Source organism: Streptomyces sp. NPDC101393 (assembly GCF_044767385.1).
Lineage (GTDB): Bacteria > Actinomycetota > Actinomycetes > Streptomycetales > Streptomycetaceae > Streptomyces.
Window position 1 is genome coordinate 280,117 of record NZ_JBIWNU010000011.1, and the last position, 49,689, is coordinate 329,805.

Genomic DNA, 49,689 nt, shown 5'->3' on the forward strand with positions numbered 1-49,689 from the left:
TTGTTCCTGGTGGTGACCGTCGTGGACCGTTCCCTGGGCCGGACCGGCGCCGCGCGGCCGGCCGAGGCTTCGCCTGCGGCCGAGGACGCCGAGCGGTGACCGGAGGTCCCCCTTTGGCCGACATGGCCCGCCGCCCCGACGTGGCCCCGCCGCCCCGACGCGGCCGCGCCAGGCGGGCAAGGGCGTCCGCCACCGCCGCCCGCCCGGCGCACACCCCTCGGCCGATCACTCGACCCACTCCCCCGCCGTACACAGCAGTCACCCGACACCGAGAGGTTCCGCACCATGACGCAATCCGCATCCGCCCTGCTCGTGATGGATGTCCAGCAGGCCATCGTCAGCCGCGTCCCCGACACCGAGTACGTGCCGCGGCTGGCGCGCGCGGTGACCGCCGCACGCGCCGCCGGCGTCCCGGTGATGCACGTCGTGATCGGCTTCCGGCCCGGCCACCCCGAGGCCAACCAGGCCAACAAGACCTTCGGCGGCCTGCCGCCCGGCGCCTTCACCCCCGGGGACCCCGGGGCGCTCATCCACCCCGACGTCGCCCCCCGGCCCGACGAGACCGTGATCACCAAGAAGCGGGTCAGCGCCTTCGCCGGCAGCGATCTGGAACTCCTCCTGCGCTCCGGCGGTATCGACCACCTGATCCTCACCGGCATCGCGACCAGTGGCGTCGTCCTCTCCACCGTGCGTCAGGCCGCCGACCTGGACTACCGGCTCACCGTCCTGGCCGACGGCTGCTTCGACACCGACCCCGAAACCCACCGGGTGCTGACCGAGAAGGTCTTCCCCCGGCAGGCCGAGGTCACCACCATCGACACCTGGGCCAAGGCCCTGGGCTGACCAACGGCGGAGGGGCGGAGCGTCGGTCCCGTCAGCCGAGGTCCGCCGCGAGGACGGCGGCGGCCTCGGCGATCAGCGCATCGTCCGCCGCGGCATCGACGTGGGGCTTGGTGGAGAGCACCGCCATGACGATCGGCCCGCGGCCCGACGGCCAGGCGATACCCACGTCGTTCGTGGTGCCGTAGCTGCCGGTGCCGGTCTTGTCGCCGACGGTCCAGCCCTTCGGGACGCCGGCGCGCAGGCGCTTGCCACCGGTCGTGTTGGCCAGCAGCCATCCGGTCAACCGCTTCCGGTCCTCCGTCTCCAGGGCGTTCCCGAGGACGAGCCGTGCGTAGGTCCCGCCGATGGCGCGGGGAGTGGTGGTGTCGGTCACCCGCCCCGGTTCCGCCGAGTTCAGCTCCGGCTCCCAGCGGTCGAGCCGGGTCACGGAGTCCCCGATGGAACGGCAGAAGCGGGTGACGGAGGTCGGTCCGCCGAGCTCCGCCAGCAGGAGATTGATCGCGGTGTTGTCGCTGTACGAGATGGCGGCGCCGCACAGGTCCGCCACGGTCATCCCCCGGGCGAGGTTCTCGGGCCGGCCCGTGATGGGCGCGCCCCCGGCCCGGTCGATGTCGTGCTGTGTGTAGTGAATGACCTTCGAGAGGTACGTTCCGTCCTGGTCGAGGTCCCTCAGGACGGCCCCGACCGCTGGGGTCTTGGACGTCGAGCACAAGGGGAAGCGCTCGTTCGCACGGTGCGATACGCACCTGCCGGTCACCGTGTTCCACCCGAAGACGCCCAGGCGCGCGGCATGCTCCCGTTCGATTTCCCGCAGCTTGTGCGCGGCCTCCCGCCCCGGTCCGGACGCGTACGCGGTGGACGTCATGGGAACAGCGGCCAGCGCGGTCCCCAGTCCACCGGCCAGCACCGCACGGCGAGTTGTGCCCCTGCTCGGCTTCACGATGTTCTGCCTTCCTCCGACGGCGAGCCGCACGTCCGTACGCCTCGCCTCTTTCGTACTCCTCGACATGTTCTTGCTCCCTCGGTCGACGCCCTGCGTCCACTCTTGGTTGCACCGGAGCGCGAGATCCCGTGACGGGCGCGACAGTTCATACCGGCGGCGGCGCCGTGCCGAGGGCGTGGCGGGGGCGTCGCAGCGGGGTGTGCGGACGGGCGGGGAAACCGGGGGTTACCGCCCCCGCGAAGGGACCGGCCGAGGAACGTGGCGGGGCAATCAAGGTGACGAGGCATTGAGGATGCAGGGAAGGCTGCGGGCCCCCGGGCGGCCTCGGAGTTCTTTGGGACATCACCGCGACGACATGAGTAATCCCCGGCCCGTAATTGCGGACCGGGGATTATCCCGCGTATATTGGGTTTTTCTGTGCCCACGCACGAAAGGCCCCTCCGAAGGGGCCTCACAGTAAGAACAATATCCGGCAGGGAGCCATTTTGTCAAACCGGGAAAGCGTCGAATTGCGGGAAGAGCAGGAATTCATCGATCGGCTCCACGCCCGTGTCGATACCCTGCGCGGCGACGCCGCGCAGGATGTCGAGGACGCGCTGACGCCGGTCGGGAAGGGACTGCAGGCCCGTCTCGAACGCGACGTCCGCGTCGCGGAGCGCTCGGGCCTGCAGGCCGCTCTGAACGCGGTGGACGGCTCGTTGTGTTTCGGCCGCATCGATCTCTCCGACGGGGTCGCGCACCATATCGGCCGTATCGGGATCCGCAAGGACGACACCGAGCACACGCCCCTTCTGATCGACTGGCGTGCGCCGGTGGCCCGCCCCTTCTATCTCGCCACCGGGCACACCCCGATGGGTCTGCGCCGGCGTCGGCACATCGCCACCGAGGGCCGTACGGTCACCGAACTGCATGACGAGATCCTCGATCTCGGCGACCGCGAGCGCACCGGCTTCGAGGACCCGAACGGTGACGACGTGCTGCTCGCAGCGCTGAACTCCGCACGCACCGGACGCATGGGCGACATCGTGCGGACCATCCAGGCGGAGCAGGACAACATCATCCGCGCCCCGCACCGCGGTGTCCTCGTCGTCGAGGGTGGCCCCGGCACCGGCAAGACAGCCGTCGCGCTGCACCGGGCCGCGTTCCTGCTCTACGAACACCGCGAGCTGCTCGCCAAGCGCGCCGTGCTCATCGTCGGCCCCAATCCGGCCTTCCTGCGCTATATCTCTGAGGTGCTGCCCGCACTCGGTGAGACCGGCGTGCTGCTCGCCACGCAGGCCGAACTCTTCCCCGGCGTCCACGCCACCGGCACTGACACCCCCCGCGCCGCCGCCGTCAAGGGCGGCGAGCAGATGTCCGAGGCACTCGCCCTGGCCGTACGCGACCGGCAGGAGCTGCCCGAACCCGGCGCCCCGCTGATCATCCCGCACGACGACGGCGGGGACCTCGTCCTCGACTGGGAGATCGCCTACGAGGCCCGGCAGGCGGCCCGTGACACCCGCCTGCCGCACAACCTCGCCCGCCCCTACTTCGTCTTCCGGGTCATCGACGCCCTCACCGCGCAACTCACCGAACGCATCGGCGCCGACCCGTACGGCGGCCCCAACCTCCTCGGCCCGGACGACATCGCCCAGCTCGCCAGGGGCGTCGCCGTGAGCAAGGAGGTGCATGCCGCTGCCGACGAGCTGTGGCCGCCGCTCACCCCGGAGGCGTTCCTCGCCGGCTATCTGGCCGCACCCGGGTACCTACCGGACCGGGACGCCGACGCCATCCGGCGGGCACCCGCCGACGGCGGGTGGACCCCCGCCGACGTGCCGTTGCTCGACGAAGCGGCCGAACTGCTCGGGGTCGACGACAGCGCCGAACGGGCCGCGGCCGAGGCCGCACGGCAGGAGCGGATCGCCTACGCCCAGGGCGTCCTGGAACTGTCGCGGGGCTCGGAGACCTACGAGTTCGAGGACCAGGAGTCCGAGGTCCTCGCCGCCCACGACATCATCGATGCCGAACGGATGGCGGAGCGCCATGAGGAGGCCGACCACCGCAGCGCGGCGGAGCGCGCCGCCGCCGACCGTACCTGGGCGTTCGGGCACATCATCGTCGACGAGGCGCAGGAGCTCTCACCGATGGCGTGGCGGCTGCTGATGCGCCGCTCGCCGACCCGCTCGCTGACCCTGGTCGGCGACCCGGCCCAGACGTCCGAGGTGGCCGGCGTCGGTTCGTGGGAGAAGATCCTGGAGCCGTATGTCGGTGACCGGTTCGAGCACGTCACGCTCAAGGTCAACTACCGTACGCCTGCCGAAATCATGGAGCTGGCCGCCAGGGTCGTACGGGAGACGGACCCCTCTTTCACGTTGCCCGTCTCGGTCCGGTCGACCGGCGAGGCACCGTGGATCCGGGACGCCGGCGAGAACCTGCCGGCCACGGTGGCTCAGGCCGTAGCGGAACTGACGCCTCAGGAGGGGCGCCTCGCAGTGATCGCACCGCGTGCGCTGCACGAGGAGATCGCCGCGGATCTGGAGGGCATCACGGCAGGCGCCGCGCCCGACCTCACCCTCCCCGTGGTGCTCCTCGATCCGCGCCAGGCCAAGGGCCTTGAGTTCGACCATGTACTGGTGGTGGAGCCCGCCCTGTTCGGATCGAGCGATCTGTACGTGGCATTGACCCGTGCCACCCAGCGCCTGGGCATCGTCCACCGGGAGGAGCTGCCCAGGACCTTGCGCTGACCCACTGGTCGCGGCCGGCACCGAGCCGCCACCGAACTCACCGACCCGGAAAGGCCTACCCGCTCACCAGGGCACGGGGGTCGTCCCGTCCCACGAGCGGAACACGCCGGTAGGCCGCCGGCGTCCCACATGCCCGCATCCGCCGTCGAACGAGTGCGTGGCCGAGGGGTTCAGGTAGTGGCCACGAGCAGATCCTCTCCGCTGGACGGGCGAAGGCCGTCGGTCCGATCGGCGAAGTAGCGGTCGGCGAGCACGGTTCCCGCCAGGTGACGGGCGTCGGTGAAGCCGGCGTCGCGGGCCCGTGCCAGCATCTCCTGCGGGGTGTAGAAGCTGATGAACGGCGTTCCGGCCGCTTGCGCCTGCGGCTTGGTCGCCTCCAGTGCGGGGCGATCGGCGTCATCGAGGAGTGCTGCCGGCAGCATGAACGTCATGGCGAGCGTCGAGCCGGGGGCGAGCCCGGCGAGCCGCCGCAGGGTCGCCTCGGTGGCGTCCTTGGTGAGGTACATGGTGACGCCGGTGCAGGCGACGACCGCCGGCCGGCCGGGATCGAAGCCGGCGGCGGCCAGTTGCTCCCACCAGTCCCCGCCCGCCTCGAAGTCGACCGGCACCAGCCGCAGCCAGTCGGGGATCCCATAGCCCAGCTCGATCAGGCGTTGGCGCTTCCATGCCTGGGTGCCGGGCTGGTCGATCTCGAAGACCCGCAGGTGGGAGGCGATCTCCGGTCTGCGCTGGGCAAAGGTGTCGAGTCCGGCGCCCAGGACGACGTACTGGGTGACGCCACGACCGGCCTGCTCGGCAACCAGGTCCTCGACGAAGCGGGCACGGGCCACAATGGCCGCCCGGAATCCGCTGGTGCCGCGCGGGTCCATGTCCGGGCGGCGCCGCCATCCCTCATCGGGGGCCGCCAGCCGCAGACCGATCTCGTCCTCGATGACGTGGGGCGGCGGGTCGGCCTGGACGTGCAGAGCCCGCCAGAGGGCGGTCCGCACCGCGGTGCTGTCCGGCCCTTCGTTCCGCTCGTCCGCCATGATGTCTCCTCTTCCTAGGGTCAGTTCCCGGACGGTCTTCCTGCGGTCAGTTCCCGTCCGGTCTTCCGCGGTCCGTTCGCGGCCTGAGCTCGGCGCCGACCAGCCGCCCGTCGGGGCATGGGCGACATACTGCTCCCATGTCCTTCGCTGCCGGTTCACCCGCCGCCCAACTGCCCGTCCCCGGACCGCTGGTCGGCGCCGACTGGCTGGCGCGGCGCCTGGGCACGCCAGGGCTGGTCGTACTCGACGCCTCGATCGCGGCGCACCGCGGAGCGGAGCGACGGATTCCCGGGGCGCTGCCGTTCGACATCGATGGGGCGCTGTCCGACCACTCCGGCCCGCTCCCCCACATGATGCCCGCAGCGGAACGGTTCGCCGCGGAGATGCGCGCCCTCGGCATCGACGACGCCGACACTCTCGTCGTGTACGACGGGGCGGGCATCTACTCCAGCGCACGTGCCTGGTGGATGCTGCGGGCGATGGGCTTCGACCGGGTCGCGGTGCTCGACGGGGGCCTGCCCGCCTGGTGCGCGGCGGGGCTGCCTCTCGAAGAAGGCGTACCGGAAGCGGTAGGGGTACGGGTGCGTTTGCAGGGCGACTTCACCGCGCGCGTACGTCCCGGGCATTTCGTCGGATGCGGCGAGGTGTCGGCGGCCCTGGCCGATCCCGCCTCGGCTGTCTTCGACGCGCGCTCGCGTGAGCGTTTCAGGGGAACGGCCGCCGAGCCGCGTCCAGGGCTGCGGGGCGGCCATATGCCGGGGGCGCTGAACCTGCCCTTCACCGAAATTCAGAACAACGGCCGGATGCTCCCCACGTCTGCGCTGCGCGCCGCTTTTGCCGCCCTCGCGGGCGAACGGGAAAGGCTCTATTTCAGCTGCGGGTCAGGCGTGACCGCCTGCATCCTCGCACTGGGCGCCGAACTGGCCGGATATCGCGAACTGTCGGTGTACGACGGCTCCTGGAGCGAATGGGGACTGCCCTCGGATCTGCCGGTGGCCACCGGCGGCGAGGTGAGCTGCGCGGTGAGCGGCGAACCAGCCACGCGATAGCCGGACCGACGGCCGACGGCCGACGACCGGAGAGCGGCTGTCGGGTGCGCTCGGCCGGCGCCTGGGCCGCAATGCCAGCTGAGTACGCGTACTCATGGACACATCGACTCCCTGCGACAGACTGAACGTTCGCCAGCAAAGGAGGCAACGGAAAATGCAGAAATATGCCCCTGTTCAGGAGTCCGCCGTCGGCGCGCACCGCAATCGCGCCTCCCGGGCCTCGGGTCCTGCGCTCGCCGTCACGGCGTTGATCGTCGCCTTCCTGGGATCCGGCTGCTCGATGCAGGACAGCATCTGCAGTTCCGGCGAATATCCGGTCAAGGCCGTGGGATCCACCTCGGGTGGTGCGTGCGTATCGGACGGCGAGAAACCCCCTGAGGGCTATGTGCGCTACCCGAAGGGCAAGGTTCCGCAGCACGTCGACGACAAGTGGGACAAGTACTGGAACACCGTTGTGGTCGACAAGAACGGCGACATCACCAAAAAGGGGTGACGGCGCAGAGCCCGGGAGCGCGCGAACGGAGCACGCAGGCGGGAGCGCCCAGCGGGAGTGCGTCAGCGGGAGCGCTGCGTACCCGTGTGTCAGGGGTCCAGCGTGCTGTGCGGGGAGGGCGGACGGTGACCGGCGCTCCGCGACAGCCCCCCGGTTGGCGGCCGGCCTGGGTCCTCCGGAACGTACCGCGAGGCGCCCGGGACACCTGACGCGCGTGGCTGACAAGCAGTCAACTGCCGTGCGGGCGCAAGGAATACGCCAACCATGGAGAAGAAGCCATTCCGTGTGAACAACGTATGGCGTGGACATGGCGCCTATACGATCTGAGGCCCCCCTACGGAAAAGGCCACCCCCCATGAAGACCACCTTCGCCCCGAGCACCACCCGCCGCATGCTCCTCGTCCTCGGCAGCGTGGCGGCGATGACCGTACCGGCCGCGACCGCCGGCGCCGCCACCGGGCAGGCGCCCCACACCCCCGGGCAAGGAGGCCCACGCGGTGGGTGTGTGGTGGCGTACTTCGACCTGGGTGAGACGTTGGTGCACACCGCCGACGACAACAGCGTGCGCTACATGCCGGGAGCCGCGGCGCATCTGCGCGCGCTGCGCGCCCGCCACATACCCGTCGGCCTCATCACGAACGTGCCCTCCTCCTGGGGTGCCACCGACGCCGAGCGGGCGGCGAAGCTGAAGGAGACGGTCAACCACGACTGGAAGGGCTCCACGCCGTTCGCCTGGGCCGACTTCGGCGACCGCATCTTCACTCCGCGGACCGAGGCGGAGCGTAAGCCCGCGCCCGCACTCTGGGAGCGCGCCAAGAAGGCCGCCGATGGCTGCCGGGTGGTGTACGAAGCGGAGACGGATGACGAGGTGGAGGCGGGCGGCTCCCTCGGGTACGTCGCGTACCGGACGGGCCAGGAAGGCCGGCCCGCCTACCTCCCCGCCGCGTTCATCGCCGCGCTCGCCCATCTGCCCGGTGCGGCCTCGGCGGAGGCAGCGGGTTCCGGTCCTCGACGGTAGGAAAGTCGACAGTAGGAGCGTCCGGGCGGGGCGTGGTCTCAGTCGGCTGGTACGGCCAGCTCGAATTGACGGAGGCGGTCCGGCTCCGCGATCACGTCGATTCCGGTGATCCTGTCATCGGTGACCGTGAAGCCGAGCCCCAGGACCGACCGGACGAGTGGCGGTCCGCATGGTCGGGCGGGAGCGGGCAGGCGCGCAACCGGCGTGCCACACCTGAGGTGTTCAGGTGCGGCACGCCGTCACGGGCACCCGGTCGCCCGGCGCCGGCCTGCGGCTGGATGCCGGTCGCGTCACCAGGTGTGCGCGACGTCCACGATCAGCTTGTCTCCGGACTGGAGCACACGGAACGGCAGCTTGGCGCGTACGCCCAGGCCGACCTGCGTCTGGCCCTCGAAGCTCGCTCCGAACTTGGTGTCCTTGAACGTCCGGTAGCCGGAGAGATGCACGCCCGGCAGCGGCTGCCCCGCCTTCCCCGCGTACGTCGGCCGGCCCGATCCCGTGTCGTAGCTCGGCGTGGACGCGAAGATCTGCAGGATGGCGCCGCCCTTGACCGGTATCTGCTCGCCGGATCCGTCCTGGTGGAACGCGTCGACGTAACCGACGTGGTAGCCGGTCTTGCCCGCCCCGCTGCCGACCTCGAAGACCATGCGGTCGTAGCAGGCGGTCCGGCTGGTCGTGATGTTCTTCAGCGGCTTGGTGTGCGCGTCCGTGGCCGACTTGGTGCCGCTGCCCCAGACGGTCGAGCAGGCTGTGGCCGACGCGGCCTTGCCCACCGGGCCGGTGGCGGCGTCGGCCACCCCGGCCGCACCCACCAGCCCCACGCCCGCCAGCGCGAGCGCCGCGGACGCCGTCCTCAACCGTCGCATGACTTACCTCCAGAACGAGTTCGATTACGCGTGCATGCGGTAGGACGGCGGGTCGGGTGAAGACGTTGCACGCGCAGTGACTTCTGGCCAACGGGGAGGCGAAGTTGTCGCGAAAGACGGGCGGGGAAGCGCCGCCCCGTGGTCAGACCGCCAAGGTTTTCCGGCTTCCTGACGGCACGTCGTGATGGGCCAGGGCGAGGTGCGGATCGGGAGCGCCCGGTGCGGCGCCCGGATCGGTGTGCACCAGGGCCGCGGCCAGTTTCGGTACGGCGTGCAGAAGCGCGTGTTCGGCCTCCACCGCCACATGGTGCGCCTCCCGGACGTTCAGCTCTCCGTCGACGACGACCGCGACCTCCGCGCGCAGCCGGTGGCCGAGCCAGCGGAGCCGGAGCTCGCCCACCGCCCGTACGCCCGGGACCTGGCTCAGCGCGTGCTCGGCGGCGTCGACGAGGGCGGGGTCGACGGCGTCCATGAGCCGGCGGAAGACCTCCCGGCAGGCGTCGCGAAGGACGAGCACGATCACCGCGGTGATGGCCAGCCCCACGATCGGGTCGGCGAGCCGCCAGCCGAGCGCGGCCCCGCCGACCCCCAACAGCACGGCGAGCGAGGCGAAGCCGTCCGTACGGGCGTGCAGGCCGTCGGCGACGAGCGCGGCGGAGCCGATGTCGCGGCCGACGCGGATGCGGTAGCGGGCCACCCACTCGTTGCCGATGAAGCCGAGCACCGCGGCTGCCGCGACGGCGGGCAGATGGGTGATGCCCTGGTGGTGGAAGAGCCGGTCGAGCGCCGTCCAGCCGGTGAACACGGCGGAGGCAGCGATGGTGAGCACGATGAGGACGCCGGCCAGGTCTTCGGCTCGCCCGTAGCCGTAGGTGAAGCGCCGGTTGGGCGCCCTGCGGCCCATGAGGAAGGCCACACCCAGGGGCAACGCGGTCAGCGCGTCGGCGGCGTTGTGGGCGGTGTCGCCGAGCAGTGCTACCGAGCCGGAGAGGACGACCACCGCCGCCTGCGCCGCCGCGGTCACCCCCAGCACCGCAAGGGAGACCCACAGTGCCCGCATCCCCCGCACGGAGGCCTCCAGGGCCGCGTCCGTCTTGTCGGCTGACTCATGGGAGTGGGGGCGCAGGAGGTGGCCGACGCGGTGCCGCCAGGCTGCCCGGCCGACATGGCCCGGGTGTTCCGCGGGACCCACGTGGCCGCCGTGATTCCTGGCCTGTCCGTGGTGCCTGGGCTCTTCGTGGCGCCTTGGCTCTTCGTGATGCGCGTGGTGATGCGTGTGGCGGGGTTGCGCGGGGCGGGCGTTCCGGTGTTTCTCGCTCACGTTCCGGCCTTCCGACGCAGGAGGGGTTCCGGGCTGTGGCGCCTGGTGTGGGCACCTGGGGGTGGACTCGCGGGGAAGTCCACCCCCATTATGTGCGTATGAGCGCACGCATGCACCTATCACCTGCGAACAGCTCGCACCCGCAAGAGCCGAGCACCGAACAGCTTGCCGACGCCGCCCAGATCCTGGGCCTGCTCGCCGACCGCACGCGGCTCGCGCTGCTGCACACCCTGGGCAAGGGCGAGGCGGATGTGACCACCCTGACGGCGGCCTGCAAGGTCGCCCGGCCCGCGGTCAGCCAGCACCTCGCGAAGCTCCGGCTGGCGGGACTCGTCCTCGTACGGAAGGAGGGGCGGCGCATGATTTACGGCCTGCCCGAAAGCCACCTGAGGAAGGTGGTCGATGAGGTGCTCCACCTCGCCGACCACAGGCTGAACGGGCCGACGGACACAACGAGTTGAGGGTCTGACCGCGGGCTCGCGCGGCTTCTGGAGGTGCCGACGAGGGGCCGACGGCGGCGCTGCGCCGGTGCCGAACTCGGCTCCGGGTCGGGCCGCGTGACGGCTTCTGCGCATGCGGTGGGGCACAGCCGCGGGGACGTACGGGGGCATATGGCTCTGTGGTCCGAGGCGTGGCTCCGAGGCGCGGCACCGACCCGCCGCGCTCGCCCGGCCTGGGCTACGACGATGGGGTGATGACCGTCCGGGGGCCGGCTGACGACAGTCGTCCGGCACTCGTCGCGGGACGGCCGGCCTCGCACTCCCTCAATGCACCCCGCCGCTGCGGGTGGCGTACCGCAGACGGGCGCCCCCTGAGGGGACGCCCGCACAAGAATTTCAGTGCGCGATGCTGTCGATCAGCTCGCGCGCACCCTGGCGGAGCAGGGCGACGGCGACGGACGTGCCGAGTGTCTCGGGGGTGAGCGGCCCGGCCCATTCGTGGGCGTTGAGCACGGTCTTGCCGTCCGGGGTGAAGACGCAGGCCCGCAGGGAGAGTTCGCCGCGCCGGTCGGTGGTGGCGAAGCCGGCGATCGGGCTGTTGCAGTGGCCCTGGAGGACGTGCAGCAGCATCCGCTCGGCCGTCGTCTCGCGGAAGGTGGTGGGGTCGCCGAGGCCACTGACCGCGTCAATGGTGGCGGTGTCGTCCTCGCGGCACTGGAGGGCGAGGACGCCCGCGCCGATGGGCGGGCACATGGTGTCCACCGACAGGATCTCGGTGATCACGTCCGGACGCTCGATGCGCTCCAGGCCGGAGACGGCCAGCAGCAGCGCGTCCGCGTCACCGGCGGCCATCTTCTCCATCCGGCGGTTGGCGTTCCCGCGCATGGGGACGCACTCCAAGTGCGGGTGGGAGGCGGCGAGTTGCGCGATCCGACGCACCGACGAGGTGCCGATGCGGGTGCCCTCGGGGAGCTCGTCGAGGGTGCGTCCGCCCGGGTGGATCAGTGCGTCGCGTACGTCGTCGCGCTTGAGGAAGGCGGCGAACGTGGTGCCGGCGGGCAGCGGCCGGTCACCGGGGATGTCCTTGACGCAGTGCACCGCGAGGTCCGCCTGGCCGGCGAGCAGGGCCGCGTCGACCTCCTTGGTGAACGCGCCCTTGCCCTCGACCTGGGAGAGGGCGCCCATCCAGCGGTCGCCGGTGGTCTTGACCGGGACGACCTCGGTGGCGATGCCGGGGTGCAGCGCGCCCAGTTCGGCGCGGACCCGCTCCACCTGGGCCAGGGCCATGGGCGAGTCGCGGGAGACGATACGGATCAACTCAGGGGCGGACATGGCGCCCACGATAGTCCGTCAGATCCACCCTCCGGTCCCCGGCCCTCGGGCCCGCCCTCCCGGTGGCGCGGAGCAAAGATCGGCCACGGGCCGGCCGCGCGGGGGCCTAGCGGGGCGCCATCGGGCCGGTCGGGGGCGGCAGTTCCTCCAGAAGATGCCCGAGTGCGCCCTGCACCAGCCGGCAGACCTCGTCCGGGTCCGCGCTCGCCAGCGGTTCCTTCGCGACGACGACCCGCATCAGGCCGATTCCCAGAAGCCACGCCATGGCGAGTTCGGCACGCAGCGCCCCGTCATCGGCCTTGGAGAGGGTGGCCAGCACCTCTGCGTATTCGTCGCCCAGGGCGTTCAACGTGTCCGCCGCTTCGTCGCCGCTGCCGATGGAGCGCAGATAGACCTCCAGCGAGCGGTCGGAGGCCCCCTTGCCCCTGTTGGTCAGCATGCCGCGCAGTGCGACCTCGAACAGCCGCTCCGCCGGAGTGGTCCGCAGCTGCTCCTGCCCGCCCCGCGCCATCACCTCGGTGAGGAGAGCCTTCTTCGATCCGAAGTAGCGGAACAGCAGGGCTTGGTTGACGCCGGCGCGGGCGGCGATGTCGCGGACCGTCGCCGCTTCGTAGCCCCGCTCGGCGAACAGGTCCGCGGCGGCGTCGAGCAGCAGCAGCCGGGTGCCCTGGGCGTCCCTGCGACGCGGGCCGGCCGGGCCGTGAGGTGGCTTGTCCATCACCGGATCCTCTCCGAAGGGCTCGTCAGAATAACGGCCATTTTCCGTCGTTGACCGCCGGGCTGATGGCAGCTTAACTTTTGTAAGCAGGTGCTTACACAAGGGAGGTCTCAGTGACCACAGCCGAAACAGCACCCCTCACCTATCCCTTCAATGACGCCGAGGGCCTGACCCTGGCCGAGGAATACGCCCGGGCCCGTGACACCCCCGGCCTGCTGCGCGTCCGCATGGCGTACGGCGAACCGGCCTGGCTCGTCACCCGCTACGCCGAGGCCCGCCTCGTCCTCGGCGACCTGAGGTTCAGCAGGGCCGAAGGTGCCGAGCACGACGAGCCGCGCCAGTCCGAGGGCCGCCGGACCAGCGGCATCCTCGGAATGGACCCGCCCGAGCACACCCGTCTGCGGTCCCTGGTCGCGAAGGCGTTCACCGTCCGGCAGGTCGAAAAGCTCCGGCCGCAGGTACGCGAGCTGACCAGCGGGCTCCTCGACGAGCTGCAGGCCGCCGGGCCGCCGGCAGACCTGGTGGACCGCTACGCGCTGCCCATCCCGGTCGCGGTGATCTGCCGGATGCTGGGCGTCCCCGTCGAGGACCGGCCACGCTTCCGGATCTGGAGCGACGCCGCGCTGTCGACCAGCTCTTTGACCGCCGAGGAATTCGACACCAACGTCGAAGAACTCCGCTCCTACATGGGCCTGCTGATCGAGGAGCACCGCCGCCGGCCGCAGGACGACCTGATGACGGCCCTCATCGACGCCCGGGACGCCGGCGACCGGCTCTCCGAGCTGGAACTCGTCGATCTGTGCGTGGGCATCCTGGTCGCGGGCCACGAAACCACCGCGACCCAGATCCCCAACTTCGTCCACACGCTGCTCGACCACCCCGACGAACTCGCCCGGCTGCGCGAAAACCCGGAGCTGATCAACGGCGCGGTCGAGGAACTGCTGCGCTTCGTCCCGCTGGGCAGCGGCGCGGGCCAGCCGCGTTACGCCACCGAGGACATCGAGGTCGGCGGCACCCTCGTCCGCGCCGGAAGCCCGGTGCTGGTCGCGGTGGGAGCGGCCAATCGCGATGCGCTGCGCTTCAGCTCCCCCGGCAAGCTGGACATCTCCCGGGCCGGCAATCAGCACCTCGGATTCGGCCACGGCGTCCACCACTGCCTGGGCGCGCCACTGGCCCGTCTGGAACTCCAGGAGGCACTGGGCGCCCTCCTCGCCCGCTTCCCCGGCCTCCATCTCGCGGGCGATGTCACCTGGAAGACCGAGATGCTGGTCCGGGGACCGCGCGTCATGCCGGTGGGGTGGTGAGCCGATGACCTGGAAGGTGGCGGTCGATCCGCATCAGTGCATGGCGTCGGGCATGTGCGCGGGCATCGCGCCCGATCTCTTCACCCTCGACGGCGAGCGTTCCCACCCGGTGAACCCCGACATCGAGGAGGACGAGCGCGCGCTGGACGCCGCCGATGTGTGCCCGGCCGGGGCCATCACCGTGCACGACGGCGGAACGGAGATCGGCCCGCGTCCTTGAGGCGTCGGCCCCGTCATCGGCGGTGGCGCCCGTGGCCATGACGTGCGGCGGGCGCGCGGACTTCAACCGCGCGCCCCTCCCCCGCCCTCAGCCTCCTCGGCGTCGGCTCAACCGCACCCCTCCTCGCCATCGGGCCAGGTGACCTCGTAGTACCGCACGCGTTCGTCGTCCCCGACGTGCCGCATACCGACCGCTGTCATGACCCGCTGGGAGGCGATGTTGTCGTGGTCGGCGTCGCCTTTCACACTGGTCAGACCCAGTTCCCGGGCAAGCTTCAGGAGTGCGCGGAGCGCCTCGGACGCGTATCCCTTGCCGCGCACCGACGGGATCAGGGCATAGCCGATCGTGATGGTTCCGTCCGCGTCCGGAGGCCGGTTGAACCCCAGGCCGCCTATCGCCAGGCCGTCGGCGCGGCGGCGGATCTCATAGTTCCCGAACGGCTGCGGATCGCCGGTGAGCGCGCAGTGACCCAGAAAGTGCCTGGCTCCCTCGACATCACCATCGGCGGGATATCCGGGCGCCCAGCGGTCCCCGTCCCCCGGCTCCCCCGCCGCCACCCGCTCCGCCTCGCCGACGCTCATCGGATGAAGCACGAGCCGCGCTGTCACAAGATCGTCCATGAGGGGTGGAGTATCACGCGGGACGGTCGCACCGCAGCAAGATTTCCGTACGCGGGGGGCCTGGGTACGCGTCGGGTTCTCGGTACGTGTCGGGTTCTCGGTACGCGCCGAGCCCTGGGGGCGCGGAGCGGCTCGACCGGCGACGGCGGACGGCTGGACCCTCACCGTGACCCGCGGCTGACCGTTGACCGCTGGGGGCGGGTCGCCGCCGTGACGGGGCCGCGGGCCGGGGGCCGGCAGGCCACGCCGCCCCCGCACCCGGACCCGCGGTACGTACCGTCAGCCCTGCCTGGTCGCGTCGAGGTGCGCGAACACCACCACGTTGTCGACGTAGTCCTTCGCCTTCTTGTCGTACGCGCCGCCGCAGGTGATCAGGCGCAGCTGCGGTGTCGGGGTGTCGGCGTAAACCCGGTCGTTGGGGAAATCCGCCTTGCTGAAGGTCTCGACGGTGTCGACCTTGAAGGTCGCGATGATGCCGTCCTTGCGGGTGATCTCGACCTTGCCCCCCGCCTTCAGGGACTCCAGCTGCATGAACACCGCGGGTCCGGTCTTGGTGTCGACATGGCCCGCGACGATCGACGCGCCGCGTTCGCCGGGCGTCGCCCCGCCCTTGTACCAGCCGACGAGATTGTTGTCGCCGGGCGGCGGTGCCTGGAGCTGACCCGTTGGGCCGAGCGCCAGCGGTGTGAAGGGCGCGTCGACGGCGATATCCGGAATCGACAGGCGCGTCGGCGCTGCCCGGGGCAGCGCCAGTTCGGCGGCGCGCTCGGTGACGCTGGGTGCGGGTCTGGGAGTGGCCACCACGGCGGGCCGGCTCTCCGGTTTGGGGTCCGCGGAGGTGTCCACCGAGTTGTAGACGAGCAGTGAGCCCAGCAGGAACGCTCCCGCGGCCCACAGGAGGCCGCGGCCGGTGGGGCGGGCCGCCGGCGCGTTGCGGGGCGGGGCCGATCCGTTGGCCCGGTCCGGCCTCTTCGACTCATTGGGCTTGTTCGGCTGGTGCTGGTGACGCGGCTGATGCGACTGCTGGGCGGCCATGACGCGTGCCTTTCCTGAACGGGGCTGCGGCGATACGTGCGCGGGCGGCGCAACGGCAATGGCCGCGGCCACCGTCCGGCGAAGGACGATGGCCACGACAGCACTGCGACCTACGAGGCAGGCAGCCGGATCAGGCCGCCGAGAAGCCCGAGGCCTTGCGACGGCGCACCATGTACGCGCCGGCGCCGAGGCCACCGAGCATCAGCACCGCACCGGCGGCCAGGCTGCCACCGGACAGCGCCAGGGCGCCGCCACCGGTGTGGACACCGCCGTGCGGCTTCTTGCCTTCCCACGACTTGTCGTGCTCGCCGCCCCAGGACTTGTCCTTGTCGCCCTTCTCGGACTTGTCCTCGTCCTTCCAGGACTTCTCCTCGTCTCCGCTCTGGTCCCACTCGCCGGTCACGAGCTTCGCGAGCGCGCCACCGCCGGTGTTCATGCCACCGCTCGGACGACGACCGTCACGCTCGTCGTTGTCACCGTTGGGCCTGCGGTGGTCACCCTTGTGGGACTTCTCGTGGTCACTGTCTTCGTCGCCGGTGACGACCTTCGCCAGCGCGCCACCACCGGTGTTCATGCCACCGCTCGGACGACGACCGTCACGCTCGTCGTTGTCACCGTTGGGCCTGCGGTGGTCACCCTTGTGGGACTTCTCGTGGTCACTGTCTTCGTCGCCGGTCACGACCTTCGCCAGCGCGCCACCACCGGTGCCCATGCCACCGCTCGGACGACGACCGTCACGCGGGTCACCCTTGTGGGACTTGTCGTGGTCGCCCTTGTGGGACTTGTCGTGGTCGCTGCTGGAGGAAGAACCGCTGTCCGGGCCCCGGTCCTCGGCCGTGGCCAGTGCATTCGCTGCGGGAGCTGTGATCGCGAGGACCGCGGTGATGGCGGCTGAGGCAAACAGGGTGCGGGTTGTGCGCATGAGGACGTATTCCTTTCGCCGCAGCCGCGATGGCCGACTCTTCGTCAGCTCATCGGATCGCGGTGGCGACGTGATCACCGTCATCCGGATCGCGACCGGGCACCACTCGGGACGGCCGCATTGGAGTTACCCCGTGGGCTTTTCGAGTGGCCGGTCTGCACATGATCACCCGTTGGACGGCGCTGCCGGTCAACGCAACGTCAGCGTGATGGTGTAAAGGGCACCCCACTGCCCCGACCAGCACGAAGGCCTCCCGACCGGGCCCGTGGGGGAGCGTTCCCCGAGCTGCGGACCGGGGCGCGACACGCCGGACGCACCGTCAACTCCGCCCGTTGTGAGAGGAACGAGGGCCGAGTACGCCGGATGGGAAACGAGCGGAGTCCGGCCGCTCCGGAGCCCGGCCTGGGGTGGCGGCGGGGCGTGGTGGCAGCGTGGGAAAACCGCGGGCCGACGGGGGCACGGGCCGGGGAATTCGGCGGCGGCGACACGCCGGAACGACACGCCCGGGGACCCACCGGGACGACACGCCGGGGCGACCCCGCGGGCGGTGCGCAGGGGCGGGGTCAAGGACGGGCGCCAGGGTCGGGCCGAAGGGGCGGACGGCACCCGTGGCCCGCGCCCACAGCAGGCCTCGTTGCGGATCAAGTAGGCCTCAACGAGGGGAGGTTGCGATCCTCAGGGGGCCAAGCGCCGCGAGGTCGACGGTGTCGGGCGCCTGCCCCGCCGGCGCCGGCGGACCGGCCGTGCCCTGTCCGCCGCCCGGTCCGGATGCATCGGCGAGTCGTCCCGCCGCTGCACCCCCAAGGCCGCGGACCGCTCGGCGAGTTCGGCGCAGGGGACACGCCGAGTGCCCGGGTGCCCGAGCCGGCCGGAGGCTCGGGCTCCCGGCTCCCGGCTCCGGTCAGATCTTCCAGCCGCGGATGCGCTCGGCCGCGTCGTAGGCGTCGGCCCGGCCGTCGTCGATATCGCGGGCGAGGTCGACCAGCGCGCCGTACGGAGCGTCGAGGCCCTCGCCCGCGGCGTCCATGTAGGCGATGACGATGCCGGCGCCGAACAGGGCGTTGCGGGCGGGCAGCGGGCGCAGCCGGACGACGGCATGCATCAGGGCGGCGGCGCGCCAGGCGTTGTCGACGGTCGCGCCGACCTGCGGGGTGTTCACGCGGTGGCGGCCGACCGCGGCCACCAGGCTGGAGAAGTCATGGACGGTGGGGTGCTTGGGGAGCACGTCGGCCTGGCGCTCCAGAAGCCACCGGATGTCGATATAGAGGTCCACGTCAGGCTGCCCGCCCCGGCGCGTCCAGCCTGCCGGGTGCGTCAGCGGGGAAAGCCTGGTCGAACGATTCCGCGTGGCTGTCGATGAAGGCGCGGAAGGTGTCGGCGGCGCCCTCGAGGCGGGGGTCGCGGAGCGCGTCGTGCGCGGCCTGCGTGATGAGCGCGGTCACGGTCGTGCCTTCGGCTGCAGCGCGTTCCTTCAGCTGAGCGTGCAGCGCGTCGTCGACTCGGATCGTCACTGATTTCGACATGCTTCGACCGTACAGCAGGATGTACAGCACGTCGGTGGGTGTGCAGGCGGCGTATCGGTGGGTGCGCGGCGGCGTCATCATTTCGGGCGGCCCGGATCGGCGGCCGTGCGGCACCCGGTCGGGACGGCGCATGCGACGGTCCGGCCATCCGCACCCGCGGGTGCAGGTCGTGCGGCCCCGATCGGCAGGTGCCGGGTGTCCGGTACGGGGCCCGTAGCCCTCGTCAAGGCGCCAGCATGTCTCCATGCCGAACTCTCACGAGCCGATCATGGCCCTGGTACGCGCTTCGCTGGACCCGGCTTCCCGCGAGGCGGAGCGGCGGATCGACTCGCCCGCGTGCCGCGTCGTCACCCAGGCCGCGCGGGCCGATGCCGACGCCGGCGGCGCCGGTTCACTCCACCTGCTGGCCATCGGCGCGGCCGTCGCCGCCACCGGGCTGACGATCGTGCTGGCCGAGCACCGGAACATCACGCCGGAAGCATTCCTGGACACCTTCGAGGAGGCCCAGCAGGCGCACGACGGCCCCGGCAGTTTCACCGCCACGCCGTTGCTGAGAACGCTGTTGTTGAACGACCGGATGCGGTCCTCCGCCGAGTTGGTGGTCCAGCTCTTCCACGACGACCAGGAGAAGTACTTCGACCTCATCGTGGAGCTCGGCGAGTACGCGGCCACCTGCATCGGCTTCATCGAGACCCTCCGGATCAGCACGGTGGACGATACCCTCGCCGACCTCGACCGGATGCTCCGCGACTTCGTCAGCATCTGAAGGCCGACCGGGCCTGGCTGCGCCCGCTGGGCCCGGTTCCGCCGGGGGGCGCGGCGGCCGCCTGGCTGCTTCACCCTCGCGGGTTCGCCGGGTCCCGCGCGGGCCGCGGCCGTACGGGGTGGGCGGGGCGATTCCGCCGAGGCCGCCGCGTTCGGGTACGGACGGCGCGTCAGGCGGCGCTGTTGTTGCGCAGCGCTTCTTCGACGATCGCTTGCAGGCGCTCGTGGTGGGCGCCCCGCCAGTAGACCCGCGCGCACCGGGTGCACTGCGCGAAGACGTCGTACGTGCGCTGCGTGCCGTGTTCGAGATGGTCCCCGACCGAGTCCTTGTCCGCGTCGGCCAGCGGGCCGTTGCAGGCGGTGCAGCGCGTCCAGGGTGCGAGGGCGGGAGCGAAGCGGCCCAGTACGTCGCGGAGTTGCTCGTCGGGCCGGTCGCTGTAGACGTACGCGCCGGCCCAGAGCTCGCGGCGGTGCAGCAGCCCGCGGTCGCGCGAGAGCAGCACCCGCCGCTCCTTCGCCGAGAGGGCGGCCAGCGCCGGGTCTCCCGGGTCCTCGTTGGTGTACGCCGCATCCACGCCGAGCAGTCGCAGCCGTCGGGCCAGGGTGCCGAGGTGGACGTCGAGCAGGAACCGGAGCGGTGCGCCGGGGATCCGCTGCGGCCGGTCCACGGCCCGCACCTCGACGCTCTCGCCCGCCCGCGGAATGTGCGAGACGGGTACGTCGTGGCCGTCCACGACGAGCCGCCCGGCCTCGGTCAGCGGAACACCGAGCGATTCGACGACATGGCCGAGCGTCGAGGACCCGTCGGTCACCATGGGCGTACGGCCGCCGCGACGGGCTGCCGAGACGAAAAGGTGCAGCTCAGGGGCAAAGCTCAGATGGATCTCCGGTCCGTTCACGCCGGACAGCATCCCACTGCGGGCGCCGGGCGGGCCACGGATTTCCGCCGGAGCGGCGACTCTTGCGGCCACCGCGGCCATTGCGGTGGACGATCAGGACCGCCGCCAGCCCGACCGTCAGGCCGAGGGCCGTCTGCGGGCCGAACGGTTCGCCGAACATCAGGGCGCCCCAGAGGGCCGTGACCGGGGCCATCAGGAACATCAGGGTGTTGACCTTGGTGACGCCGGAGCGCCGCAGGATGAGCCAGTACAGCCCGTACCCGCCGAAGGTGGACAGTGCCACGAGCCAGCCGACCGCCGCCCAGAAGGAGGGTTCGGCGGGTGGCCGCGCGGCGCCGGCGCTCACCGCGAGGGCGGTGAAAATGAGCGCGCTGGTGGAGGAGTGGATGGTCATCGCCACCGTGGGCGCGACCCGGGTACGCGAACGGCTTTCCAGGAAGGTGGCCGCCACCAGCGAGAACATGCCGAGGAAGGGGACGAGGTAGGCCCACCAGGGCACGCCGCTGCCCGCAGTGGCGTCGGCCATGGTGACGATCACGGTGCCGCTCACGCCCAGGCACAGCCCCCACCACTGCTTGGCCGAGACGTACTGGCGCAGCAGCGGTCCGGCGAGCGCCCCGGCGACGAGTGGCTGGGTGCCGTCGATCAGGGCCGTGGTGCCGCTCGACACGCCGAGCTGGATGGCGAAGTAGACGGTCATCAGATAGCCGCTCTGGGAGAGCGCGCCGATCATCACCTGCCGGGCCAGGTCCCGCCGTGCGAGCCCGCGCCAGGACGCCTTCGAGAGGACGGCGACGGCGATCAGGACTGCGGCCAGCGGCAGGAATCGCCACATCAGGATCGTGAGGGCGGACGCGCTCCCCGCGCCGAGCTTGGCTCCGATGAACCCGGAGCTCCAGCAGAGCACGAAGGCGATCGAGAGCAGGAAGTTCATGGCTCACCCTCCTTGAGTAAACAGATCGGTATAGTCACGCCCGCCTCTCACTATACAGATCGGTATACACTGGTGCCATGAACGCTGAGGAGACCCACGACACCGGCGCCAGGGGCAACAGGAGCACCGCGGAGAATCCGCGGCGCGGCGCGCTGACGCCTGCCGCGCTCCGCGTCCTGGACGCGGCGGCGAAGCTGTTCTACGAGCGCGGCATCCATGCGGTCGGGGTGGATCTGATCGCCGCCGAGGCGGGCGTCACGAAGAAGACGCTCTACGACCGGTTCGGCTCCAAGGAACAGGTCGTCGTGGCATACCTCGCGGATCGCGACGAACGCTGGCGGGCCTTCCTCGCGGAGCGCCTCGACGCCGCGGAGCCGACCCCCTCCGCCCGCGTGCTGGCCGTCTTCGATGCGTCGCGCGCATGGATGACGGACAACAGCTCCCGAGGCTGCAGCATGGTCAACGCCCATGCCGAGATCAGCGATCCGGCACACCCCGCCTACGCGATCATCACCCGCCAAAAGGCATGGATGCTCGCCCTGTTCACCGACCTCGCCGACGACATCTCCCCCCACGACGCCGGCCGCCTGGGCCGCTCGCTGATGCTGCTCCACGAAGGGGCACTCGTCGCCCACGGCATCAAGATCTTCCCCGACCCGATCGGCCACGCCCGCGAACAGGCCCGGCACCTTCTCACCCCGGACCCCCGCTAGGCCGCGTCCGCGGAGTCCCGTCCATTCGGCGCCATTCGCACCAACGGGACGCATTCCCCTGCGCGGTGCACCTGCCGACGTCGGGGCGGGTTTATCGCCGAGTGCGCATCAGGGATGGATTAACGGGTCGGGATGAGCCGAGTCAATTGCCCGCGAATCACGAGAAAACCCGCCCCTGACCTTCGGCGGGCGATGCGTCGGCGGCGTCGGCCGGCACCAATTGGCGGGCGTGCGGCCGTGCCTGTCCCCTACCCGGATGGCCGTACAATCCGGCCCATGGCACAGAAGATCGTCACCATCTATACGGACGACCTCACGGGCGAAGAGTCCACCGAGGCCGCCACTCACACCCTCGCGCTCGACGGTGTGACATACGAGTTCGACCTCAGCCCGGACAGCTACGACCAGCTCCTGGAAGCTGTCGCGCCGTTCACCCGGGTCGGGCGCAGGACGGGGAAGGGAAAGAAGGCCGCCCGCAAGGGGGCTTCCAGCGGCGAGAACACCGCAGAAATCAGGGCCTGGGCGAAGGCGAACGGCTTTGACGTCAACGACCGCGGCCGAGTGCCGGCCGAGATCCGCGAGGCATACACGAAGGCCGGCAATTAGGGCTGTCCAGCCCCCTGTATCCGCTATCTGAGGACTGCCGGTCGTCACACACCGGCAGTCCTTCCTTTTTCCCCGACTCCGGGGACGACCGGTTCCCCTATCCCAGGCGAGCCGAACCGCAGGATCGTCCGCGGTAACGGCGTCACCCAGGATTTCGCGAGCGCCTCCTCCCCGGAAACGATCGCCCCAGCACTACGCGCCTTGGTGCCCGAGGGCGAGTTCCACGGAATCAGAGAACTCGTCATCCGCCCCTACGGCAGCGGCGCGTAGCCGCCACTCCCCGGCGGCTCCGGGAATCCCCGCCGGCCGGCATGAATTCCTCATCGCGCGTGACCGGCGATTCCGTGGACACGGCGTAGCGGTCACTCCCGCCGCGGTCCGGCATGTGCGCACCAGCCGGCGCGCGCCACCCGCCCCCCTCCCCTCTTGACCAAGAGTCCAGAGGTTGACATTCTGTCCAGATGGTCGGTGGTAGAGATGGGGCAGCAGGCGCGGAGGCAGCCGTAGGTCCGGACGCGGGCCCCCTGTTGGAGCAGGTGCGGCGGATCGCCGAGGGGCTCGGCAGGACGTTCGCGCCGTTCTGCGAGGTCGTGGTGCACGACCTGCGCGATCCCGACCATGCGATCGTCGCGATCGAGAACGGTCTCTCCGGTCGCGCGGTGGGTGATCCGGCGACCGAACTGGGGCTGGCGCGGCTGGCCGACGATTCCTATCCGCAGGTGATCGCGAACTATCCGAACCAACTCGCCGACGGCAGACGGGTCAAGAGCACCTCCGTCGGCATCAGGGACGCGGACGGCCGGTACGTGGCCGCGCTCTGCCTGAACGTGGATGTCTCCGTGTTCCAGGGGCTGGCCAATGTCCTGGAGCAGTTCGCCCGCGTCGATGACGCCGAGGCGCCCGCGGAGTCCCTGGAACCCGCTCACGCCGCGTCGATCCGGGCGCGCATCGACGCCTTCGCGGCGGCGCGGGCGACGAGCCTGCGGGCGCTGACCACCGGGGAACGCCGTGCGCTGGTGCGCGAGCTCAAGGCGTCCGGATTCATGGATCTGCGCAGGTCGGCCGAGGTCATCGCGCAGCATCTGGGGGTGTCGCGGGCCACGGTCTACAACGACGCACGTGACACCCCGCCGTCCCCCGCACCGAGTGAACGCAGGAGCAGCAGATGACGCCGACGATTCCGTCACCGACCTACGACGACGTCCTCGCCGCGGCCGAGCGCATCGCGCCGTACGCGCACCGCACTCCGGTGCTGCGCTCCCGGCTGATCGATGAACAGGTCGGCGCCCAGGTGGTGTTCAAGTGTGAGAACTTCCAGCGGATGGGCGCGTTCAAGTTCCGCGGCGCGTTCAATGCGCTGTCGCAGCTGACGGGTGAGCAGCGGCGGGCGGGCGTGGTCGCCTACTCCTCGGGCAATCACGCCCAGGCCATCGCGCTCTCGGCCCGCCTGCTGGATGTGCCGGCGACGATCGTCATGCCGCATGACGCGCCGGCGGCGAAGGTCGCCGCGACCAAGGGCTACGGCGGGCGGGTCGTGTCCTACGACCGCTACACCGAGGACCGGGAGGAGATCGGCCGTGAGCTGGCCGCCGAGCGCGGGCTGACGCTCATCCCGCCGTACGACCACCCGCACGTGATCGCCGGTCAGGGCACGGCGGCCAAGGAACTGTTCGACGAGGTGGGCGCCCTCGACGCGCTCTTCGTACCGCTGGGCGGGGGCGGGCTGCTGTCCGGGACCGCGCTGTCGGCCGGGGCCCTGTCGCCGGATTGCCGTCTCTACGGTGTCGAGCCCCAAGCCGGCAACGACGGGCAGGAGTCGCTCCGCCAAGGCCGCATCGTGCATATCGACACGCCCCAGACCATCGCCGACGGGGCACAGACCCAGCACCTGGGGACCCATACGTTCGAGATCATCCGCCGTGCGGTCACAGGGGTGCGGACCGCCACGGACGCCGCACTCGTCGATGCCATGGGCACCTTCGCCTCGGTCATGAAGATCGTGGTCGAGCCCACCGGCTGCCTGGGCCTGGCCGCCGTACGCGACATGGCCGACGAGCTGCGCGGCAAGCGCGTCGGCGTGATCATCAGCGGTGGGAACATCGACCTCGCGCGCTTCGCCGAGCTGCTGTCCTCAGCCTGAAATCCCCCGCCTGACAGGCGCGGTGGGAGGCCTGCCAAACGGGGCGGGAGGCCTGCCCGGCGGGGAGGGAACCCTGCCAGTCGGCGTGCGGGCACCGTCAGGCAGCGTCGGGAAGGGCCTTCAGCCAGTCGAGCAGCAGCCGGTTGACCTCTTCGGGGCGCTCCTGCTGCATCCAGTGGCCGCAGCCTTCGAGGATGTGGGAGGACATCAGGCCCGGGAGGGTCGTGGGGTGGTTCTTGATGGCGTCGGCCATCCAGAGGGTGGGGGCGTCGAGTTCCCCGCCGATGAACAGGGCGGGTTGGGTGACCGGCGCGCCGTCCCAGGCCGCGAGATCGTCCCAGTCGCGGTCGACGTTGCGGTAGCGGTTGAGGCCGCCGGTGAGTCCGGACCGCTCGAACTCGCCCGCGTAGAAGTCGAGATCGGCTTCGGTGAGCCAGGCGGGCAGGGGACGGCGGACGAAGTGGTCGGAGAGCCTTCCGCCTGCGGGGACGAGGGAGAGCTTGGTGGGGTCGCCGGATGGCACGGTGTCGCCGGACAGCCCGGCGTAGAAACCCGCCAGCCACCCGCGGACATCGGGCTCGATCTCGGCTTCCGCCCTGCCCGGCTGCTGGAAGTAGCTGATGTAGAACTCGTCGGGCCCGCCGATGGCCGCGAAGGCGTCGGTGGGCCGGGTGCCGCCCCGAGGGGAGTAGGGGACGCTGAGCAGACCCACGGCGGTGAAGACGTCGGGCCTGAGCAGCGCCGAGTTGGCGGCTATGGGCGAGCCCCAGTCGTGGCCCACGATCGTCGCGGTCTCCTCGCCGAGGGCGCGCACGACACCGACGTTGTCGGCGACATGGGCGAGCATGCGGTAGGCCTCGACCGCCTGCGGCTTGGCGGACCGCCCGTAGCCGCGTACGTCGATGGCCACCGCGCGAAAGCCGGCGGCGGCGAGCGCCGGGAGTTGGTGGCGCCACGAAAACCACGACTCGGGAAAGCCGTGGACCAGCAGGACGAGTGGGCCGGAGCCCTGTTCGACCAGGTGGATACGGCCGCCCGGCACGTCCACCAGGCGGTGCTGCGCGGCCGCCACGGAGGAGGTGGCGGCCGGGTCCGGCCCTGCGGACTGCGGGGACGAAGCGGCGGGGTGCGGCATGCGGCCTCCTTCAGATGGCTTCTTCGTTGCCGGCCAGGGCTGCGGCGCTCGCGCCGCTCACGCCCTGGTCGCTCGGCTCACGGGCGGGCGGACCGTACTGATGACGTCGTCGCCTCTCCCCCTACGACGACAGGTCTCGCCATCGGTCCCGGACAGTGGTCCGCACACCTGTCCACACACTAGGTGACCGCACTGACAGCGCGGCCGGCCGGTCGGTCGTCCGTCGACGCCCGGTCAACTGCCGTCGCGCAGACCGCCCGGAGCACCGGGACGGAACGAGAGGTGTGCGTAACGCACCCGGCAACCGGTGCCCGACGGGGACTGCGGCATGAATCCGACGCGTACGTCCGCCGCGCCCTTGGGGGTGTCGAGGGAGAAGAGGCGTACGAACGTCCAGCGTTGGCCGTCCGGGGAGGCGTGGAAGGCGAACGCGCCGCCGGTGCGGGAGACGCGCAGCCAGTAGGAACTGTCCGGTGTCTCGAAGGCGTTGGCGTCGTCGGAGACGGTACGGGTGACGACGGAGACCACGGTGGGGCGCAGCGGTGACCGCTCCAGGCACAGCTTGGCCCAGTGGTCATCGGTGCCGTGCACATACAGGCCGCCGGCGTCCCCGGGGGCGGAGAGGTCGACGGTGACCTTGGCGGCCAGCCGGAAGTCGCCGGTGGGGACGCCGAGCAGGCGGGGAGCGTCGCGTGCGGTCGCCGGGTCCGGGGGCGCCCCCGGCCGTACGAACCGGTCCTGGCCGGGGGCGGCCGTCACCGACAGCGTCCCGGCGGAGTAGTTCCACTCCGCGGCGGGGCCGTGGGCAGTGAGGGGGAAGGGAAGTTCCGGCAGTGAGGACAGCGAAGGCCGCGACGGTTGCTGCGGTGCCTCAGGCGGTGGGGTATCGGTGGGTGCCACCCGCGCAGGATCGCATGCGCGCCACGGGGCGCCGGAGCGGCCCCGGCGGGGGGGGGGGGGGGGGGGGGGGGGGGGGGCGGGGCGGGGGGGGGGGGGGGCGCCGCCCCCCCCCCCCCCCCCCCCCCCCCCCCCCCCCCCCCCCCAATCCGCTGGCGGACATCGGCCGGTCAGAGGCTGCCCAGAGCCCGTTCCAGGTCCGCCACGAGGTCCTCGGCGTCCTCGATGCCCACCGACAGGCGCAGCAGGTCGTCCGGGACGGCCAGCTCCGTGCCGGCCACGGACGCGTGGGTCATCTCCGCCGGGTAGTTCATCAGCGACTCGATGCCGCCCAGGGACTCGGCGAGCTGGAACAGGCGGGTCGACTCGGCCACGCGGCGGGCCGCCGCGGCACCGCCGGCCAGGCGCAACGAGACCATGCCGCCGAAACCGCGCATCTGGCGCCGCGCGAGCTCATGGCCGGGGTGGCCCGGCAGCCCCGGGTACAGCACCTGGGAGACCTCGGCGCGGCCGGTGAGCCACTCGGCGACGGCCTGGGCGTTGGCCTGGTGGCGGTCCATGCGCACCCCGAGCGTCTTGAGGCCGCGCGTGGTCAGGTACGCGTCCAGGGGCCCGTTCACGGCCCCCGCCGCGAACTGCTGGAACTTCACCTGCTCGGCGAGTGCGGCATCCGGGATCACGAGCGCCCCGCCGATCACGTCCGAATGGCCGCCGATGTACTTCGTGGTGGAGTGCACCACCACGTCCGCGCCGAGGGCGATCGGGGACTGCAGGTACGGCGTCGCGAAGGTGTTGTCCACCACGAGCAGGGCGCCGTGCGCGTGGGCCGCCTCGGCGACCGCGGCGACGTCGGAGATCTTCATCATCGGGTTGGACGGGGTCTCCAGCCACACCATGACCGGCCCCGTGGCGGCGGCGCGCTCGACGGCGGCGGCGACCTGCTCGGCGTCCCCCATGTCCACGACGACGTGCTCCACGCCCCAGGGGGCGAGCACGCGGGAGATGAGGCGGTAGGAGCCGCCGTACACGTCGTTGCCCAGCACGATCGTCATGCCCGGCCGGCCCGCGCCCATGATCAGCGCGGTCTCCGCGGCCAGGCCGGAGGCGAACGTGAGGCCGGTGGCCCGGGGCGCGCCGGACTCGTCGACGCCGGCCTCGAGCGCGGCCAGCTGCTCCTGCAGCGCGTCCCGGGTGGGGTTGGTGCCGCGGCCGTAGTCGTAGCCGCGCCGCAGCTCGCCGACGGCCGTGGGCGCGTAGGTGCTCGAGAGGTGGATCGGCGGGACGACGGCGCCGAACACCTCGTCCAGGTGCTGGCCCGCGTGCACGGCGCGCGTGCCGAAGCCTCCCCCCTGGGGGTGGGCGGCGGCGTCTTCGGCGCCGGTGTCGGGGGTGGTGGCGTGCGGGTCCTCGTGGACGTTCTGCTCGGTCATCTCGGGAGCCTCCTCGGAGAGATCGGGTCGGGTGGGGCGGGCGCGGCCGGTGCGGCCGGCCTCAGGCGGTGACGTGGGCGAGGACGTCGTGCAGGGTGACGACGCCCTGGACGCGGCCGGCCTCGAGCACCAGCAGCACGGGGTCCTGGGCGAGGCGCCGGGCCACGGCGCGCAGCGGGGTGCGCGCCCCCAGGCAGGGCAGCACGGGGCCCATGACGTCGGCCACGGGGGTCTGCGCGGTGGCCCGCCCCTCAGCGAGGGCGTCCGCGAGCGCGGCGGAGGAGACGGTGCCGCGGACCTCGCCGATCCGCAGGTCGTGCCGGGGCTCGAGGATCACGGGCAGGGCGTCGACGCCGTACCGGTTCATGGTCGCCACGGCGTCCGCCACCGAGGTGGTCGGGGCCGCGGTGACGAGGGTGGGCACGGAGCCCGGGAACAGGTCGGCCTTCTCGGTCAGCAGCTCCCCCGCCGTCGCGGACCAGCGGTCGGCCTCGGCGGGGGCGCCCGCGCGGGTCGCCGGCTCGGCGTCGGCGTGCTCGAGCACCTCGACGGGCGTGCCGGCCCCGCCGGCGGCCCCCGTGGCGCCGTCGTCGTCCATCTGCGGGACCGCCGAGCGGGTGCGCCCGCGCGCCCACGCCGGCAGCACGGTCTCGCGGACGTCGTAGTCGAAGCCGCGCTCGTCCATCCACGGGTCGTTGAAGATCTTGGCGAGGTAGCCGCGGCCCGAGTCGGGCAGCACGATCACCATGACGTCCTCCGGGCCGAGCTCGCGGGCGGCGCGCAGGCCGGCGACGACGGCCAGACCGGAGGAGCCGCCCACGAGCAGGCCCTCCTCGGCGGCGAGGCGGCGGGTCATGGCCAGGGCCTCGGCGTCCTCGACGGCGATGACCTCGTCCGGGACCGCGGGGTCGTAGTTGTCCACCCACATGTCCTCGCCGACACCCTCGACGAAGTAGGGCCGGCCGGCGCCGCCGGAGTACACCGAGCCGCTGGGGTCCGCGCCGATCACGCGGACCGGACCGGACGGGCGGTCCGCCGAGACCTCCTTGAGGTAGCGGCCGGTGCCCGTGATGGTGCCGCCCGTGCCGGCGCCCATCACGACGTGGGTGACGCGGCCGGCCGTGTCCTCCCAGATCTCGGGGCCGGTGGTCTCGTAGTGGGAGGCCGGGGCGGCGGGGTTGAAGAACTGGTTGGGCTGATAGGCCCCGGGGATCTCCCGCACGAGGCGGTCGGCGACCCCGTAGTAGGACTCCTCGGACGTCGGGTCCACGGCGGTGGGCGTGACGACGAGCTCGGCGCCGTACGCGCTGAGCACGTCCCGCTTCTCCTGACCCACCTTGTCCGGGGTGACGAACACGGTGCGGTAGCCCTTGAGCTGTGAGACCAGGGCCAGCCCCACGCCCGTGTTGCCCGAGGTGGGCTCCACGACGGTGCCGCCCGGGCCGAGCAGGCCCTCGCGCTCGGCCTCCTCGATCATCTTCAGCGCGATGCGGTCCTTCACGGAGCCGCCGGGGTTCAGGTACTCGACCTTCACCAGGACGGTGGCCTCGATGCCCTCCGTCACGGAGTGCAGCTTCACGAGCGGGGTGTGCCCGATCAGCTCGAGGACGTTCTCGGCGTACTGCATGGGCTGCGCAGGGGTGGGCGCGGGGGTCTTTTCACTCACGCACCCCACGCTACGCCAGGGGCCGGACGCCGAAGGAGGGCTCCGGACACGCGGGGCAACGCCCGGCGTGCGCGCCGTCACGGCCGACGTCGTCCTGTCCGGGCCCGGGTGTACGGTGCGGGCATGACCGCCCCGGACGCCGAGCGCCGCGTGCGCGTGCCCGTCCCCGTGGACGTCGCGCTCACCCTGCGCCCCCTGCAGCGCGGTGCGGCCGACCCCACGGTCCGCGCCACACCGCAGGGCGTCTGGCTCACTCTGCGCTCCCCCGCCCCGGACGTGGCGTCGGACGGCCCGGGCCGGCCGACGTCGTTGCTGGTCTCCGGCGTCCGGGAGGCCGCAGGGGGCGGCACCGCGGTGACGGCCCGCGCGTGGGGCGCGGGCGCGAGCGCCGCCGTCGCCGGCGTGGAACGCCTGCTCGGCCTGCACGACGACGGCTGGGAAGCCTTCGACGCCCTGCTGCGGCCGGACTCCGGCGCGCCCGCGCTGCCGCCGCACGTGCGCGAGGCGCGGCGGATGCGGGCCGGGCTGCGGCTGCCGGCGGCGGGCGCGCTGTCCCGGCAGCTGCTCACCGCCGTGCTCGAGCAGAAGGTCACCCACGACCAGGCGCGGCACGGCTGGCGCACCCTCGTGCGGCTGGCCGCCCGGATCGACGACGACGGGCCCGCCCCCGGCCCGGTGCCGCCGGGGATGCTGCCGCCGCCGACCCCGGCCGCCGTCCTGCGGATCCCCTCGTGGGACTGGCATGCGCGGGCCTGGGTGCAGCCCTCCCAGTCGCGGACCATGCTGGAGGTCGCCCGGCGGGCCGCGAGCATCGACCGGCTCGGCGACGCGGTCGCCCCCGGGGACACGGCCGGGGTGGCCGCGCTGGCCCGGCGCCTGGAGTCGGTGCCCGGGATCGGGCCGTGGACCACGGCCGAGGCGCTGCAGCGCAGCCACGGGGCGGCGGACCTCGTCTCCGTGGGCGACTACCACCTGGCGCAGTACGTGGGGCAGGTCCTCACGGGACGCCGGACCGACGACGCCGGGATGCTCCGCCTGCTCGCGCCATGGGCCGGGCACCGGCAGCGGGTGGTGCGGATGATCGGGCTCTCCGGAGAGCGCAAGCAGGCGTTCGGGCCCAAGCTCGCCCCGGCCGACCACCGCGCCCACTGACGCGACGCCGGGCCGGCCGAGGCCGTGCCGGCGCGTCCGCGCGACCCCTCCGCTCCTGCACAGGCCGCTGCTCCCGGCGTGTCCTCCCCAGCCCCGGCCGGGTCCGGCCGGCCGCCCGCCCCGGGTTCCTAGCGTGGGCGATGCCGCTCCGACCGGTGCGGCGCCGCCGGGACCCTGATGAGTCCCCACCCGGGAGGAGACCGCCATGACCACCGCCTTCGAGCCCCGCCCGCACACCGCCGCCGCCCCGCGCGAACCCGACCCGCACGGCCCCGGCACGCCCGGCTCCCTGCGTCCGGGCGAGCGCGGCTCCGTGCTCATCGTGACCCGCCACCCCGACCCGGACGAGGCCATGCGGCACGCGATGGCCTGGATCACTGCCTTCGAGGAGGACTGCGGCCTCGTGCTGGACACGGACGAGACCGCGCTCTACGCCGTCGGCCGAGCGGGCGACCTGGGTGAAGCCCTGCGTCGCGGCCCCCTGGTCCACGAGGACGGCAGCCCCGCCGACACCTCCGCGTTCGTGGACGCGGTGCTCGCGGACGGCACGTGGCGCCTGCGCGACGCCGACCCGCGGGCGTGGTCGACCACGTACCGTGCCACGATCCTGGGCGCCGCCCCCGAGGCGGTCTGCACCATCTGGGACGTGTTCCCGCTGCCCGCCGCCTGAGGGTGACGGTCGTCGTCAGCCCGCACCCTGGGCGTGGGCCTGGGCCTGGACGACCTTCGCGCCCTCTTCGCGCAGCTCGACCTTGCGGACCTTGCCGGAGACGGTCATGGGGAAGGCGTCGAGCACGCGGACGTAGGCCGGGATCTTGAAGTGCGCGATCCGGCCCGTGGCGAACTCGCGGACGGCGTCCACGGTGAGCGGCTCGACGCCGTCCTTCATGATCACGCAGGCCATGAGCTGCTCGCCGTACTTCTCGTCCGGCACGCCCACCACCTGGACGTCCTGGATGTCCGGGTGGGTGTAGAGGAACTCCTCCACCTCGCGCGGGGAGATGTTCTCGCCGCCGCGGATGACGAGGTCCTTGATGCGGCCCTCGATGCGCACGGAGCCGTCCTCGTCCATGGAGGCGAGGTCGCCGGAGTGCATCCAGCCGTCGGCGTCCAGCACCTCGGCGGTCTTCTCGGGGGCGTCCCAGTAGCCGAGCATCACGGAGTAGCCGCGAGTGCACAGCTCGCCCGTGGCCCCGCGCGGGACGACGTCACCGGTGGCGGGGTCCACGATCTTCGTCTCCACGTGGGGCATGGTCCGGCCGACGGTCTGGGTGCGCACCTGTAGGGAGTCGTCGCGGCGGGTCATGGTGGACACGGGCGCGGTCTCCGTCATGCCGTAGCAGATGGCGACCTCGGACATGTGGAACCGGTCGATGACCTTCTTCATCACCTCGACAGGGCACGTCGAGCCGGCCATCACGCCGGTGCGCAGCGTGGACAGGTCCAGCGCGTCCGCCTCGGGCCGGGCGAGCATGGCGATGAACATCGCCGGCACGCCGTACAGGCTCGTCGCGCCGGTGGCGGCCACGGCCCGCAGCGCCGAGACCGGCTCGAAGCTGCGCGCCGGGATGACGGCGAGCGAGCCATGGGAGACGGTGGCGATCACGCCGATCACCATGCCGAAGCAGTGGAAGAACGGCACCGGGATCACCACGGTGTCCTCCTCCGTGTAGCCCAGCAGCTCGCCGATGTGGAAGCCGTTGTTCAGCACGTTGCGATGCGTCAGCGTGACGCCCTTGGGGAAGCCGGTGGTGCCCGAGGTGTACTGCAGGTTCACGGGGTCCGCCGGCCGGGTGGCGGCCTCGCGCGCGGCCAGGTCCTCGTCCGAGACCCGCGCGGCCCCGGCCAGGAAGGCGGCCCACGTGCCCTCGGCCACGGGATCGGCGGCGTGCCGGCCGGCCACGTCACCGTCCTGCACGTGGGCGTAGGCGTCCTCGCCGCTCCCGGCCGGCAGCATGATCAGCTGCCGCAGGTGCGGCGCCGACTCACGGGCCACGGCCCGCGCGGTGGCGGGCGGGTCCATGCGTGCGTCCGCGCAGGCCACCACCAGCCCGCGCATGTCGCACTGCTCGACCACGTACGTCAGCTCGTGGGCGCGGTACGCCGGGTTGAGGTTCACGAGGATGACGCCGGCGCGTGCCGCGCCGTAGAGCAGCGAGACCCACTCGGCGACGTTGGGGCTCCACATCCCGATCCGGTCCCCCGCCTCGTAGCCCGCAGCCATGAGCGCCTTGGCCACCGTCACGGACTCCTCCCGCAGCTGCCCGTAGGTCCAGGTGCGTCCGGTGGCAGGGTCCCCGTCCGGTCCACACTCCAGGAGGGCGGCGCGGTCGGCGAACCGGCGGGCGGTGTCGTCGAGGTTCTGGGCCAGGGTCTGCTCGAGCAGCTCGACGTCGGTCGGTCCCTGGGTGAAGGACTCGGGGGCGGTGGACTCGGTCATCGGGCGCTCCTCGCGGACGGTCGGGCGACGCCGCACGGCGTCACGATGCACGGCCGTGCCGCCGCCGGACCGCGGAGGGCATCGGGTGTGACACGGACCACAGGCAGGCTACGTCGCCTGGCGGGAGGCCGCCACCTCCCGGGGCGGGGACGCGGGGTGTGCCACGGCCCCGGACGGCAGAAGACCCCGGGACCGTACGGTCCCGGGGTCTTCGTTCCGGTGGCAGATACTGGATTCGAACCAGTGAAGGCAGTGCCAGCTGATTTACAGTCAGCCCCCTTTGGCCGCTCGGGAAATCTGCCGTGCCACCCGGCGGCTGCTGGGCGTCTCGAGGACGACCGCACCGGTCGGGCGAGAGTCGACTGTACAGCATCTCCGCGCCACGCCGCCAATCGGCCCGGGACCGCGTCCGTCGTCCCCGGTAGGCTGGCCCGCAGAGCGCTCCGCGCGGCCCTGCAGTGGCCGTCGACGACGGGCGCACCCCGTCCGCAGACCCTGAAGGAGAGCACCCGTGGCCAGCGATTCCACGTTCGACATCGTCAGCAAGGTGGACAGCCAGGAGGTGTCCAACGCCCTGAACCAGGCGCAGAAGGAGATCGCCCAGCGCTACGACTTCAAGGGCGTCGGCGCCGAGATCGACTTCTCCGGCGAGAAGATCCTCATGAAGGCCTCCTCCGAGGAGCGCGTCAAGGCCGTCAAGGACGTGTTCGAGTCCAAGCTCGTCAAGCGCGGCATCTCCCTCAAGTCCCTCGACGCCGGCGCCCCGTTCGCCTCCGGCAAGGAGTACCGCATCGAGGCGACCATGAAGGAGGGCATCGACCAGCCCACCGCGAAGAAGATCACCAAGCTGATCCGCGACGAGGGCCCCAAGTCCGTCAAGGCCCAGATCCAGGGGGACGAGCTGCGCGTGTCCTCCAAGTCCCGCGACGACCTGCAGTCGGTCATCGCGATGCTCAAGGACTTCGAGGACGCGGACCTGCAGTTCGTGAACTTCCGCTGATCCGCACGCCGTCTCCCCTCCGAGCCCACCAGGAGTCCCCATGCTGTACCTGATCGACCCTCGCGGGGCCGTGTGGTCCGCCGACACCACGATCGGCCGGGCGCGGGCCCGGGCCCGCGTGGACGGCCGCCCGGTCGACGACCTGAAGTTCACCAAGGCCGCCATGCTCCTGACCTTCGAGGACCATGTGGACCTCGCGCTGCGTCACGGCATCGCCGCCCCGCGCGGCCTCCTCCTCGACCACGGGTTCGTGGCCCAGGTGCTCGCCCCCGCGAACCTGAAGGCCCAGCGCGCCAACCAGGACGCGATCGCCGAGCAGCTCGCGGTGGTGGAGCGTCGCACGGAGGACGTCGGATCGCTGCGCTCCCACCGGCACGCGGCCGCCTACGAGGGCGCGGACCAGGATCTGGAGCGCCGCATCAAGAAGGCGGAGGAGGCGGCCCGCGAGACGCTCCAGGCGGCCCCGGACGAGGACCTCGTCCGCCACTGGACGCGCCTGGGCGGCGCGGTGCCGGCCACGCTCCAGGCCGACCGCGACCGCTGACCCGCCGGCCGCCGTCGTCGTGGTGGCTCCCGTGGACGGCGGCTCAGGCTGCCGCGAGCCAGACGTTTCGGCGGTTTCGCGGCCCGATCTGCAGCAGAATCATCTGGCTCACGGGCAGAAACGTCTGGCTCGGCGCTCCTCGGCGGTCGCGGGCTCGCAGCCTCCCGCCACGGAACCCCGCGCCCGCTCAGGGTGTGGGGTTCCGCGCGTCGTAGCGCAGGAAGCCGGGCTGCCACCGCATCAGCGCGGTCACGCCGAGCATGCACAGCACACCGCCGGCCAGCAGGGTCGGCCCCTCCCCCAGGCCCACGGAGGCGCCGCCGGTGAGCAGCTCGCCCAGGCGCGGCCCGCCCGCCACCACGACGACGAACACGCCCTGCAGCCGGCCGCGCAGGTGGTCCGGGGTCGCGGACTGCAGGATCGAGCCGCGGAAGACGCCGGAGAGCGAATCCGCGGCCCCGCCCACCGCCATGCACAGCGCGGCGAGGGCGAACGCGAGCGTGAGGCGGGGATCGCCGTCGGGCAGGGACTGCGCCCACCACACCACGCCGCCGAACGCGGCCACCGCCGCGCCCCACACGAGGATCGAGACGTACACGCCCCAGCCCTGCGCATGCAGGCGTGTGAACGGCGCGGAGAACAGCCCCGCGAGGAACGCGCCCGCCGCCATCGCGGCCAGCAGCACCCCGACGGCGGCCTCACCGCCGCCGAGCACCACGGCGCCGATGGCGGGCAGCAGGGCGCGCGGGAACGCCGTCGTCATAGCCACGATGTCCGCCAGGAAGGTCATCCGCAGGTTCGGTCGCGAGCCGAGGAAGCGCAGGCCCTCGACCACCGAGGCCAGGCCCCAGCGCGTCCCCGAGGCGGTCGCGGTCTCGGCCCGCTGCGGCGGCAGGGACGGCAGCCGCCACACGGCGTACAGGGCGGCGAGGAAGGTGACGACGTCGATCGAGTAGGTCCACGCGTAGCCGACCGCCGCCACGAGCACGCCGCCCAGCACGGGGCCGACCATCAGGGCCACGGAGAACGTCATCATGTTCAGCGCGTTCGCCGCCGGCACGAGCGGCAGGCCCACGAGCGCGGGGATGATCGCGCCGCGGGTGGGCTGGTTGATGCCGGACGCGCCGGAGTGCAGGGCCACGAGGGCGTACAGCACCGGCACCGACTCGAGCCCGGCCCAGGCCTGCGCGGCGATGCCGACCGTGGTCAGCCACATGACGGCCGACGAGGTCAGTGCGACGCGGCGGCGGTCGTGCCGGTCCGCGATCGCGCCGCCGTACAGGCCCGCGACCACGAGGGGCACGAGCGCGGCGAGGCCGAGCAGGCCCACCGCGAACGAGGAGCCGGTCAGGGCGAACACCTCGAGGGACACCGCCACGAGCGTGAGCTGCGTGCCCACGTACGCGAGCGTGTTGCCGAGCCACAGCCGCCGGTAGGCGGGTGAGACCCGCAGCGGGGTGATGTCGACGAGGAGGCGGGCCACCCCGGAAGCCTAGCGCCGGGGCGGCCAGGGCCCGCCCCGGATCAGGCGGTCGGGACGGAGGCCCCGTCGCGGGAGATGCGGGTCATCTCCTCCCGGTCCACGACCTTCACCCGCTCCCGCGCCACCGGACCGGCCTCCGTGGCCTGCGCACCCAAGGACTTCTCATGCTCATCCAGAGCATGCCAACCAGCCCACGTGGTGTACGGGACCTCACGGGACTCGAGCAGCTCGATCACCGACTCCTCGGAGGGCTCCTGGGCCGTCCACAGCCCCGGCTCGTCCTCGATCAGATGCGTGATCGTCTCCAGAGAGTCACCCTTGGTGTGCCCGATCAACCCCACCGGGCCCCGCTTGATCCACCCCGAGGCATACAGACCCGGCACCGGGGCACCGTCCGCATCCAGCACACGACCCTCCGCGTTCGGGATCACCCCGCGCACCTCATCGAACTCCACCCCCTCCACGGGCGAACCGAAATACCCCACGGCCCGGTAGATCGCCTGCACCGGATAGTCCACGGTCTCCCCCGTCGGACGGACCCCACCGGAACCGTCCAACTCCATCCGGCGCATCCGCAGACCGTCCACCCGGCCGTCCCCGTCCTCGTCCAGGAACTCCTCCGGGGCCTGCAGGAAATGCAGGTGCAGCCGACGCGAGGCGCTCTGCTGACGGTCCTCCTGCTCCATGAGCCAGTTCGTCAACGTCCCCACCATCGTGCGGACCTGGTTGTTCTCCTCGATCGCCTTCTCCGAGGCCTCATCGAAGTCGAAGTCCTCCTCGTACAACACGATGTCCACATCCCGGGAATGCGCCAGCTCCCGCAGCTCCAACGGGGTGAACTTCACCTGCGCCGGCCCACGCCGACCGAACACGTGCACATCCGTGACCGGGGAAGCGGCCAGGTCCCGGTACACGTTGTCCGGGATCTCGGTGGGCAACAGATCCTCGGCATGCTTGGACAGGATCCGGGCCACATCCAGGGCCACGTTCCCGTTGCCGATCACCGCCACCTGCGTGGCCTCCAACGGCCAGTGCCGCGGCACATCCGGGTGCCCGTCATACCAGGACGCGAAATCCGCGCCACCGAACGAGCCGGCCAACTCCACCCCCGGCACGTCCAGGGCCGCGTCCCGCACAGCCCCGGTGGAGAACACGATCGCGTCGTAATGCCGACGCAGATCCGCCATCGTCAGGTCCGTGCCGTAGTCCACGTTGCCCAGGAAACGGATGTCCCCGCGGTCCATGACCTTGTGCAGGGCGGTGACGATGCCCTTGATGCGCGGATGGTCCGGGGCCACCCCGTAACGGATCAGACCGAACGGGGCCGGGTACCGGTCGAACAGGTCGATGCTGACACGGAAGTCCCGTTCCTCCTTGGTCAGGATGTCCGCCGTGTACACCCCGGCGGGTCCGGCACCGATGATGGCGATGCGCAACGGGCGGTCAGGGCGAACGGTCACGGTGGGTGGGTCCTTTTCGACGACGGCGGGGCACGCCGGCGGAGCGCGGGGCAAGGCCCGGCACCGGCGCGCGGGATCGACCCCCCAGTCTACCGCCGTGACCGGGAGGAACCTGGGTGAGAGTGCTCACCCGGACCGTACAGTGGTCCGCGTGAGCCCCTCCTCCCCCGCTGTCCGGCCCGGCGTGACCCCCGACGGCGCCGCCCCCGACACCGGCGCCCTGCCCACCGTCTCCCCCGCCCCGGCCGATGACCCGCGTGGGCTGGCCCTCGGCTTCACCGCCTACTTCGTGTGGGGCCTGCTGCCGCTCTACATGGCGGTGCTCGCGCCCGCCGGGGCCCTGGAGATCGTGGTGGTGCGCATCGGCTTCGCCCTGATCTTCTGCCTGCTGCTGCTGACCGTGATGCGCCGCCTGCGCGAGCTGGGGACGGCGCTGGCCACGCCCGGCCGCTGGGGCACCACGGGTCTGGCCGCCGGGATCATCGCGGTGAACTGGCTGCTGTACGCGGTCTCGGTCACCACGGGCAACGTGCTCCAGGCGTCGCTGGGCTACTTCATGAACCCGCTGGTGAATGTCCTGCTCGGCGTGCTCTTCCTCGGGGAGCGGCTGCGGCGGGGCCAGTGGGTGGCCGTCGGGATCGCGGTGGCCGCCGTCGTCGTGATGTCCGCGGCGATGGGGCAGGTGCCGTGGATCGCGCTCGGGCTGGCCACCTCGTTCGGGCTCTACGGCTTCGTGAAGAAGCGCTTCCCCTCCCCCGTGCACGCGGTGACCGCGATGACCGCCGAGACCGTGGTGCTGATCCCCGTGTTCGTGGTGGGCAGCGTGCTGCTGGCGCAGGCCGGGCTGCTCACCACCGTCACCGAGGGGCCCGGCCACTTCTGGCTCATGGCCGGGCTCGGCGTGCTCACCGCCGTTCCGCTCATCCTGTTCTCGGCGGCGGCCCGCTCCCTGACGCTGACCACGCTCGGGATGCTGCAGTACACGGCGCCCATCCTGCAGTTCCTCGTGGCGGTCACGGTCCTCGGCGAGCAGATGCCCGCGGCCCGCTGGGCGGGCTTCGGGCTCATCTGGCTCTCGCTGGCGGTCTTCACCCTCGACCAGCTGAACGCCTCCCGCCTGCAGCGTCGGGCGGTCCGGGCCGGGCAGGGCGCGCACGCCTAGACTGGCGGCATGCCCGCCAAGCCCCCCGCCCCCGTGTACCTCCCGGCCTTCCAGCGGCTCGTCCCGGACCTGCTGGGCGACGCCTGGGCCGAGGACGACGGCCTCGCCCCCGCCGACGTCGACGCCCGGCTGGCCCAGTCCCCCGCGGCGGAGCAGCTCGGCGCCGGGCTCATGATCCCGGCTGCTCTCCGCGAGTTCTACCTCGCCCTGGGCAACTGCGGCGACCTCATGGAGACGGACCACTACGTGTGGGACCCCGAGGACCTCGAGGTGCGGGACGGCTTCCTCATGTTCCTGGAGGACGCGGACGAGACGGTCGTGTGGGGCCTGCCGGTGGACAACCTGGCGCTGCCGGACCCGCTGGTGTGGCGGCGCTCCGCCGGCGCCGACGCGCCCGAGGGCGAGTGGCAGGACGAGGGCGGCACCTTCAGCGAGTTCCTGACGGACCTGCTCGCGTGGACCTTCGAGGACCCCGAGGACGACGGCGAGGGGCTGGACCGGTGACCGCGCCCGCCCCGGTCTCCCACGCCCCGGACGACTACGTCTGCCCGTTCTGCGGGCTCGTGGCCAGCGACGTCTCCGACCCGGGCAACCGCTGCGAGCTCGGGGACACCGTCTACCAGGACGAGGACCTGCTCGTGCTGATCGCCGTGGACGGGTTCGGCGACCACGAGGGCCACGCCATGGTCTGCCCGGCCGAGCACTACGAGAACCTCTACGACCTGCCCCCGCGCGTACTGCAGCGCATCGCCCTGATGGCCCAGCAGGTGGCGCTGGCCATGAAGCGCGCGTGGGCCCCGGACGGGGTCTCCACGCGCCAGCACAACGAGCCCGCCGGCAACCAGCACGTGTGGCACTACCACCTGCACGTGTTCCCCCGCTTCGAGGGGGACATGCTCTACCGGCAGCTGCGCCACCCGGTGGCCCCGGAGGTCCGCGCCGGCAAGGCGCGGGAGCTCGCGGCCGCGCTGGACCCCGCCCCGACCCGCCTGGACTGAGCGGCCTCCCCGGATCGAGGCGGCGACGCCGCCGACCGCGGCGTCAGGCCGAGCGCCCGACCACGTAGTCGGCGAACGCCTCGAGCGCCGCCTTCACGGCGGAGTCCGGCAACGGGTCGAGCGCCTGCTTGGCCTGCTCCGCCCAGCCGCGGGTGATCGCCCACGCCTCGTCGATGGCGGGGTGGCCCGTGAGCGCGGCGACGGCGGCGGCCAGCTGCTCGTCGGTGTCGAGCGGCCCGTCCACGAGCGCGCGCACCCGGCGGGCGTCCTCGGCCTCCGGCCCCTCGCCCTGCGCGGCGCGGGCCAGCAGCAGCGTGGTCAGGGTGGGCACGCGCTCGCGCAGGTCCGTGCCGGGGACCTTGCCGATCCGCTCGGCGTCGCCGGTGAGGTCGATCAGGTCGTCGGCGAGCTGGAAGGCCAGGCCCACCTTCTCGCCGTATGCGCGCATCACCTGGACGGCGGCCTCGTCGGCTCCGCCCAGCAGCGCGCCGAGCATGCCGGCCGCGGCGATCAGCGAGCCGGTCTTGCCGGAGAGCACCGCGTAGTAGTGCTCGATCGGGTCCGCGCCCTCGGCCGGGCCGCGAGTCTCCCACAGCTGGCCCTGCACGAGGCGTTCGAAGGTGTCCGCCTGGATCTGCACGGGCCGCGGGCCCAGCTCGGCCATGAGCTGGGAGGCGCGGGCGAAGATCAGGTCGCCGGCCAGGATCGCCGCCGAGTTGCCCCACAGCCGGTGGGCGGCGGGAGCGCCGCGGCGCACGGGGGCCTCGTCCATCACGTCGTCGTGGTACAGCGTGGCCAGGTGCGTCAGCTCCATCACGACGGCGGCCTGGCGGGCGGGCGCGTCCACGTCGGCGACCTCGCCGGAGGCCAGGGCGGGGTCGCCCAGGAGGGAGGCGAGCACCGTCAGGACCGGACGGACCCGCTTGCCGCCGGCGGCCAGCAGGTGGTGGGCGGCGGTGTCGGAGAACAGGTCGTCGAAGCCGAGGGCAGTGTCCAGCTGCTCCTCGACCTGCTCGAGCGCGGTCAGCACGACCTCCAGGACACGGCCGTGCTCGGCGAGGGGTTCGAAGCCGGAGGGCAGGGCGAAGCCGGGGTCTGCGGTGGTCACCGGGCAAGCCTACCCAACGGCGCGCCGCCCGCGGTCGTCAGCGCGGGGGTGAGCGCCTCGAGCACGCGGACGGCCCGGTCGACGGCGTCGCCGCCCCGCGCGTCCACCGTGTTGCCCATGACCTTCACCGCGGCCCGCAGCAGCGGGGGTGCGGCCATCCCGGCGCCCAGCGCCGCCTTCATCACCCGCGGATCGCCGATCAGGCGGGCGAACCGGGCGCCGAGGGCGAAGTGGCGGCCCCACAGGTGCTGGGTGATCACCGGGTAACGGGACAGGATCGCGTCCGCGGCGCCGTCGGTCCCGGCCGCGTGCGCCTGCACGGCCAGGTCCGCGGCGAGGCGGGCCGCCTCCATCGCGAACCCGATGCCCTCGCCGTTGAACGGGGAGACCATGCCGGCCGCGTCGCCCACCAGGAGCATGCCCGGCACGTGCTGCGGGGTGCGGTTGAACGCCATCGGCAGGGCCGCGCCGAGGATCCGCGAGGTGCGCGTCTGCTCGGCGATCCCCCAGTCCGCGGTGAGCGCCCCGGTCCAGGACTTCAGCAGCCCGCGGTAGTCCAGCTTCCCGAACTGCGGGGAGGTGTCCAGGATGCCCAGGCCCACGTTCACGGTGCCGTCCGCGAGCGGGAACAGCCAGCCGTAGCCGGGCAGCGGGTTGCCCTCGGCATCCGGCAGGCGCAGCCAGGACTCCATCCACTCCCCCCGGTCGCCGGGCGGGGCGGGGATCGCCCCGTCGACGGCGGCGCCGGCGGTGTAATAGGCCCGCACGGCCACGCCCATGGGCCGGTCCTCGCGGCGGTGCAGGCCCGCGGAGACGGCGGCGCGGGCGGAGACGCCGTCGCACGCGAGCACGATCGGTGCGGTGAAGCGGGCGGTCTCCCCGGTCTTGCGGCCGTTCGGCGCGATCAGCTCCGCGTCCAGCCCGACCACGCGTCCGGCCTCGTCCCGCACGACGCCGGTGACGGCGTGCCGCTCGCGGACCTCGGCGCCGCGGGTGCGCGCCAGGTCCGCCAGGAGGGCGTCGAAATCGCGTCGGGTGCGCGTGAGCGCGTAGTCCGGCCACGTCTGGGTGGGCGCCCACGGCACGTCCACGCTGCGCTCGCCCGCGCGCAGCCGCAGGCCGCGGATGACGCGCCAGCCGCCGTCGTCGCCGGGCTCACCCCGGTGGGGCACGCCGAGCAGCTGCAGCTCCCGGACCGCCTGCGGGGTCAGGCCGTCGCCGCAGACCTTCTCACGCGGGTGCGCGGTCTTCTCGAGCACCACCACGTCCAGCCCCGCCGCGGCGAGGTGGGCGGCGGCGGTGGCGCCGGCGGGGCCGCAGCCGGAGATCAGCACGTCGGCACGGCGCACGACGGCGGGGGTCGAGGCGGGCGCGGGCGACGTCGGCGTGCCGGTCACTGGGGGGCCTCCTCGGCGGCGAGCTCGGCGGTGGGCGGGGCGGGGGCCGGGCCGGCGTCCGGCGCGGGGTCCGGGACGGGGCACGCGGGCGGGAACGTGGCGCGCACCGCCGCGGCCAGGGCGGCGGCGACGCGCGGGCGGTCGGCGCGGTCGCAGCGGACCTCGAGCAGACGCCGGCCGCGCACCGGGTCGGACAGGGCCCGGACGAGGTCGACGCGGTCGGTGACCCGCGTGTGCGGGAGGCCGTACGCGGCGGCCAGGGCGGCCAGGTCCACGCCGTGCGGGGTGCCGAAGAGCCGTTCGACGGGGTCCGCCATGCCGGGCGCCTCGGCCACGGCCCCGTGTTCGAGGCTCGCGAAGATCGCCCCGCCGTCGTCGTTGACGACCACGAGGTCGAGGTCCGGCTCGGTCTCGGTGGGGCCCACGAGCAGGCCGCCCGCCTCGTGCAGGGCGGTGAGGTCGCCGAGCAGGGCCACGGTCCGCCGTCCGCGCGCCAGTGCGACGCCCGCGGCCGTGGAGACGGTCCCGTCGATCCCGGCGAGCCCGCGGTTGGCGTACACCTCCGCGTCCGGCGCCGAGGGGGGCCGCCAGGTCAGGTCCACGTCCCGGATCACCGAGGACGAGCCCAGCACGAGCGGACCCCGGACCATGGCGGCGCTCACGTGCGCCACCGTCTGCGGGCTGAGCCGGTCGCCGGCGTCGGTGGTGACGAGCGCGTCCTCCACGGCGGCCTGGGCGCGCATCGAGGCGTGCTGCCACGCGGCGAGCCAGCCGGGCTCGCCCTGCCCGGCGAAGGCGGCGAGCTCCTCGAGGGTCTCCACGGGCGTCTCCCGGCGCCGGCCCGGCTCGAACCATGGTGCGGGCTCGGGGGCGTGCAGGGCCGTGGCGACGTCGGGGCGGGCCAGCAGGGCGTTGACCGTCCGGGTGAGCGTGGGCCGGCCGAACAGCACGACCCGTTCGATGCGGGCGGCAAGGGGGTGTGCGTCCGCGTCGCGCCCGCCGGCCGCGCCCAGCAGGAGCGGATAGGCGGCGATGGCGTTGGCGGAGAACCGCGCGTTCGACGACGGCTCGGCCAGCAGGGGCAGGCCCAGGGACAGCGCGAAGGCCGCGGCCACGGGGCCGGCGCCGTGGCAGGCCAGCACGACGGTGCGCCGCTGGTCCAGGCGGGCGACGTCCAGCTCGGGCAGCCCCGAGAGCACCGCCCCGGGCGCCCGGTAGGCCGACGCGGCGGCGGCCGGGCTCGCGCCGGTCGGGGCGACGGCCGGAGCAGGGGTGTGCGGCGCCGCGGCGGCGCCCATGGCGGCCGCCTCCTCAGGACTCGGCACGAGCGGGTCGCGGAAGTGCAGGTTCAGGTGGACCGGCCCGGCCGGGGCCTCTGCCATCGTCACCGGACCGGGCGCGCCGTCGTCGGAACCGGCCTCGGCGACGACCCCCTCGGCCGCCAGCAGGGCCCGGCGCACGGTGGCCCGCACGTGGCGCAGATGCTGCTCGGCATCCACGCCGTCGGCGGCGTCGCAGCCGAGGGAGGCGGCATGGCGGACGTGCGTGCCGAACACGCCCCTCTGGTCCGTGGTCTGGTTCGCGCCGGTGCCGTGCAGCTCGGGCGGACGATCCGCGGTCAGCGCGATCACGCGCGTGCCGGCGTGGATGGACTCCATCAGGGCGGGCAGCAGGTTCCCGACGGCGGTGCCCGAGGTGGTCAGCACGCCCACCGGGCGCCCCGAGGCCAGCGAGAGCCCGTGGGCGAGGAAGCCGGCCGAGCGCTCGTCCACCCGCACGTGCAGGCGGACCTCGCCGGCGCGCTCGAGGGCCGCGAGCGCGTAAGCCAGCGGGGCGGAGCGGGAGCCGGGGCAGACCACCGCGTCCCGCATGCCGGCGTCGATCAGGGCGGTGGCGACGGCGCGCGCCACGGAGAGGGAGTCGACGGAGGTCATGGTGGCCACCAGTCTAGGCCCGGGCGCGGACGGGCCCCGGACGCGGCGAGGCCGCCACGGTGACGCGGTGGCGCCGGCCGTGACGGCCTCGTCGAGGGTCCTCGCGGAGGCGGGGGTCAGCCCTTCGGGCCCTTGCCGTTGCCGTTGCCCTTGCCGTTGCCGTTGCCGTTGCCCTTGCCCTTGTTGCCCTTCTCCTTGCCGGCGCCCTTGCCGATGCCGTTGTTCCCGGTGGCGTTGAACACCTGGACGACGCACGGACGCGGGGCCGCGACCTTGTCGCCCACCTGGACCGGGCCAGTCGGGCTCAGGAAGTCCGGGAAGTAGGAGGTGTGCGCGCCCCAGGTGCCGTCCTCGCCCGGGTGCTGGACGTTGACGAACACGGAGTTGTCGCGGTCGTGGATCACGGGGCCGCAGGTCTCGGCGTCGCGGGGGACGGCGAGGAACTGCTGGACGCGGCCGCGCTCGGCGCCGTCGAGGGTGACCTTGTGCAGCGCGTCGGCGTAGCCGATGGTGCCGGGCTGGCCGTCGGTGGAGATCCAGAGGTTGCCCTCGGAGTCGAACGCCAGGTTGTCCGGGCAGGAGATCGGGGAGACCTTCTCCTTCGGGTAGCCGGCGAAGTAGGCCGAGGAGGAGACCGCCGGGTCGCCGGCGAGCAGCAGGATGACCCAGGTGAAGGTGGTGGAGGTGTGATCCCCGCCCCGCTCGGTGATCTCGATGACGTGGCCGTCGCGGTTGCCGATGACCGGGTTGGCCTCGTCCACGGCGGTGCGCTTGGTGTTGTTGGTCAGGGCCGCGTAGACCTTGCCGGTGACCGGGTTGGTCTCGACGTCCTCCGGGCGGTCCATCTTGGTGGCGCCCATCTTGTCTGCCGCGAGGCGGGTGTAGACGAGGACCTCGGCCAGGGACATGCCCGGGACGAAGGACGTCTTCTCGTCGGCCAGGGCGATCCACTCGCCGGAGCCGTCGAAGGCGCCGTCCGAGGGCAGGGTGCCCCTGCCGTCGATCTGGGCGGCCGGGGAGTCGCCGGAGAACTTGGCCACGTAGAGGGTGCCCTTGTCCATCAGGCGCATGTTGTGCTTCTTGTCGCCCTCGCGGACCTTCTCGGCGGAGACGAACTTGTACAGGTAGTCGTGGCGCTCGTCGTCGCCGGAGTAGACCACGGCGTGGCCGGACGGGGAGATCACGGCGGTGCCGGCCTCGTGCTTGAAGCGGCCCAGGAGGGTGTGCTTCACGGGCGTGGAGGTCGGGTCCTCGGGGTCGATCTCGACGACCCAGCCGAAGCGGTTGGCCTCGTTCTCGTAGCCGGGCTTGGTCAGGTCGAAGCGGTCGTGGACCTTCTCCCAGCCGCGGCTGGTGGCGGCGGCGGAGATGCCGTAGCGCTTCTCCTCGGCCGTGCCGCGGCCCTTGAAGTACTGGTTGAAGTTCTCCTCGCCGGAGAGCACGGTGCCCCACGGGGTGGTGCCGCCGGCGCAGTTGTTCAGGGTGCCCAGCACGCGGGTGCCGGTCGGGTCCTCGACGGTCTTGAGCAGCGCGTGGCCGGCGGCCGGGCCGCGGACCTCGAACTCGGTGGTGCCGGTGATGCGGCGGTTGCGGCGGCCGCCGCGGACGTACTCCCACGGGGCGCCGCGCTTGGCGCGCTTGAGGTCCACGATGGACAGGCCGTGGGCCTGGAGGCCGACGTTGACGACGTCCTCGAAGTTCGAGGCGATGTACTCCGGGGAGAACATGATGTTCTCGTTGGTGTACTCGTGGTTGGAGACGAGGTAGCCGGAGCGGTCGTTGCCGCCGTCGGTGATGATGTTCAGGTAGTCGTTGTTGTAGCCGAACTGGGCGGCCTGCGACGCACCGGTCTGGTGCTCGATGTCGAACTCCGGGGAGTCGGCGAACAGCGGGTCGCCCCAGCGGATCACGGTGCCCCAGTCGTAGCCCTCCGGCACGGTCATGGTGTCCACGGTGCGGCTCACCGGCGCGATGGGCTCGAAGGGGAGCTTGCCGCCGCCGGTCGGGCGCCGGCCGTTGTCCGCGAGCGCCTCGGGGGCCTGGGCCACCTGGGAGCCGATGACGACGGCGGCGGCGAGACCGGTGCCGCCGACCAGGGCGGAGCGGCGCGAGATGGCGGTCTCCGCGATCTGCTGGAAGGTCGGGTTCGCCGAGGTGTTGGGCACCGGGTGGGCGCACGCGTTGCCGCACTTGAGCTCGCACGTGACGGCGGAGCGGTTGCCACGGGTGTGGCCGGCCATGGGGAGGAGGCGCTTCAGCATGACGGGGTCCTTCGCGTCGTGGGGATGGTCCGGGGTCCGGTGCCGGGCCGGAGACGACCCCGGGGTGAGACCGGCCGGGGCCGCCATCACCTTGGCCCCTCGCTCCGAGCGGCGAGCCACGCCCAGGTGGCCGCGAGTTGAACTCTTCCCGGCCGCCGGATTTCGCCCCGTCGACATGCTGTAATCCGGCTCACATGCCCCGCGTCGACGGGGACCGGGCGGGCTCGTCAGCCCTGCGCGGCCAGCACCGCGTGGGCCGCGCGCAGGCGGTCGGCCCACCACGCCTGCCGCGTCCCGTCCGCCCGGACGCGGTCGAGCAGGCCCGGGTCGGGGGCGGGTGCCCGCTCCCCCGGTGCCGGGAGGGCCCCCGCGCGGGGGCCCCAGGCCGGGGCGACGACGTCGTGCTCGAAGAGGGCCGCGGTGCCGAGCCCGCATGCGTGCGGCAGGGACGGCAGGCAGGCGGCGAGCGCGGCGCCGCCGGCGATGCCCACGGAGGTGTCCAGCGCTGAGGAGACCACCGCGGGCAGCCCCGCGGCCGCCACGATCGCCGCGGCCCGGCGCACGCCCCCGAGCGGCTGGACCTTCACCACGATCAGGTCCGCGGCCCCGGCGGCCGCGACGGCGAGGGGGTCCTCGGCCTTGCGGACCGCCTCGTCCGCGGCGATCGGGGTGGGGACGCCCCGGGCGCGCAGCTCCGCGCGGACCTCCGCGAGGTCGGTGATGCCGGGCACGGGCTGCTCCGCGTACTCGAGGCCCACGTCGGCCAGCGCGGTGAGCACGTCCACGGCCTCGGTGGGCGTCCAGCCGGCGTTGGCGTCGACGCGGACCTGCGCGTGGGGCAGCAGCGCGCGCACCCGCCGCACGCGGGCCAGGTCGGCCTCGCGGCTGCCGGGGACGAGCTCGCCCTCGGGGCCGTGCTCGGCCACCTTGACCTTGACCGCGGTGATGCCGTCGCCGTAGCGGGCCAGGACGGCCTCGACGTCGTCCGCGGCCACCGCGGGCACGGTGGCGTTGACGGGGACCGTCTCGCGGACCGGGGCGGGCCAGTCCTGCCAGCCGGCCTCGATCGCGGCGGCCAGCCACGCGGCGCACTCGTGCGGACCGTACTCCGGGAACGGGGAGAACTCGGCCCAGCCCGCCGGGCCGCGCAGCAGCAGGGCGTGGCGCAGGTCCGTGCCGCGGAACCGCACGCGCATCGGCAGGGCGACCGCGACGGCGTCGGCCAGCAGCTCCTCGATGCTCGGCAGGGCGGGACCGCCCGGCGCGCCGGGCAGCGGGGGCAGGGCGGGGGCGGTGCTCATGCGGCCAGTGTAGGAAGGGCGCTCGGCTCCCGTTCCGACGGGCGCCGGCGGGGTGGGGCTCCCGCGGCGGCGCCGACGCTCAGACGGCGCGGAGGTAGCCGAGGGCTCGGGCCAGGTCCACGGCGCGGTCGTGGGCGCCGAGCACCTCCTCCAGGCCGGCGACGACGGCGGTCGTCACCTCCTCGGTGAGATGCCAGTCGGCGGTGAACGGGTCGTCGAAGCGCGCCCACGCCGTGCCCACGGCCGCGAGCGCGCGGGTCATCTCGGTGAGGTCCCGGAAGACCGGTCGCGGCTCGTCCAGGCGGTCCTCCCAGCCCTCGTCTCCCGGGGCCATGAGCACCTGACCGGTGGAGGCCGCGTGGATGAACGGGTCGGCGCCCTGCTTGGCCACCACGGTCCAGTCGTCGTTCCAGTCCACCAGCAGGGCACCGGTGCGGTGGTTCCACCGGTAGCCGGCCTGCTCGTCCCAGAGGCGGTCCAGCGGGAAGAACATCACGGGCAGGCCGAGGGTGTCGATCTCCAGCCACTCCGGCCCCACGTAGCGGTAGAAGTCGGCCAGGTCCGGGGCGAGGGGCTCCTCGGCGGCCCACTCGATGGGCTCCTGCCGGCTCAGCCGGCCGAACGGGGCCAGGGCGTCCCGGGCGGCCAGCAGGTCCTCGGCCGAGAGACGGGGCCGGGCGCCCGGTTCGACGCCCGGGCCGGGCGCCGAGCCGGTGGAGTCGCGGAGGGCCGGGCGATGTCCGTGGGCGGGGGGCACGCGGGTCATGGCCCCAGGCTAGGCAGGCGGCTCAGGGGCGCGGAGGACGGGACGGCGACGGAGGCGTGACCGTCCGATGAAGCCTGCATGACGGCTGCGCGTCCGACACAATGGAACCCATGCCCCCCACCACCCGCGCCCCGCGCCGCCTCCCCTCGTGGACGTGGTGGCTGGCGCTGGCCGCGTGCGTGGCCGGCGTCGTGCTGGTCTACGCCGCCCTGGTGTGGTCCTCCGCCGGCCAGGTGCTCGAGTACCAGGTGTTCCGCGCCGTCGAGGAGCGCTACGGGGACACCGTGCCGGACGTGACCTCCCAGGTGGTGCGGATCCTGCCGCTCGGGCTGGCGGTCGGCATGGCGCTGGCCTCGCTCGGCGCGCTCGCCGTGGCCCGGTGGCGGCGGCGGGGGCTGCTCGCCCTCCTCGTGCTGGCCGGGTCCAACCTCACCACGCAGCTGCTCAAGGCGGCGCTTCCGCGGCCCGAGCACGCCGACGGGGTCCCGTGGTCCGGCGGCAACTCACTGCCCTCGGGCCACATGACGCTCGCGACGGGCGCCGCGGTGGCCGCGCTGCTGCTCGTGCCCGCCCGGTGGCGACCTCTCACCACCGTCCTCGGCGCCGTGGTGAGCTCCTGCACCGGCGCCGTCGCCTACACGGAGGCCTGGCACCGGCCGTCGGACATGGCCGCCGCGGCGCTCGTGTCCGCCGCCTGGGGCCTGCTCGCCGTGCCGTTCGCCCGGTACGACGGCGCACCGCGGCCCGCACCGCGCGGCGCCCGCGGCGTGGAGGCCACGCTCTGGTCCCTGGGCGTCGCGGGCCTGGCGGCCGGGCTGACGCTGCTGGCCCTCACCCTCGACACCCCCGCGACCAGCGGCGCCGGCCCCCACCCGGCGGCCGAGCCGGCCGGGATCCTGCTCAGCGCCTCCCCCGCGGTCCTGCTGTGGGGCGCGCTCGGCACGGCCTTCCGCCGCGGCCGCGCGGACTGACCCCTCCCCGCACGCCCACCAGACGACGAGCCCAGGGGGGTGGGGGGCCGAGCCCCGGCAGGGGCCCCCCCCCCCACGGCGCGCCCGGGGGGGGGGGGGGGCGGGGGGGGCGCGCGGAGCAACCGGGGC

At 72.8% G+C, this 49,689-nt stretch carries 48 protein-coding genes and 1 tRNA gene (1 of these 49 only partly in view); 22 read left to right on the forward strand and 27 right to left on the reverse strand.

What is annotated here, in order from left to right; all coding sequences use genetic code 11:
* Together ACIRQ7_RS31870 and ACIRQ7_RS31875 are read left to right on the forward strand one after the other, a co-directional pair.
* Positions 1-99, forward strand: the end of a protein-coding gene (locus ACIRQ7_RS31870) for an MFS transporter (protein WP_404266086.1). It extends 1,383 nt beyond the left edge of the window; the window shows 99 of its 1,482 coding nt (coding positions 1,384-1,482); its start codon lies off the left edge, out of view; its stop codon occupies positions 97-99.
* 186 nt (positions 100-285) lie between these two features.
* Positions 286-843: a cysteine hydrolase family protein gene (locus ACIRQ7_RS31875; RefSeq protein ID WP_404266087.1), complete on the forward strand. Its 558-nt coding sequence runs from the start codon at positions 286-288 to the stop codon at positions 841-843.
* 31 nt (positions 844-874) lie between these two features.
* Here ACIRQ7_RS31875 and bla read toward each other — a convergent pair whose 3' ends face one another.
* Complete coding sequence (gene bla / locus ACIRQ7_RS31880) at positions 875-1,783, reverse strand: class A beta-lactamase (protein ID WP_404266122.1); 909 nt, start codon at positions 1,781-1,783, stop codon at positions 875-877.
* A 512-nt stretch (positions 1,784-2,295) separates the two neighbouring features.
* Here bla and ACIRQ7_RS31885 point away from each other — a divergent pair.
* Positions 2,296-4,509 (forward strand): HelD family protein, encoded by a 2,214-nt coding sequence (locus ACIRQ7_RS31885; RefSeq protein ID WP_404266123.1) that lies wholly within the window; start codon positions 2,296-2,298, stop codon positions 4,507-4,509.
* Positions 4,510-4,679: 170 nt separating this feature from the next.
* Here ACIRQ7_RS31885 and ACIRQ7_RS31890 read toward each other — a convergent pair whose 3' ends face one another.
* Positions 4,680-5,537: a class I SAM-dependent methyltransferase gene (locus ACIRQ7_RS31890; RefSeq protein ID WP_404266088.1), complete on the reverse strand. Its 858-nt coding sequence runs from the start codon at positions 5,535-5,537 to the stop codon at positions 4,680-4,682.
* Positions 5,538-5,674: 137 nt separating this feature from the next.
* Between ACIRQ7_RS31890 and ACIRQ7_RS31895 the strand changes: the two genes are divergently transcribed.
* The 3 genes from ACIRQ7_RS31895 (at position 5,675) to ACIRQ7_RS31905 (ending at position 8,097) form a co-directional block, all read left to right on the forward strand.
* Positions 5,675-6,586, forward strand: a complete 912-nt coding sequence (locus ACIRQ7_RS31895; RefSeq protein WP_404266089.1) for a sulfurtransferase — start codon at positions 5,675-5,677, stop codon at positions 6,584-6,586.
* Positions 6,587-6,740: 154 nt separating this feature from the next.
* Positions 6,741-7,079, forward strand: coding sequence for an SCO0607 family lipoprotein (locus tag ACIRQ7_RS31900; protein ID WP_404266090.1), 339 nt, complete (start codon positions 6,741-6,743; stop codon positions 7,077-7,079).
* Positions 7,080-7,434: 355 nt separating this feature from the next.
* Positions 7,435-8,097: a hypothetical protein gene (locus tag ACIRQ7_RS31905; RefSeq protein ID WP_404266091.1), complete on the forward strand. Its 663-nt coding sequence runs from the start codon at positions 7,435-7,437 to the stop codon at positions 8,095-8,097.
* A gap of 290 nt (positions 8,098-8,387) precedes the next feature.
* Here the strand turns inward: ACIRQ7_RS31905 and ACIRQ7_RS31910 are convergent, their stop codons facing one another.
* Together ACIRQ7_RS31910 and ACIRQ7_RS31915 are read right to left on the reverse strand one after the other, a co-directional pair.
* On the reverse strand, positions 8,388-8,963 hold the full coding sequence (locus ACIRQ7_RS31910; protein ID WP_401478224.1) for a hypothetical protein: 576 nt from the start codon (positions 8,961-8,963) through the stop codon (positions 8,388-8,390).
* 142 nt (positions 8,964-9,105) lie between these two features.
* Positions 9,106-10,284: a cation diffusion facilitator family transporter gene (locus tag ACIRQ7_RS31915; RefSeq protein WP_404266092.1), complete on the reverse strand. Its 1,179-nt coding sequence runs from the start codon at positions 10,282-10,284 to the stop codon at positions 9,106-9,108.
* Between the two features lie 110 nt (positions 10,285-10,394).
* Between ACIRQ7_RS31915 and ACIRQ7_RS31920 the strand changes: the two genes are divergently transcribed.
* Positions 10,395-10,745 carry an ArsR/SmtB family transcription factor gene (locus ACIRQ7_RS31920; RefSeq protein ID WP_404266093.1) on the forward strand — a complete coding sequence of 117 codons (351 nt, stop codon included), beginning with the start codon at positions 10,395-10,397 and terminating at the stop codon, positions 10,743-10,745.
* 375 nt (positions 10,746-11,120) lie between these two features.
* On the opposite strand, the gene hemC is transcribed toward ACIRQ7_RS31920, so the two are convergent.
* Both hemC and ACIRQ7_RS31930 read right to left on the reverse strand, forming a co-directional pair.
* Positions 11,121-12,056 (reverse strand): hydroxymethylbilane synthase, encoded by a 936-nt coding sequence (hemC, locus tag ACIRQ7_RS31925; RefSeq protein WP_404266094.1) that lies wholly within the window; start codon positions 12,054-12,056, stop codon positions 11,121-11,123.
* Positions 12,057-12,162: 106 nt separating this feature from the next.
* The gene (locus ACIRQ7_RS31930) at positions 12,163-12,774 is read right to left on the reverse strand and encodes a TetR family transcriptional regulator (protein ID WP_404266095.1); all 612 of its coding nucleotides are present in this window, start codon (positions 12,772-12,774) and stop codon (positions 12,163-12,165) included.
* A gap of 113 nt (positions 12,775-12,887) precedes the next feature.
* Between ACIRQ7_RS31930 and ACIRQ7_RS31935 the strand changes: the two genes are divergently transcribed.
* Both ACIRQ7_RS31935 and ACIRQ7_RS31940 read left to right on the forward strand, forming a co-directional pair.
* Positions 12,888-14,078 (forward strand): cytochrome P450, encoded by a 1,191-nt coding sequence (locus tag ACIRQ7_RS31935; RefSeq protein WP_404266096.1) that lies wholly within the window; start codon positions 12,888-12,890, stop codon positions 14,076-14,078.
* A gap of 4 nt (positions 14,079-14,082) precedes the next feature.
* The gene (locus tag ACIRQ7_RS31940; RefSeq protein WP_401478206.1) at positions 14,083-14,298 is read left to right on the forward strand and encodes a ferredoxin; all 216 of its coding nucleotides are present in this window, start codon (positions 14,083-14,085) and stop codon (positions 14,296-14,298) included.
* Positions 14,299-14,405: 107 nt separating this feature from the next.
* Here ACIRQ7_RS31940 and ACIRQ7_RS31945 read toward each other — a convergent pair whose 3' ends face one another.
* From ACIRQ7_RS31945 to ACIRQ7_RS31965, 5 genes are all read right to left on the reverse strand, one after another.
* Positions 14,406-14,918 (reverse strand): GNAT family N-acetyltransferase, encoded by a 513-nt coding sequence (locus tag ACIRQ7_RS31945; protein ID WP_404266097.1) that lies wholly within the window; start codon positions 14,916-14,918, stop codon positions 14,406-14,408.
* A 279-nt stretch (positions 14,919-15,197) separates the two neighbouring features.
* The gene (locus tag ACIRQ7_RS31950; protein ID WP_404266098.1) at positions 15,198-15,953 is read right to left on the reverse strand and encodes a class F sortase; all 756 of its coding nucleotides are present in this window, start codon (positions 15,951-15,953) and stop codon (positions 15,198-15,200) included.
* Positions 15,954-16,083: 130 nt separating this feature from the next.
* On the reverse strand, positions 16,084-16,875 hold the full coding sequence (locus ACIRQ7_RS31955) for a hypothetical protein (RefSeq protein ID WP_404266099.1): 792 nt from the start codon (positions 16,873-16,875) through the stop codon (positions 16,084-16,086).
* Between the two features lie 901 nt (positions 16,876-17,776).
* Positions 17,777-18,148 (reverse strand): toxin Doc, encoded by a 372-nt coding sequence (locus ACIRQ7_RS31960; RefSeq protein ID WP_404266100.1) that lies wholly within the window; start codon positions 18,146-18,148, stop codon positions 17,777-17,779.
* A 1-nt stretch (position 18,149) separates the two neighbouring features.
* The gene (locus tag ACIRQ7_RS31965; protein WP_404266101.1) at positions 18,150-18,530 is read right to left on the reverse strand and encodes a toxin-antitoxin system HicB family antitoxin; all 381 of its coding nucleotides are present in this window, start codon (positions 18,528-18,530) and stop codon (positions 18,150-18,152) included.
* Between the two features lie 112 nt (positions 18,531-18,642).
* On the opposite strand from ACIRQ7_RS31965, the gene ACIRQ7_RS31970 reads away from it, so the two are divergent.
* A complete protein-coding gene (locus tag ACIRQ7_RS31970) occupies positions 18,643-19,164 on the forward strand; it encodes a hypothetical protein (protein ID WP_404266102.1) in 522 nt (173 codons plus the stop codon).
* Positions 19,165-19,333: 169 nt separating this feature from the next.
* On the opposite strand, the gene ACIRQ7_RS31975 is transcribed toward ACIRQ7_RS31970, so the two are convergent.
* Positions 19,334-20,062, reverse strand: a complete 729-nt coding sequence (locus tag ACIRQ7_RS31975) for a Mut7-C RNAse domain-containing protein (RefSeq protein ID WP_404266103.1) — start codon at positions 20,060-20,062, stop codon at positions 19,334-19,336.
* Entirely contained in the window at positions 20,025-20,996 is a 972-nt protein-coding gene (locus ACIRQ7_RS31980; RefSeq protein WP_404266104.1) for a DMT family transporter, read from the reverse strand. The genes ACIRQ7_RS31975 and ACIRQ7_RS31980 overlap by 38 nt, the downstream gene beginning before the upstream one ends.
* Positions 20,997-21,073: 77 nt before the next feature.
* Between ACIRQ7_RS31980 and ACIRQ7_RS31985 the strand changes: the two genes are divergently transcribed.
* The 4 genes from ACIRQ7_RS31985 (at position 21,074) to ACIRQ7_RS32000 (ending at position 24,455) form a co-directional block, all read left to right on the forward strand.
* Positions 21,074-21,709, forward strand: a complete 636-nt coding sequence (locus tag ACIRQ7_RS31985; protein ID WP_404266105.1) for a TetR/AcrR family transcriptional regulator — start codon at positions 21,074-21,076, stop codon at positions 21,707-21,709.
* A 276-nt stretch (positions 21,710-21,985) separates the two neighbouring features.
* Entirely contained in the window at positions 21,986-22,315 is a 330-nt protein-coding gene (locus tag ACIRQ7_RS31990) for an Lsr2 family protein (protein ID WP_401478177.1), read from the forward strand.
* Between the two features lie 461 nt (positions 22,316-22,776).
* On the forward strand, positions 22,777-23,484 hold the full coding sequence (locus ACIRQ7_RS31995; RefSeq protein WP_404266106.1) for a transcriptional regulator: 708 nt from the start codon (positions 22,777-22,779) through the stop codon (positions 23,482-23,484).
* Positions 23,481-24,455: a threo-3-hydroxy-L-aspartate ammonia-lyase gene (locus ACIRQ7_RS32000; protein ID WP_404266107.1), complete on the forward strand. Its 975-nt coding sequence runs from the start codon at positions 23,481-23,483 to the stop codon at positions 24,453-24,455. Before ACIRQ7_RS31995 ends, ACIRQ7_RS32000 begins: the two co-directional genes overlap by 4 nt.
* A 97-nt stretch (positions 24,456-24,552) precedes the next feature.
* Here ACIRQ7_RS32000 and ACIRQ7_RS32005 read toward each other — a convergent pair whose 3' ends face one another.
* From ACIRQ7_RS32005 to ACIRQ7_RS32020, 4 genes are all read right to left on the reverse strand, one after another.
* The gene (locus ACIRQ7_RS32005; protein WP_404266108.1) at positions 24,553-25,590 is read right to left on the reverse strand and encodes an alpha/beta fold hydrolase; all 1,038 of its coding nucleotides are present in this window, start codon (positions 25,588-25,590) and stop codon (positions 24,553-24,555) included.
* Between the two features lie 234 nt (positions 25,591-25,824).
* Positions 25,825-26,433, reverse strand: coding sequence for a DUF1349 domain-containing protein (locus tag ACIRQ7_RS32010; RefSeq protein ID WP_404266124.1), 609 nt, complete (start codon positions 26,431-26,433; stop codon positions 25,825-25,827).
* Positions 26,434-26,657: 224 nt separating this feature from the next.
* Positions 26,658-27,917 carry a cystathionine gamma-synthase gene (locus ACIRQ7_RS32015; RefSeq protein ID WP_404266109.1) on the reverse strand — a complete coding sequence of 420 codons (1,260 nt, stop codon included), beginning with the start codon at positions 27,915-27,917 and terminating at the stop codon, positions 26,658-26,660.
* A 61-nt stretch (positions 27,918-27,978) separates the two neighbouring features.
* Entirely contained in the window at positions 27,979-29,544 is a 1,566-nt protein-coding gene (locus ACIRQ7_RS32020) for a pyridoxal-phosphate dependent enzyme (protein ID WP_036317690.1), read from the reverse strand.
* Positions 29,545-29,706: 162 nt separating this feature from the next.
* On the opposite strand from ACIRQ7_RS32020, the gene ACIRQ7_RS32025 reads away from it, so the two are divergent.
* Positions 29,707-30,735 (forward strand): DNA-3-methyladenine glycosylase, encoded by a 1,029-nt coding sequence (locus ACIRQ7_RS32025; protein ID WP_102708520.1) that lies wholly within the window; start codon positions 29,707-29,709, stop codon positions 30,733-30,735.
* A gap of 205 nt (positions 30,736-30,940) precedes the next feature.
* Positions 30,941-31,405 (forward strand): hypothetical protein, encoded by a 465-nt coding sequence (locus ACIRQ7_RS32030; RefSeq protein ID WP_041103583.1) that lies wholly within the window; start codon positions 30,941-30,943, stop codon positions 31,403-31,405.
* Between the two features lie 15 nt (positions 31,406-31,420).
* Here the strand turns inward: ACIRQ7_RS32030 and ACIRQ7_RS32035 are convergent, their stop codons facing one another.
* Positions 31,421-33,175: an AMP-binding protein gene (locus tag ACIRQ7_RS32035; RefSeq protein ID WP_036317684.1), complete on the reverse strand. Its 1,755-nt coding sequence runs from the start codon at positions 33,173-33,175 to the stop codon at positions 31,421-31,423.
* A gap of 220 nt (positions 33,176-33,395) precedes the next feature.
* A tRNA-Tyr gene (locus ACIRQ7_RS32040) sits at positions 33,396-33,477 on the reverse strand.
* A 209-nt stretch (positions 33,478-33,686) separates the two neighbouring features.
* Between ACIRQ7_RS32040 and ACIRQ7_RS32045 the strand changes: the two genes are divergently transcribed.
* Complete coding sequence (locus tag ACIRQ7_RS32045; RefSeq protein ID WP_036317682.1) at positions 33,687-34,175, forward strand: YajQ family cyclic di-GMP-binding protein; 489 nt, start codon at positions 33,687-33,689, stop codon at positions 34,173-34,175.
* 40 nt (positions 34,176-34,215) lie between these two features.
* Complete coding sequence (locus ACIRQ7_RS32050; protein ID WP_036317679.1) at positions 34,216-34,719, forward strand: hypothetical protein; 504 nt, start codon at positions 34,216-34,218, stop codon at positions 34,717-34,719.
* Positions 34,720-34,906: 187 nt separating this feature from the next.
* Here the strand turns inward: ACIRQ7_RS32050 and ACIRQ7_RS32055 are convergent, their stop codons facing one another.
* Together ACIRQ7_RS32055 and ACIRQ7_RS32060 are read right to left on the reverse strand one after the other, a co-directional pair.
* Positions 34,907-36,202, reverse strand: a complete 1,296-nt coding sequence (locus tag ACIRQ7_RS32055) for an MFS transporter (protein WP_036317676.1) — start codon at positions 36,200-36,202, stop codon at positions 34,907-34,909.
* Positions 36,203-36,243: 41 nt separating this feature from the next.
* A complete protein-coding gene (locus ACIRQ7_RS32060; RefSeq protein WP_404266110.1) occupies positions 36,244-37,662 on the reverse strand; it encodes an FAD-dependent oxidoreductase in 1,419 nt (472 codons plus the stop codon).
* 151 nt (positions 37,663-37,813) lie between these two features.
* Here ACIRQ7_RS32060 and rarD point away from each other — a divergent pair, with 151 nt between their 5' ends.
* Genes rarD through ACIRQ7_RS32075 form a run of 3 tightly spaced genes read left to right on the forward strand, consistent with a single transcriptional unit; the run spans position 37,814 to position 39,822 of the window.
* Complete coding sequence (rarD, locus tag ACIRQ7_RS32065) at positions 37,814-38,824, forward strand: EamA family transporter RarD (protein ID WP_223247463.1); 1,011 nt, start codon at positions 37,814-37,816, stop codon at positions 38,822-38,824.
* Positions 38,825-38,833: 9 nt separating this feature from the next.
* Positions 38,834-39,328 (forward strand): hypothetical protein, encoded by a 495-nt coding sequence (locus tag ACIRQ7_RS32070; RefSeq protein WP_063189755.1) that lies wholly within the window; start codon positions 38,834-38,836, stop codon positions 39,326-39,328.
* The gene (locus ACIRQ7_RS32075) at positions 39,325-39,822 is read left to right on the forward strand and encodes an HIT family protein (protein WP_070709449.1); all 498 of its coding nucleotides are present in this window, start codon (positions 39,325-39,327) and stop codon (positions 39,820-39,822) included. Before ACIRQ7_RS32070 ends, ACIRQ7_RS32075 begins: the two co-directional genes overlap by 4 nt.
* A 43-nt stretch (positions 39,823-39,865) precedes the next feature.
* Here the strand turns inward: ACIRQ7_RS32075 and ACIRQ7_RS32080 are convergent, their stop codons facing one another.
* The 6 genes from ACIRQ7_RS32080 to ACIRQ7_RS32105 form a co-directional block, all read right to left on the reverse strand.
* Positions 39,866-40,903 carry a polyprenyl synthetase family protein gene (locus ACIRQ7_RS32080; RefSeq protein WP_205810822.1) on the reverse strand — a complete coding sequence of 346 codons (1,038 nt, stop codon included), beginning with the start codon at positions 40,901-40,903 and terminating at the stop codon, positions 39,866-39,868.
* Positions 40,904-40,926: 23 nt separating this feature from the next.
* The gene (locus tag ACIRQ7_RS32085) at positions 40,927-42,327 is read right to left on the reverse strand and encodes a geranylgeranyl reductase family protein (RefSeq protein WP_082836653.1); all 1,401 of its coding nucleotides are present in this window, start codon (positions 42,325-42,327) and stop codon (positions 40,927-40,929) included.
* Positions 42,324-44,261: a 2-succinyl-5-enolpyruvyl-6-hydroxy-3-cyclohexene-1-carboxylic-acid synthase gene (gene menD, locus ACIRQ7_RS32090; protein ID WP_041104939.1), complete on the reverse strand. Its 1,938-nt coding sequence runs from the start codon at positions 44,259-44,261 to the stop codon at positions 42,324-42,326. The genes ACIRQ7_RS32085 and menD overlap by 4 nt, the downstream gene beginning before the upstream one ends.
* A gap of 116 nt (positions 44,262-44,377) precedes the next feature.
* The gene (locus ACIRQ7_RS32095) at positions 44,378-46,519 is read right to left on the reverse strand and encodes a PhoX family protein (protein ID WP_404266125.1); all 2,142 of its coding nucleotides are present in this window, start codon (positions 46,517-46,519) and stop codon (positions 44,378-44,380) included.
* A 230-nt stretch (positions 46,520-46,749) separates the two neighbouring features.
* The gene (locus ACIRQ7_RS32100) at positions 46,750-47,823 is read right to left on the reverse strand and encodes an o-succinylbenzoate synthase (RefSeq protein ID WP_136939916.1); all 1,074 of its coding nucleotides are present in this window, start codon (positions 47,821-47,823) and stop codon (positions 46,750-46,752) included.
* Positions 47,824-47,902: 79 nt separating this feature from the next.
* The gene (locus tag ACIRQ7_RS32105) at positions 47,903-48,589 is read right to left on the reverse strand and encodes a hypothetical protein (protein ID WP_404266111.1); all 687 of its coding nucleotides are present in this window, start codon (positions 48,587-48,589) and stop codon (positions 47,903-47,905) included.
* A gap of 110 nt (positions 48,590-48,699) precedes the next feature.
* Here ACIRQ7_RS32105 and ACIRQ7_RS32110 point away from each other — a divergent pair, with 110 nt between their 5' ends.
* Positions 48,700-49,560: a phosphatase PAP2 family protein gene (locus ACIRQ7_RS32110; RefSeq protein WP_136939917.1), complete on the forward strand. Its 861-nt coding sequence runs from the start codon at positions 48,700-48,702 to the stop codon at positions 49,558-49,560.
* The last annotated feature ends 129 nt before the right edge of the window (positions 49,561-49,689 follow it).

What these genes read in the sequence shown, in the direction of transcription:
- ACIRQ7_RS31875 (WP_404266087.1), top strand. Translation starts at nt 286, where the DNA reads ATGACGCAATCCGCATCCGCCCTGCTCGTGATGGATGTCCAGCAGGCC.
- ACIRQ7_RS31890 (WP_404266088.1), bottom strand. Translation starts at nt 5,537, where the DNA reads ATGGCGGACGAGCGGAACGAAGGGCCGGACAGCACCGCGGTGCGGACC.
- ACIRQ7_RS31895 (WP_404266089.1), top strand. Translation starts at nt 5,675, where the DNA reads ATGTCCTTCGCTGCCGGTTCACCCGCCGCCCAACTGCCCGTCCCCGGA.
- ACIRQ7_RS31900 (WP_404266090.1), top strand. Translation starts at nt 6,741, where the DNA reads ATGCAGAAATATGCCCCTGTTCAGGAGTCCGCCGTCGGCGCGCACCGC.
- ACIRQ7_RS31905 (WP_404266091.1), top strand. Translation starts at nt 7,435, where the DNA reads ATGAAGACCACCTTCGCCCCGAGCACCACCCGCCGCATGCTCCTCGTC.
- ACIRQ7_RS31910 (WP_401478224.1), bottom strand. Translation starts at nt 8,963, where the DNA reads ATGCGACGGTTGAGGACGGCGTCCGCGGCGCTCGCGCTGGCGGGCGTG.
- ACIRQ7_RS31920 (WP_404266093.1), top strand. Translation starts at nt 10,395, where the DNA reads ATGCACCTATCACCTGCGAACAGCTCGCACCCGCAAGAGCCGAGCACC.
- hemC (WP_404266094.1), bottom strand. Translation starts at nt 12,056, where the DNA reads ATGTCCGCCCCTGAGTTGATCCGTATCGTCTCCCGCGACTCGCCCATG.
- ACIRQ7_RS31930 (WP_404266095.1), bottom strand. Translation starts at nt 12,774, where the DNA reads ATGGACAAGCCACCTCACGGCCCGGCCGGCCCGCGTCGCAGGGACGCC.
- ACIRQ7_RS31940 (WP_401478206.1), top strand. Translation starts at nt 14,083, where the DNA reads ATGACCTGGAAGGTGGCGGTCGATCCGCATCAGTGCATGGCGTCGGGC.
- ACIRQ7_RS31945 (WP_404266097.1), bottom strand. Translation starts at nt 14,918, where the DNA reads ATGGACGATCTTGTGACAGCGCGGCTCGTGCTTCATCCGATGAGCGTC.
- ACIRQ7_RS31950 (WP_404266098.1), bottom strand. Translation starts at nt 15,953, where the DNA reads ATGGCCGCCCAGCAGTCGCATCAGCCGCGTCACCAGCACCAGCCGAAC.
- ACIRQ7_RS31955 (WP_404266099.1), bottom strand. Translation starts at nt 16,875, where the DNA reads ATGCGCACAACCCGCACCCTGTTTGCCTCAGCCGCCATCACCGCGGTC.
- ACIRQ7_RS31965 (WP_404266101.1), bottom strand. Translation starts at nt 18,530, where the DNA reads ATGCGCCGTCCCGACCGGGTGCCGCACGGCCGCCGATCCGGGCCGCCC.
- ACIRQ7_RS31970 (WP_404266102.1), top strand. Translation starts at nt 18,643, where the DNA reads ATGCCGAACTCTCACGAGCCGATCATGGCCCTGGTACGCGCTTCGCTG.
- ACIRQ7_RS31980 (WP_404266104.1), bottom strand. Translation starts at nt 20,996, where the DNA reads ATGAACTTCCTGCTCTCGATCGCCTTCGTGCTCTGCTGGAGCTCCGGG.
- ACIRQ7_RS31985 (WP_404266105.1), top strand. Translation starts at nt 21,074, where the DNA reads ATGAACGCTGAGGAGACCCACGACACCGGCGCCAGGGGCAACAGGAGC.
- ACIRQ7_RS31990 (WP_401478177.1), top strand. Translation starts at nt 21,986, where the DNA reads ATGGCACAGAAGATCGTCACCATCTATACGGACGACCTCACGGGCGAA.
- ACIRQ7_RS31995 (WP_404266106.1), top strand. Translation starts at nt 22,777, where the DNA reads ATGGTCGGTGGTAGAGATGGGGCAGCAGGCGCGGAGGCAGCCGTAGGT.
- ACIRQ7_RS32000 (WP_404266107.1), top strand. Translation starts at nt 23,481, where the DNA reads ATGACGCCGACGATTCCGTCACCGACCTACGACGACGTCCTCGCCGCG.
- ACIRQ7_RS32005 (WP_404266108.1), bottom strand. Translation starts at nt 25,590, where the DNA reads ATGCCGCACCCCGCCGCTTCGTCCCCGCAGTCCGCAGGGCCGGACCCG.
- ACIRQ7_RS32015 (WP_404266109.1), bottom strand. Translation starts at nt 27,917, where the DNA reads ATGACCGAGCAGAACGTCCACGAGGACCCGCACGCCACCACCCCCGAC.
- ACIRQ7_RS32020 (WP_036317690.1), bottom strand. Translation starts at nt 29,544, where the DNA reads ATGCAGTACGCCGAGAACGTCCTCGAGCTGATCGGGCACACCCCGCTC.
- ACIRQ7_RS32025 (WP_102708520.1), top strand. Translation starts at nt 29,707, where the DNA reads ATGACCGCCCCGGACGCCGAGCGCCGCGTGCGCGTGCCCGTCCCCGTG.
- ACIRQ7_RS32030 (WP_041103583.1), top strand. Translation starts at nt 30,941, where the DNA reads ATGACCACCGCCTTCGAGCCCCGCCCGCACACCGCCGCCGCCCCGCGC.
- ACIRQ7_RS32035 (WP_036317684.1), bottom strand. Translation starts at nt 33,175, where the DNA reads ATGACCGAGTCCACCGCCCCCGAGTCCTTCACCCAGGGACCGACCGAC.
- ACIRQ7_RS32050 (WP_036317679.1), top strand. Translation starts at nt 34,216, where the DNA reads ATGCTGTACCTGATCGACCCTCGCGGGGCCGTGTGGTCCGCCGACACC.
- ACIRQ7_RS32070 (WP_063189755.1), top strand. Translation starts at nt 38,834, where the DNA reads ATGCCCGCCAAGCCCCCCGCCCCCGTGTACCTCCCGGCCTTCCAGCGG.
- menD (WP_041104939.1), bottom strand. Translation starts at nt 44,261, where the DNA reads ATGACCTCCGTCGACTCCCTCTCCGTGGCGCGCGCCGTCGCCACCGCC.
- ACIRQ7_RS32100 (WP_136939916.1), bottom strand. Translation starts at nt 47,823, where the DNA reads ATGAGCACCGCCCCCGCCCTGCCCCCGCTGCCCGGCGCGCCGGGCGGT.
- ACIRQ7_RS32105 (WP_404266111.1), bottom strand. Translation starts at nt 48,589, where the DNA reads ATGACCCGCGTGCCCCCCGCCCACGGACATCGCCCGGCCCTCCGCGAC.
- ACIRQ7_RS32110 (WP_136939917.1), top strand. Translation starts at nt 48,700, where the DNA reads ATGCCCCCCACCACCCGCGCCCCGCGCCGCCTCCCCTCGTGGACGTGG.